Raw genomic sequence first — 57,671 nt, forward strand, 5'->3', positions numbered from 1 at the left:
CGGCTGGCTCTGTGTGCTTCCATGAGGAAGCAATGTGCAGATACAATCCGTTTGAAACTGATCAAGATTGCCGTTAAGGTAGTCAGATCAGGTAGATATATTTATTTCAAGCTGTGTAGCAGTTGTCCTTATATATCTGAGTTTCATGAAACTCTAACAAACATAAGCGGCTTACAGCCACAGCTGGAATAGCAACTAATAATGTACCTTGATAACTTAAAAATCTGTATTTCTGATACATAGGGATAGTCTACCCTTTTTTAGGACTAAATCCCGCCTGTTCTAGGCATCCATTTCAAAAAATCGGATTATGGATCAGATTTTAGGAAATTAAGTTGTCATGAATAATTCAGGCTAAATATTCATCATATGTTCCGGAAGTGACCTTTAATACATTTGATTATGAATCATACGCATATGAGTATCCTGATCTGATGCAGGCATATGGACTAGATAAAAAGGCATTATGGAACCACTACATCACATATGGTAAAGCTGAGGGAAGAAAAAGATTTAGATATGTCACACCGAAAAGATAAATAGATATAGATAAGAACGAAAATTTATTAAAGGGTAGTCATGATGGACGATAGAGAATTGACAAAGAATATGAGAGCTGAGTTGGAGCGTAACGGAGTTGTTGCTTCTTTTGAAGACTATGAAGCTAGAACAAAGAACTTAATTGATTTAAACGACGGACATCATGATTTATTAGATTTCATCCCTGATTTTATAATGATCGACTTATTGAAAGAGTATAAGTTTTCACTAGGTTACTATCAAAATATTGATGAATTTGCGGATGGAATCTTAAATTATCAACATGGAAATGTTCAAGTAATGCGGAAAATAGCTAAGCATTTTTTTGTTTTTAACCCTCAAACAAAAGAATATGAACTGGATGAGGATTTTCGCATGTTTAGCTCAACACAACTAGAGAGAATGGCTCGTTGGAGTAAGCAAGAGCTTCTAGATGCTAAGATAGATCCATATATGAAAGTTAATGAAATTGATGCTAAAGTCCGTGAAAATGGTCTTAAAAATACTATGAGAGTAACGGATGAAGAACAAAAGCTTTTAGGATTATATAGAATTGCAGATGATACGACAAAAAACAAAATAAGAAAAATATTGGATTTTAAGTAATAAAGACGAAGAGATGGCTAGAAACAGCCTTTTCTTCGTCTTTATGGTGTTTCAACTTGGACAGACTAGTGGATAAGATGCCATAATAAAAAGTACAAGCTGGGAAATATCCCGCTTGTACTTTTTGATTTGAAATATTTACTGTTTTTTTATAGAAATAGGGCGTATGCAATAGTCAGTTTGGCTACTTCATGATTTATTTATTGATTTGTATAAAAAAGGCGAGATTGATAAGAAATTCTTAGAAGAGCATATTATTTTAAAACCGGAATATATTGCTGATGATCCAATATGTAGAAGCAAACTAGATAATCATAATTGTGTAGGTGAGTTTGTTCTATATGTGGATAAAGATTTTGTATTAACTGATCATAGTGTTGTGATGACGAAGCATAAATATGATCTGAAGGATGTGCATTATATTTCACTCTGGAGCAAGGTCAGAGGAGCTGGCGATGGCATATATAACCGAAGCTATGTGACTATGGTGTCACAAAAAAATAACAACAGAGCCGTGTCACAAAGAGAGATAAGCGAAGTGACGTTGGGCGAATTAGATCAATTTGTTGATTGCAAATTAAGAATATATTCTTTGATTTATGCTATATTGCGAAAATTAGATAATTTTCAATTTAATAAGCAGGATTGTTTTTTACAGGATACAGACAAGTATTATTGTAGTAAATGTCTGGGATTGGATGTTAAGAAAAAATCCATCCTAGGGAAGACTAGTTATGTTTGTGCATTCTGTGGCGAAGTGGCAACAAACAATATCTTTGAACGAGTAGCAAAGAATTATGACGATATTTATCTAACGTTATGTGGTTTGAGCCAAACTGCTACTGAAAATCCTGGTAACTCTAAGAAATGTTCTAATTGCGGAAAAATGATGCCTCAAAATGCTAATTTTTGTACCGCATGTGGAACGAAGATGTCATAATAGTTTATCTATACATATCAGCTGCTTACCGGTGTCAAATATTAACAGTGGCAAGATGAGTAAATCAGTTCTGGGGATTTATTGGTGCTGTTTTTATGCTATTAGGCGCTGTTACTAATTCCGTTGAATAAATAATGAAGACGATAAATAGGAGGCGCAGAGTATGACCAGATTCTTAGCTGTGATTCGAAGATTGTTTTTGGCAGGGCTCGTATCGTTATGTTTAATACTCCTTCTCTTAAGAGTTAGTTTTTCTTCCCTGATTGCTGATGCTATAACGCATTCGAACGTTAGAGAGTGGTACAGTGTGTTTTTCTTGGCTGCGCCTATTTTATACTTGGTGGTTTTGATTATCTCTGTTTCATATGTTCGCAAACATGGGCAATTTGCCGCAGTACATGCATCAAAGCCTTACTTTTCCTCAGTTTTTTAATGCATAGGGCATGACTTTATATCACCATATAAAAATATAGTAGGCTTCTTTGGTGCATTATTTAATAAAAATGCTGTAGGACGTGGGATACTTATCGTAAGATTCCTCGAGATGCTGCTAATTATTCTAATATGTGTTGTGGGTATTATTCTATATAGATAAGTACGAGTATTGAATGAGTGATAAATAAGGAGGGCGCCGAATGGGAAGAAAAACCAAAGAGGAAAAAGGTCTTTTGGCAAAGCTGTTATCTGGAGCATTAGACGGTCAAGTCGGTGATGACCTTACTACTTCAGGTGGATCCACGGTGTGGACCACTATTAAAGACGGTAAACCCGTAAGGTATAAAGAAGGACCAACCAAGAAATTCTTTAATGGAAAAGAAAACGAACGAATCCCTGGTGTCAAGCACACACTAGAAGAATGGAATACAGATGATGAAAAGCTATCTTTTCTACAAAAGTTCGGATGGCTGATGAAAGATGAGGATGCAAGAAAATATAGCTCCATATTTAAGCCAAAGAAGTAATGATTATTCATAAGCTGTCTGAAATGACGGTTGGAGGAGGTATGGAGATTAATCATGGGATTATTTGATAAGTTCAAGAACACAGAAAAAAAGCTGACCACATGCTGACCTAATCCTTGGATAATACTATTCGTTAAACATGTGTTTTGCGAATAGTTATTTGTCCGTTCGCATCCCGTTCGTTCGTTCGCACCTTGTTTATTGCATGAAAGGAGTGCTTTCCCCTAATTATCGGAAAGAATGCAACAGTATCAAGAATAAACAAAAATGGACATGTCACTCTGAAGAAATTACCCATCATAAGATCAGTAGCCCAACGTATCTGAAGTTCTGACAGGCAATCGAAAACATAAAAAGCGTCCTTTCCCTCTTTTTCAATAACATTATGAATATCTACGGTAAACGTCTCAAAACGATGAGTCAGAGGCACAGAATATGTCTTTACTTCAGGACAGTCTTCAACTAATGGCTCATGGCTGGCAAATCTGAAATATATAATATTCCGACCGTCTTTTTTAGCCTGTTCTACATAAGGATCTACGAACAGCTTAAACTCTGCAAGGTCAGAAACTCTGAAAACAACATTATCTCCAAGTCTTATGTTATCAAGAGCTTTATCCATTTCCGGAATTCCGGATAATACTCGTTCAAATGCAGCCATGACTCTTTCCTCCTGTCTTTATTACAAGTTCATTAATGGAAAAAGGCAAAGACCACCATCATCTCTGAAAGCGTCTTTGCCTCTAAACAATATAATATCACATTTTTCATTCAATATTTTGCTCTACGTAAACGAAAGCTTCATCCATGATAGCCTCTACATCTGCTCCCATAATATCCAAGCCTATTGCCTTTATCATCTCCACATCTTTAATACCATAGAAATTCTGAGCAAGTGCTTTTATATAACTAAAGCCAAACTCTTCAGGAACATAGTTCCCACCTGCAGTCATAACATAATATAGCTTATCTGCTTTGCACAGGCCTTTGGGAAATCCATCGGATGTGTACTCGAAGGTAACTCCCAGTACATTTATGGCTTCGATATACTGTTTCAACTTGGCAGGAAAAGACAAATCCCAATAAGGTGCTGCAATCACAATAGTATCTGCTGTTGCAAACTGCCTAGCTAAGGCAAACATATCATCGTCAAAAGCTCCTTTTGATATCAGATCATCTCTCTTTTTCAAGTAATCTTCATCTGTCACGGCAAAAGAAATATCTTCCAGCGATATATGTATAGTCTCTTCATTTAATTTTGTAAGCAAAGCTTCTGCAAGCTTTTTAGTTCTCGAATGTGCTCTGACACAAGCATCTACAAATAAAATCATATTTCCTCCAGTATACCGTTAATTAATGCATGCTTTATATAAAGGTCAATCTTACCATTCTCTCCTTATCTTTTCAAAATCATAAGAGTAAATCCGAATCCGACAGCTCCTGCCATTAGAGCTTTTAGTTATTTGTCCATTTTACGCTCCATATTTCATTAGATTTGGCAAGTTTGTTTTTACTGATCAAATAAAGTGCAATAATTCCTATGATCACAACAACAATAAATTCATACAAAAGACGACCCATACTATACTGCTGCGTTAGTATGCCCTCGCCGGAAACCAGAGGATCCGTTGTAAAACATATAAAATCATATAATCCGTGTGCAAATATTGGGAAAATCACACTGCCTGTTCCTAAATATATAGCGGTAAGCAAAAAAGCCAGAAATGTTGAATGGAATATCTGTGATGCAGTCATGACTAAATCTGCACCCTGCGTAAGATTTCCTGCATGAGAAAGTCCGAATATTACAGCCAGGATAATTATTGCAGAGAATCTCCTTTCTTTCCGGACATATCTCATTACAATAGCCAGTGATAATAATCTGAACATTGTCTCTTCTCCAAATCCGGCTGTAATTCCCATAATAGCTGCATTAAGAGATGGATTAAAATAAAAGGAATGATAAAAAAGTAATGGCTCTATCACCGTAAAGACTAAAAGAACCACAAAGGGTATCATTACTATACATATATCCTTGGCTGGAGCCTCAGGCTTAACAAATCCTTTAAATTCTGGTGAGAACCAACGCCAAAAAATCAGCATTGCTATTATTGCAAAAAGGCATACCCCTATATTCCCTGCATTTTCTGAAATTGCCACACCTATAGAACCTCCAATCCCAGATAAAATCGATGGAATGATTATGCTGAGTATGACAGCAATATAGGGAGTTTTTTCACATATTGAATGATTTCGTGATTTTCTATCCATTTATTGCCTCCTGATGATTTATAATGAATCTTTGCTCATAATTGCATAAATATTCTATTTACATTGTAATAGATATCGATGATTCAGGTCTACTTTGCAAGATGATTTTCGACTTTTTTTAGATTTTCTTTATACTGTATTACGTTTTATTTATGATGTTATATGCACACCTAAAAAAACCTGCCAATGTGATATACACCACATTAGCAGGTTTTATAATCTAATAATCTTGTTTATTTAAGCTTGGCATTTAGTTTCTCAATTGCATCCTCATGCCTTTGGATTGCAAAAGTTGCTGATTTGATCCTAAGTTCCATATTCATACGTTTCTTATGAATTTCATTTCTCTTGACATAGTACTCGTATATAGTATCATCAGAAACTTCAAGGAATTTATCAGCGATACATCCAGGAAGAACAAACTTCTTAACTACGTCTTTGAATTTAACCTCAATATATTTGCCATCCTGAGTAATAACCTGGCCATCACCAAACTTCTTGTGAGAAACCTTCATCTTAAGCGCAGATTTCTCTCCAAGAGCTTCCTCTTCCTTGTCCAGATCACTCAAAGCAACTGTAAGATCTTCTTGCTCCTTTTTGAGCTCTACAATCTTATTTGAATTCTCTTCAAGCATTTCCTTAGTCTTTTTAGTAGGTTTTTTCTTGGTGTCAGTGCTTTTTACTTCAACTTCTTCGTTATCCATACTAAGGCCCATAATAAAAGTCTCCTTGTTAAAAAACACATATAAATTATCGACTTAACAATAATATTTTATCGTATTTCATGGCAAAACACAAGCCGATTACTCGCACAAAAAGCTCGTAGACACGGTATTTTTCTATAATAAAAATATTAAATTTCTGTATATTTTCCTGGAATTAATTCTACTGCTTTCTTATCAACTTCGATCCAAACAGGAATTGCACTAGGATTATAAGCAAATGTTCCATCTACAGAAACCTGAATTCTATCAGAAGCATCCATATAGTCAACTATGTCGATGTTTGTTGCATACCAGATATCTTCATGTCTTCCGATATCCTTGGCAAATTTCTCCATAATTTCCCAGTTATTATCTCTGTCAAACTCATAGCTGTGTCCCCAAACATAGAACATCTGGAGGTACTGGGTTTTATGGAATTCAGAAAAGGCCTTAGTAAGTCTTTCTAAGTTTGAATCACCATGTCTGCAAGTAGGATTCCATCTAAGGAAATCTGAAGGCATGTCAAATGAAAGTGTCTGATTTACAGTGCGGGCATGAACTATTCCGCAGCTCTTAAATACATCAACAACCTTGTCATCAAAAGAGCCATTAGGATAAGCCATTCCTCTTACAGCTCTCCCTAATATCTTTTCAAGCACTCTTCTGTCCTCGAGCACCTGCTGAGCTATCTGCTCTCTAGGGCATCTGGCGATTGTAGGATGTGTGAAAGTATGACATGCGACTTCATGTCCTTCGTAAACATCTTTTATCTCTGAAAGAGGAATATGCTCCTGATAGAATTCTGTAAAAGGAGCATTTTCAAGGCCTCCATTAAGGTTAAAAGTGCCTTTAAGTCCATATTCATTAAAAAGAGCTACTAACCTCTTATCTGGGATCTTCCCGTCATCATAACTAAGAGTAAGGACTTTATGTTTACCCTCAGGAAATGCAGTATATATATTTCTCAGCTTCTTATCCATTATTCAATTTCCTTTTCTTATATATTCTTGCGATTATTCTTCTACTCGCTTAGTAAGTGTCTTGGACGCTAATTTAATCTTTTCCTCATCAAGAATCTGTCCCCATTTATAAGGTGTGTTCTGATATACATAGTAGTTAAGCCAATTGGTATAAAGGTTATTTGCATGGGAGCGCCATAATAGATCTGGCCTCTTATCTGGATCATTATCAGGATAATAATTTTCAGGAACATGAATAGCAAGGCCCTTGGAAAGGTCTCTTCTATACTCACTATCAAGGGTTAATCTGTCATATTCAGCATGTCCCATTACAAATATCTGGCTTCCAGATTTATTCATACACAGGAATATTCCAGCTTTTTCTGATTTAGCAAGAACAACAAGATCCTCACAATTTTCAATATCCTGTGCAGGGGTCTCTGTGTGTCTTGAATGAGGCATATAAAAAGTATCATCAAATCCTCTTACTAGAGGCACTTTTCTATTCATTACGCGGTGCCTGAATATTCCAAATAATTTTTCATCAAGAGGCTTTTTGTTAATACCATAGTGATAATAAAGGCCCGCCTGAGCACCCCAACAGATATGGAATGTGGACGTCACGTTGGTTTTGGACCACTCAAACACTTTACAAAGCTCATCCCAGTAGTCTACCTGTTCAAAGTCCATTTGCTCAACGGGAGCACCTGTGATAATAAGTCCATCATAGGTGTTATCCTTGAGTTCATCGAAAGTATTATAGAATCGATTTAAATGGTTTGGTGATGTATTGCTGGAATGGTGGGAGCTCATTTGCATAAAAGATACATCAATCTGCAGCGGTGTATTAGACATGGATCTAAGCAGCTGAAGCTCTGTGTCCTCCTTGAGCGGCATCAGATTTAGAATACAGATCTGAAGAGATCTGATATCCTGATGAAGCGCTCTGTTCTCATCTACAGCAAAAATATTCTCCTGTTCAAGTATTTCTCTTGCCGGAAGATCATTTTGAATTTTAATTGGCATGTTACAACCACCTCACACATAAATTCTAGTAATTATCAATTATATCAGCATTGAGCATTATGAATAAGTGATTTATTTAAGCATTTCTAGAAATTCTGCTTCTGTAATTACCTTAATTCCAAGATCCTGAGCCTTTGTAAGCTTACTACCAGCTGCTTCTCCAGCCAGAACAAGGCTTGTTTTCTTGGATACGCTTCCAGATGCCTTTCCACCATTTTTAACTATAAGCTCTTCTGCCTCTTTCCTTCCAAGTGTAGGAAGAGTTCCTGTGACAACAATTGTCATTCCTGAAAGCTTATCTGAGGCATCCTCATCGATAGCAACTTCCATATTAAGGCCCAGAGACTGCATTTTTTCCAAAATATGGAGATTATTCTCGTCATGGAAAAACTCATAAAGATCATTAGCAGTAGTTTCTCCAATATCTGGTATTTGTAAAAAGCCTTCTCTCGTAACCTTAGTAAGATCCATTAGGTTATTGAAATGTTTCATAATCTCTCTGGCTGTTGATTTTCCTACATTTCTGATTGCAAGACCAGTAAGGAGGCGAACGGGATCATTTTCCTTACTCTTTTCGATTTCTCCAAGAAGCTTTTCAGTATTCTTAACTTTTCCGATTATGCCCTTTTCAATAAGTTCTTCCTTATATTCATGCAAAGTATAGATATCAGCATAATTCTTAAGATAACCCTCAGAAACAAGTGCGTCTACAAGTGTATCTCCAAGGCCCATGATGTTCATGGCATCTCTGCTTGTAAAATATGCAATAGTTCTTGTAACCTGCGCAGGGCAAGTAGGATTGATACACCTGATATCTGCGGTGTCTTCTTCTCTTACAAGGACAGATCCACACACAGGACACTTTTCAGGGGCCTTATAAACGATTTCAGGAGCTGTTACGCAACCATTTAGTTTTGGAATGATCTCACCGCTCTTAAAGAGCTTGTATTCTCCACCAATACCAATCTGCATCTCGTTTATGTAATCCTGGTTGTGAAGAGTAGCCCTTGATACGCTTGTTCCACAGAGTCTAGCAGGCTTGCCGGTTTCTCTGTCATGGAAACTGCCAGTAAATGTAAGCTTACCAGTTCTGCCTACGTCTACTATAATTTCGTCCATAACTACTACACGTTCTTCTGGCGGATACTTATAAGCAATATGTCCGCTAGAATACTTGGAGCCAGCAGGAAAATCGGATCTCCATTTGGTATGATCAACCTTTATTACTGCACCATCAAGGTCAAAATCAATTTCTTCTCGCATAGAGCCAATTTTATCGATAGCTTCAATGACCTCAGAAGCAGCACAACATTTTTCGTGATAGACAACAGGAACTCCGGCTTTTTTTAAGATATCAAGTCCCCCGCAGTGCGACTCCATTATTTCACTTGGCCCATCCTGAATATTAAAGATAAACATTCTAAGACCTCTGTCTCTCGTAACTGTGGGATCAAGCTGCCTCAGCGTTCCGGCAGCCAGATTTCTTGGATTTGCTGCAATCTTTTTTCCAAGCTTCTCCTGCTCCTCATTGAACTTATCAAAGTTCTCATGAGACATATAAACTTCGCCCCTTAGTTCAAGATAATCATAGGGAAGGTCGATTACTCTTTTTACATCAGGAATCATAAGAGCATTTGCAGTAACATCCTCTCCGATAAGTCCATCTCCTCTTGTTTCTGCAAGTTCTAAATGAAGCTTATTGTCAGAAGAATCCTTCCTGTATCTTAATGACATACTAAGACCATCTATCTTGATCTCAGCAGAAAATAAAGCCTGTGGGTGAAGAGTGTGAACTTTATTAACCCACTCAATAACAGCTTCCTTGGTAAATACATCTTCAATTGAGAGCATGGGAACATTATGTGTGATCTTAACTCCAGCTTCTCTCTTGGCAACACCGCCAATTATCTGACTTGGTGAATCCTTTGATACTAGCTCAGGATAATCTGCCTCATACTTCTTTAATCTGATCATAAGCTGATCATACTCATAGTCTGAGATTTCAGGCTCATCCTGATTGTAATATAGATCCATATGATGCTTGATTTCTTTTATCAGAGCATCATAGGCATTTTTGATTTCATCTGTGATCTGACTCATTTTTCCCCAACCTTTTCGTTTATTATCAGATGTCAAACTTTCTTTTGACAACTGGATTATTAAAATATTCAGGACAGTCTACACTCCCTGTATAGCTTGTCTATTTCAGCCTTTGGAAGTTCTACATATTGGCCGCTTTTCAAATTATAGTCTGAAAGTCTCACAGTCATAACTCTTATTCTCTTTAGAGAAACAACTTCATAGTCAAGAGCCTGACACATACGCCTTATCTGCCTGTTAAGGCCCTGCGTGAGAATAATTTTGAAACTACGTTTCCCGGTCTTTTGAATCTTGCAGCCCCTTGTTGTTCTGTCCAGTTCCTCAAGATAGACTCCATTCGCCATGCGATTTAGAAAATCGCCGTTTATTTCCCTGTCTACCTCTACCTCATATTCCTTTTCATGCTTATTGGCAGATTTCATCATGGCTTCGATAAGCTTTCCATCGTTAGATAAAAGAAGTAGCCCCTCTGAGTCTTTATCTAGTCTCCCTGCATAGGTTACTCTAGTATGATATTTAATCTCTGAAATTACTGTTCTTTCGGCGTGAGCATCTTTCTCAGTACAGACAACTCCAACAGGCTTGTAGTATGCGAGAACTATTCTAGACTCAACCTTACTGATCACCTTTTTATCAACCTGCACTACATCCTCAGGCGATACCTGCATTCCAGGGCTTGGAATCACCCCATTTACAAGTACACGACCTGCTGCTATCAGTTTATCCGCCTCTCTTCTGGAACAAACGCCACATGAAGCAATATATTGATTTAATCGCATTTTACTCCAAACCTTTAATTAAGAATCCTATGATATAAAAAGAAGCGGATTAGCTTTAAATCTAAACCGCTTCCAATAATATGCTATAAGCTATCAGCAAACCTTAGAAAGCTCTGAAAGAGCGTTGTCTTTAATGATACACTCAAAATTCTCTTTATAATGGGCAATTACATTTTGATTAGTTGCCTGGAAATGACCAAACTCATAAGCCATTGTGAAAAGAGCTGCAAAAGCCTTTGGGTCTTCCTCTCCACGAAGAAGATCCAGATAATACTTGCCATCTGTCTCATTCTTATAAAGAGAACTCTTGATCTGAAGATTTGTAGGAGCCTTTCCGCAAAATGAAATAACAGTCCTGATATCATCAAAAGTAAATACATACTCATGGAACTTAAGTCTGGCAGCATCTGCATTCTTGTCAGATGAATTCTCAGAAGCCTTTCTCGTTGCCCCATTAGCAATAGAAGCAGCCTTTTTCCTGCCATCCTCTATAGAAGCATTCTGGTTGATGATTGCCTTATCATGATTCTCAGCTATACCGCTTTCTTCCATGATATTCTTGACTGAATTAGTAAGCTGCTTAAGACTCTTTAAATACTCATTTAGACGATTAATTCGCTCTTCATCAACAGAATCCCCTATGTCCTCAAGAACATTTTTAGGAATCTTAATTCCTGCCTTGTCTGTGAGATTCTTTAAAATCTCACCAAAAGAAGCAGAAGCATTTTCAGATAATGTAAGCGAAATTGAATGATCTGGAAGAACTGTAATCTGCATTGGCATAAAAGAGCCAGTCGGCTTGTAATCAACCTCTTCTTCTGCCTTTCTCATAACCTCATGAAGAAAGTCCATAGCTTCCTTCTTTTTCTCAAAAAGGTCCTCGAGCTTGATGCCCTGTTCATCCATATCATCTTCAGTAATGATACAAGTTACTGTATCTTTATTTATTCTCTTAAACTCCATTAAATATATCTATCCTTTCAAAATTCAAAACACAAAAAATCTCTTTTAAAAGTCAAAACATATTGTACAACATTTAGCAAATTCTTGGAAGACCTTCTCCGTACATCAGACCAATTATGCGTTTGCCTCCAATTTTAGTGTTAAGTACCACATTATTATTATCGGCATTTTTCTCATCTTTATGTACCCGGCCAATAATGCAGCAGTTTTCACCATATTTTGATGATTGTATAAGAGAAACTGCTCTTTGAGCATCGTCCTTGTGCACAGAAAGGACCATTTTTCCTTCATTACCCATGTACATTGGATCGAGCCCTAAGATACCGCAAAAATCTCTAACTGCAGCAGATACTGGAATATCTTCCTCATTAAGCTCTATTGAGCACTTTGAAGCTTCGCTAAATTCATTCAAAACAGTTCCAAGACCGCCTCTTGTGACATCTCTCATGGCATGAACACGAATTCCCTCTGAAAGGAGCTTTTCAACCATCTGGCAAAGAGGTGCTGCATCAGAAACAATACTGGACTCAATTCCCATTCTACAACCCAGAATAGCAGCATGATGATCCCCAAGATTTCCAGATATAATGATCTTGTCTTCATCCTGAAGCTTAAAGGGTCCTGGTACATCAAGAGAATCATCTATGAAGCCCACACCAGAAGTGTTGATAATAAGGCCGCTTTCTCCACCTTTATTTTCAATAACCTTAGTGTCCCCGGTGATTATCTTTATACCAGCTTCTCTGGCAGTTTCAGCCATAGATGCGATAACTTTATCAAGAATCTCTATATCAAGACCTTCCTCAAGAATACATCCACAAGTAAGATACATAGGTCTTGCTCCACTCATGAGAAGGTCATTGACAGTTCCGCAAACTGACAATCTACCAATGTCCCCACCTGGGAAAAGAACTGGTGTTACCACAAAACTGTCTGTAGTAACTGCAAGTTTACCAGAACCGGGAACTACAGCAGAATCTTCTAATCTATCTAATATTTCATTATGAAAGTGCTTGGCAAAAACATCTCTTATAAGCTTGGATGTAGATTCACCGCCACTTCCGTGAGCCATTGTAATCTTCATTTCAAAACTCCAAATCTATAGATATCTATATAAATAATACAATTAAAAAGCATATTATGTTACTTATCTTCTACCTGATACAAAATAGTTGTAGCAGCTTCCCTCTGTGGAAACCATGCATGCTCCATGAGCGTTGTCAGGTGTACAGGCTTTTCCAAATAACGGGCAGTCACAAGGTTTTATCTTACCAACAAGGACACTTGCGCAGCAGCATCCAGCCGGCATATGGTCTTCATCAAGTTCAAGACTTCCTGCATCAAACTGTCTGTATTCCTCTTTAAGTACCATTCCTGAGCCTTTTATCTTGCCCATACCACGCCATGAGGCATCAGAAGGTTCAAAATACTTATTCACTATCTCTTTTGCCTTAAGGTTGCCTTCTTCTGATACAGCAGCCTTGTACATATTCCTGATACCAGGTTTGCCCTTCATAGATACCAGGGCATAGATTGTAGCAAGGAGCTGTGGCCCTTCAAAACCTGAAACCACAAAAGGTATTCCCAATTCTTGTGAAAGCTCCTTATATTCATCGCTTCCGGTAATAGTTGCCACATGCCCAGGAGCTATGAAACCATCGATACCACCGCCATTTTTAACAACCCATCTGATAACCTCTGGCATAGTCTTTAAAGAAGTAAGAAGTTTAAGATTATTAAGCCCTAGTTCTATAGCCTTTTCAAGCACCATAGCATAAACAGGCGTTGTAGTTTCAAAACCAATAGCAGCAAAAACGTAAGTATGTCCAGGGTCATTCTGGGCCATAGAAACTGTTTCCATAGGCGAATACACCATTTTTACATGGGCGCCCTCTCCCTTGGCATCAGCCAGTGACATTTTGCTGCCCTTAACTCTTATAAGATCGCCAAAAGTAAGAACTATTGTATCCTCCCTCATTGACAGTTCAATCAGTTTGTCAATAACTGCAGTAACTGTAACACAAACAGGGCAACCTGGCCCTGATATGAGCTTTATCTTATCAGATAGCATAGAAGGTATCCCGTTTTCAGAAATAGCTGCGGTATGCGTTCCACAAACTTCCATAATACGGACCTCTTCACCATCATACTCCTTTAAAGCCTTGACTATATCCTTAAGTTCTGTATTTGCCATATCAAATAGTGAGTCCTTCTATTTCATTAAAAAGTTCATTCATCTCATGGGCCATCTTGTCATCCATCTTCTGGATTATGCAGCCTGCATGAACAAGAACATTATCTCCAACACTTACATCAACAAGGCCGGAATCAGCCTTAACAATATTGCCGTTGAAATCAACTGTGGCAATTCTTCCATTCATTTCAATTACTTTTCCGGGAAGTGCAACGCACATATATAACCCTCCTTAAGACTAAGCCAATAAGCCTGGCCCACTGAAATTCCAGCATCTCCCGCTGGAACAAATCTATTACAATATACTTCAAATCCAAGTTTATCAAGCTCAGAAATGGTCTTTGACAGCAAAAGCCTGTTTCCAAAGACTCCGCCGGAGAGACATATCTTTTTCTCAGAAGTCTCCTGACTGACTCTAGCGCAAACCTTGCAGATAGCTGAAACTATTGCCATATGGAAACCATAAGCAAGTTCTTCTCTGGTATATTTGCCACTTTCAAAAGCTTCGCTAATATCCTCAAAGAGTTTAACTTGATCCAGTAACAGACATCCGTCAGCATCTTCTGTGACGTCAAAAGATAAGTCTGCATTTCCACCAGGATAATTCCTGCTTTCATTACTCTCCAAATAGTCCCAGGCTGCCTTTTCGAGAGCTATAGCACATTCTCCCTCGAAGGAATTAGCCTCTTTTATGCAAAGAACCGCACATACCGCATCAAAAAGTCGTCCCATACTGGAGGTCTCGAAGCAGTTAATATTATTTGAAAGAGCTGCCTTTACCAAATCTGTAGTCTTGTCATTTTTGCCTGTTGCATAATGATAACACTCTTTGACAAGTTTTGCATTCTTCGATGCATTATCTCCGCCGCATAGCTTAACATAGGACAAATGGCCTTTTCTGTCAAAATTCTGACCCTTGCAGTACAGAATTTCTCCACCCCATACCTTTACATCTGTTCCAAATCCCGTTCCGTCAAAAGAGATTCCTATAGCGCTTTTTAGAGAATTTTCCGCCATAACGGAAAGAATATGGGCATAGTGATGCTGAACCTGTAAAAGGGGCAAATTTTGCGATTTACAATAGTCTGTAGCCATTCTCCCAGACTCATATAAAGGATGCATATCACAAACAACAAATTCCGGATTAAATTTAAAAATATCACGGTAGTGACTAATGAGTTTTTTCAGGTTCTCGTTAACTCCGTAGTCCTTCAAATCCCCTAAATACTGAGATGTAAGTATCTTATCCTTGTAGCCAAAAGAGAAAGTGCTCTTCAGATCTCCCCCAAAGGCCAGAACTCTTTTGCCAATTCCAGAGGTATTTATTGGAAGAGGCACATATCCTCTAGCTCTTCTGTTAAAGCAGGTTATTTCCTCTCCGCTATCTGTCTTAACAACAAATACTACAGAGTCGTCCTGAGGCATATTGATGCGTCTTTTATGAGTAAGAACGCCCTTAACTGCAGTACTTCCAAAGGCTTCATCAAAGGCCTTATCTTCAGTGATAATAGGTTCATCAGATTTATTGGCACTAGTAACAATCAAAGGTCCACATCCATCGCACAACAGCCTGTGGGCTCCGGTTGATGGAAGGAAAGCCCCGATATATCTGCTATCCTTACAAACTTCGTAAGGGAAATCCTTTTTCTTTGCCAAAAGAACTATTGGCCTTGCGCTACTTACAAGCAGTTCCTTTTCTTTATCTGAAATCTGGCAGTACTCAGAAACAGCCTCCACATCTGAGAACATAACCGCAAAGGGCTTCTTCTCACGGCCCTTAATATCCCTTAGCAAAAGAGCTGCCTCATCCGTAGGCTTGCAGATAAGCTGGAAACCTGAAACTCCCTTAAAACCTAAAACAGCGCCATCATTAAGCAGCCTTATAGCTTCGTCTATGGAAGAGTCAGGACCAATTACCTTCTGTACATTTGTATCGCTTGCAGAATCCAGCTCATCACTTACGCCATATAGTTTAAGCTCAACCTGAGGTCCGCATTCAAAGCAGGAAATTGTCTGGGCATGTCTCCTTCGCCCTTTTCCATATTCCGCAGCGCATTCAGGGCACATATCAAAATCTATCATAGCTGTGGTATCTCGGTCATAGGGAAGCTTATCAAGAATACTTATTCTTGGACCGCAGGAAGCACAGCTAATAAGCGGATATCTATATCTTCTGTCCTTCTTATCCAGCATTTCTGCCATGCAATCATCACATATGCCAATATCAGGAAGAAATACAGGAATCTCAGAAGTAAGGTCTATTTCACCGCTATTTATAATACAAAAGCCAGACATATCCTTATATTCCGAATCGTCCAGTTTGTCTTTTTCTACACTCAAAATAAAAGCACCTGCAGGATACTCGCTCATCAAAAGCTCAGCGAATGAAGAACATACGCTTTCTTCACCAATGACAAGTATTTCAACAGCTGCTCCAATGTTTCTAACAAAGCCACTAAGACCATATTCAGTTGCTTTTCTTAGAATAAAGGGGCGATAACCAACACCCTGTACCGCCCCTTTAACTGTAATCTTATAAGTCATTATTTCTCTTCTGTTTTATTCTCAGGTGCCTTAGCTGCCGGTGCAGGAGCCGGAGCTGCCTGTCCCTGAGCCTGTGCCTGTGCAGCCTTAGCTGCAGCTGCAGCAGCCGCACGTTCCTTAGCTGCCTTCATAAGAGCTTCCTGAGCAGCTATAGCTTTCTCAGACTGCTTGAAGGTGTGTGTGACCTTCTCTGAACCTGGTTCCTGGAAACGAAGGCCCATAGAAAGGCATTTCTTTGGACAGTTATCTACACAACATCTACACTGAATGCAGCTCATTGGTCTGATAGACCATGTCTTGGCAGCTTTATCTACAGTAATAGCGTGTGTAGGGCACTTAATGGAGCAAAGTCCACAAAGTACACATACATCCATATCATTTTCAACATGTCCTCTTGTACCAGCTGGATATTCCTTCTCAGTTCTTCTGGTCTTTGGCTTAGATACAAGATTATGAAGAATTGTTGATTTAAAACTTGCAAGTGACATCTTTTATCTCCCATCTATTACAACTCATAATATCAAAAGTTGTAATATTACCTTTCTGTACAGCTGATACAAGGATCGATAGTAAGTACAAGAATCGGAACATCAGCAAGGTCGCAGCCCTTAAGAGTCTCAACCATTCCTGGAAGGTTAGAGAATGTGGGGGTGCGGACACGAAGCCTGTCTATAAACTTTGTTCCGTTAGCCTTAACGTAATACAGAGCCTCGCCTCTTGGCTGCTCAATACGCATCATGTACTCGCCATTTGGCATTCCCTTAACAGGAACATCTATTTCACCGCCCTTTGGCATCTTTGCGATACACTGACGGATAATATCAAAGGCCTGGAAAATCTCTTTTATACGGCAATCTGTACGAGCATAAGAATCACCTTCTGTGCTGATGATTGGCTCAAAATCAATATCGCCATATGCACAGTAACCAGTAGTTCTGATATCTCTGTTTACACCACTGGCACGAAGGAAAGGTCCTGCACAGCCGAGAAGATCTGCCTGCTCAGCAGAAAGATATCCAACACCACGAAGACGAGTCTGTACTGCCTTGTCGTTAAGGAATGGCTTGGCAATAGTCTTAAGATCTTCCTCCATCTTATCAATGCGCTTAGAGAAATCTGCAAGCATTTCATCGGAAACATCTCTTCTGATACCACCTACCTTCATTACGGAAAAGATAACTCGTCCGCCGGTAGATGCTTCAAACATATCAAGAGCATCCTCTCTAAGTCTCCAACAATCCATATAAAGAGACTCAAATCCAAAAGCATCAGCCAAAAGACCGAGCCAGAGAAGATGTGAATGAATTCTTGAAAGTTCTGACCAGATAGTTCTAAGGAATTTAGCACGGGCTGGAACATCAATATCCATAATATGCTCAATAGCCTCAGAATAACCAAGGCCATGACCTAATGAACAGATGCCACAGATACGCTCTGCAACATATACCATCTCATTAAAATCTTTTTTATCAACCAGCTTCTCAAGACCTCTGTGAATGAAACCGATAGAAGGAATAGCTTCTACAACTTTCTCATCCTCAAGAACAAGGTCTAAATGTATTGGTTCCGGAAGAACCGGATGCTGGGGTCCAAATGGAATTACACTTCTAGTAGACATATGGTTCCTCCAATTACTTGAATGGTGTTTCAATCGCTGTACGATAGAACTTACCTTCAAAGTCTAAATTAATCATTTTTATGTTAACACCGAAAAGATCATGCATCTCATTCTCGTGAATAAAAGCACAAGGGAATGCACTTGAAATGCTTGATACTTCCTGATCCTCAGCAAGTGTAACCTTGAGCTGTTTAACTTCATAATCCTTACCAAAGGTATATAAAAGCTCATATCCATCAGGAATACGTGTAGCACACTGCTGCATCAGATGGAAGCCAGCAAATTTTAGCTTGTGTGCTTCATCCAGAATACTTTCAGGAGCAACATTAGTAAAATCCATATTCATTATTTGTCATCTCCTTTCTCAGTATTAGCAGTAGCTGCAGGCTTGACTGCTGTGGCTGCAGCTACTGCTGGCTTAGCAGCTGGCGCTACAGGCTTAGCAGATGCCTTGATCTTCTCTTCAGCCTGCTGTCTAAGAGCCTCCTCAGTAAGAACTGCATCATACTGAGTGCTTGGATCATAGTCATCAGCTGTCATATGTACAGCCATCTTGCTGTAGTCGACAGCACAATAACCAACTTTCATAGATTCCTTGAGTTTCTTCCTCTTCTCCTCAAGGATTCCAACTGCCTTGACAACGCCTTCGATCAAGGCTTCTGGTCTTACTGCACATCCAGGAACATATACGTCAACTGGAACAACCTTGTCAGCGCCTCCAAGAATGTTGTAGCACTCCTTGAAAATGCCGCCATCGCATGCACAGATACCACAGGCAACAACTACCTTTGGATCAGGCATCATGTTGTAAAGCTGCCTGATTACAGGAGCAGTCTGAGCATTAACACCACCTGTAAGAAGCAAAACATCAGCATGCTTGGGATTTCCAGTATTTATAATACCAAAACGCTCTACATCGTAAAGTGGAGTCATTGTGGCAAGAACTTCTATATCACAGCCATTACAGCTGGAGCCATCATAATGTAACACCCAAGGTGATTTAGAAATATTCATCGATCTTCCTACCCTTCATTTATTAGCTTAAAACATCTTCAGTACGTTAAGAATCAGCAGATTAGTTCCTGCAAATACTAAGATAACACTCCATGTAACAATTAACATTGTCTTGTACTTAACACGTGGAAACAGGTTATCAATAAGTGTTTCAAGGAAAAATACAACAGCACATGCAATAATTGCCCAAACAACACTGATTGGATTCTCAGTGATAAAGAACATTCCAACAATACCCATCATCAGAACTACATCATACCACTCTGCTATCTCAACAAGAGCCAGGTTACGACCTGACAGATCAGTAGTAAGACCCTTTACCATCTCCTGGTGCATATGATGTGATGTACTAAGGTCAAATGGTGACTTACGAAGCTTGATCAGAAGGATAAATACAAATCCAATGAAGAATCCAGGAATCTGAGCGATTGCTGGAACCTGTGCATGGATAAGGTCATCGACCATGAAGCTTCCATTTGCATAGTAAAAACCAATTGCTACTAAAAGAGTCATTGGTTCATAACACATCATCTGTAAAAGCTCACGCTGTGCACCCATGATACTGTAAGGTCCGTTCGTGGAAAATGCTGCAAGAACAAGCATAACTTCTGACATTGAAAGGGCAAAGAATACAAGAAGCATATCTCCGCCTGCAAAGAACAGCGCGCCTGTAAATACAGTAAATATAAGGTATACAGTTACAAACAGAACCTGAATGCTATTAACAACTGTTGTCTGTTTATGAAGGAGCTTGTTAACATCATAAAATGGCTGAATAAGTGGAGGACCTACTCTTCCCTGCATACGTGCAGAAAAGACTCTGTCCATACCGGATAATAATCCTCCTACAACCGGTGCCAGGATTATATAAAGTAAAGCTTTTAAAATCATTTCAAGTGTAATCATAAAGCACCTCCAACAACCACGATAAGCATAACCAGTACAAGTACTGTTGAAAACCAAATACATGGCCAGAGAAGTTTCTTTTCACCAAAGAAGTCCTCCATATACCAGTTAGACATATAAAGAGCTCTCTCTCTGCCAAAAGAGTCAATGTAATGTCTGTCATCACCAGCGTTAACACCGGCAACGTAAGACATAGTCATCTTGGAGTTCTTACCAATTGATAAGAATCTTGCTCCGACTGGAATCAGGAAGATCATGATTACCATGATCATCATGATAATAACATCTCCTCTTCCTATAACATCAGGAATATTGTCGTTAAATGCTTCATTAAGTATTGGCTGTATCATATGACCAGACATCCATGGGAATGCAAAGCACATGATAACAATCATAGCTGTAAGAGGGAAAATAGAAACCATTTCACTCTTAGGTGTAATATCTTCAAGTTCGAAAGACTGATGGATTACTGTACAAATCTTTCCAAGCCATTTAGCCCAATAGAAAAGAGTTGAGCCTGAACCAAATACAAGGAAAAGAACAAGCCATACTGAGCCTGAATCTACGAAAGATTTAAGAGCAGCCCACTTAGAAACAAGCATACCAAATGGAGCCATGAACATACCACAGATACCAATGATCATGATAAAAGCAAGTCTTGGAAGCTTGATGATAAGTCCGTGCATATCCTCGATATCACGGCTGTGCATACAGTTCTCGATATCACCAACAGTCTGGAACAGAAGTGACTTGGAAACAGCATGGAATAAAACAAGCATTACAGCAGCCCATACACCTTCTCTTGTACCTGTGCCTGCGCAGGCTGTAATAAGTCCAAGGTTTGAAATTGTTGAATAAGCAAGTACCTTCTTGCCGTCGCTTACAGTAATCGCAAGAAGAGATGCTGCAAAGAATGTAAAACCGCCAATAACAGTAATCATAATGCCTGTAAGAGTATTCTCCATTACAGGTGAAAGCCTGATCAGCATGTAAACACCAATCTTGACCATTGTTGCTGAGTGAAGAAGTGCACTAGAAGGTGTTGGTGCAACCATGGCACCAAGAAGCCATCTTGAAAATGGGAACTGAGCACTCTTTGTAAGCGCAGCAAATGCAAATAAAGTTACAGGAATGATTATAAACTCAGAAGAGACAGCGCTTGTAACCTGGCTAAGGTTAGAAATACCAAGAGCCATATTGCAATACATAAGACCTGCAGCAAAACCGCATCCACCAAGAAGGTTCATCCACAGAGCTCTAAAGGAATTATCAACAGCTTCCTGAGTTCTGGTATAACCAATCATAAGGAATGAACATACACTAGTGATCTCCCAGAAGAAATAAATCCAGGAAAGTGAATCAGATGAGATAAGACCAAACATTGCTCCAAGGAACACAAACATAAGAGAAAGGAAATAGTTTGAACGATCCAGAACATCTGTATGATGATGATGATAATCCTTCATATAGCCAGAAGCATAAATACAGATAAGAATACCAACAACACCGACGATCAGATACATAACAGCAGCAAAAGTATCAATACGGAAATGAGTATTACCCTCTACTGCCTTGCCTGTAAGATCCATCCAGAGTACAGGAATTGTACCAGCAAGTGAAATAAGAATTGCATAATACTTCTTGTACTTGATACTAAGGAAACATACAAGGCACATCAGAAAAACTTCTCCAGCCATGATAACATGATCAGGAACAAAGCTCTCCTCAAGGTACATAAACTGTGATGTATCACCGGACATTAATACATTTACTGCAGCATAAATAGCCGCACCCATAATTGCAAAGCCGCCTACAATGATTGTAAAGCTTCTAACAGGTGTAGCTTCTCTCTGAATGAATATTAATGCTGCCATCACGAAAGGAAATAAGATTAGAAAATTAACTAGATTTGGAATTGCCAAGGTGTTACGCCCCTTTCACACAATATTTCATGATGTCTCATGAATTTTTCATAAATTTGTCGATTGCCTCATTTAATTCAATGATAGCTTCTTCATCCCCATCCTCAACTGCATGAACAATACAATGGCTTATGTGCTCCTTGAGAATTTCCTTGCCAGTATTGTTGATTGCAGATCGCACAGCTGACAGCTGTATTAGAACCTCTGCGCAGTCCCTGTCATCCTCAACCATTTTCTTAACAGATTCAAGATGTCCGATAGCCTTGGAAAGCCTGTTAGCTATGGCCTTGGTATGCTCAGGATCATGATGATGGTGATGATTATGGGTATGTGAACTCATAAAAACCTCCAAAAATAATGTGCGTTCTAGCTAAAGTAAAACGCACACTAAGCCGGTATTTATTGTATTCCCTTGTTAAGAAAAAATCAATAATGATTATCTTACATTTCCAATAATCTTATATAAAAGAGAGTACAGTAATTCAGCATCCTTTGAAGTTAAGCTCACGCAACTTCCTATTTTACTAGGAATATTAAGAGCTTTATCCTTGAGTTTCTCACCTTCAGGAGTAATTGTGACAACTAGATTTCTCTCATCCTCATTAGATCTTACTCTGCTGATGTAGCCCTTAGACTCAAGCTTCTTAAGAACAGGTGTAAGTGTACCTGAATCAAGATACAGACACTCACCTAAAGTTTTTACATTGACGCTCTTCTTCTCCCAAAGAACCATCATGGTAATGTATTGGGTATAAGTCAGATCGATCTCATCAAGATATGGTTTATACTTCCTGATGATTTCCTTTGAACAAGCATACAGAGGAAAGCAAATCTGGTTTTCCAATTTAAGTGATGCATATTTGTCTTCTTTTTTATCCATAATGATCTCCCTACTAAATAATTGAATACTATTAAATTATATCACAAGCCATAATATAATTCACATTTAATTTTTAAATTTTATCAGAAATTAAGGCTTTTTTCTGTATTTTTTTCTCAATACTGGTAAAAATTTTAGTAAGGTAACGCATAAATGGTTCCGTTGCTATAGCAAACAAAACAAAAAGCATAATACACTCAACTGAAACATAACTGATTGAAAACAGATCATGGAAGAAAAATGCTCCCGCCATCATCCCGATAATACATCCTAGAAGAACCTTTACCCTATATGCATTAAATGGAGCCGAAATATTGGCAAGAATAATAAATCCTACAATTGCCAAAAGAAATGTTGATGCAACAGATATATCCTCCGGATTAACACCAAACGTATTTCCAAACACAACAAGGGCAGCTATTGCAAAAAAGTCCGTCAAAGCCGCAGGCATTGCCTTTAATAATACCTTTACAAGGAAATGACCTTGTATCCTTTTGTTATTGGGCTCCATAGCCAGGAAAAATCCTGGAATTCCAATATTCACAAGGCTCACCATAGTGATCTGAGAAGGTTGAAGAGGATAAGTAAGTACACTGATTATAGAAAACAGTGCAAGTAGCAGTGAAAAAATATTCTTAACAAGGAACAGTGTTGCTGTTCGCTCTATATTATTTATATTTCTCCTGCCCTCTGAAACAATCCCTCTCATTCTGGAAAAATCGCTATCGAAAAGGACAACCTGTGCTGCCTGGATTGCAGCATCAGACCCGGCTGCCATAGCTATAGAGCAGTCTGCATCCTTCATAGCCAGGATATCATTTACACCATCACCTGTCATAGCAACAGTTCTGCCATTTTTCTTGAGGGCATTAATTATCTTCTGCTTCTGTTCAGGAGACACTCTTCCAAATACAGTTGTTTTCTCAACAAGTTCTGATATATCTTCATCCTGCATATTGCTGGCATCTATATATCTTCCTGCGTTATCTATCCCTGCATTTTTAGCCACTTCTGAAACAGTAATAGGGCTATCACCAGAAATAACCTTAATCTCTACACCCTGCTTCTTGAAAAATTCAAAAGTATCTCTCGCATTTTCCCTGATAGGATTTTGCATCAAAATAAATGCTATCGGAATATTAAGGGCACCTTCTAGACTCGCCTGAGGAACAGGCAAGGAAACCGGACCATTAACAGGATCTAAGATTGAAGACTCATCCGCGCCTCCGTAGTATCTTGCAAAGCAAAGAACCCTCAGTCCCTTCTGGGCAAAAGAGTTTATCCTATCGCTATAGTTCTCATACAAGCCTCCTAGCACAAATTCAGGAGCTCCAAGAACATATGTTGAATCATCGAACTGCACTGAACTATATTTATACTTGGAAGAAAACGCATGAAAACTAATGCACGTTCTACCAGTTGCAGATTTAAAATAATCCTCAAGAGCATGCATTGTAATATTATCATCCGGAACGCATCCTATATAATCAGAAATCAGAGTATTTACTGCAAGAAGCTTATCATCCGCATCCTCTATATCTGGATCAGCAAGGACAGCATCTGCAACAAGCATACTATTATCAGTAATAGTTCCTGTCTTGTCCACGCATATAGTGTCCACCCTGGCAAGTGTTTCTATACTACGCATGTCATGGAGCAGAACCTTTTCCTTGGCAAGTCTTATGGTACTAAGTCCCAGTGTAATGCTAAGCAAAAGATAAAGTCCCTCAGGAATCATTCCAATAAGAGCAGCAACTACAGATGGCACTGTCTCTGCAAATGAATTTCCTTGAACATAAAAGCTCTGTATAAAAAGAGCTATTCCAATAGGAATAATAGCAATACCGGCAGCTACCACTATCCTATTTATGGACTTTACCATATCAGACTGATCAGATGCAGGCATTTTCTTGGCCTTTAGCATAAGCTGAGAAATATAAGAGTCTGCACCAACCTTGGTAAGCCTTGCAAGGCACCTTCCAGAAACAACAAAACTTCCAGACATAAGGTCAGAGCCTTCTTGCTTAATGATTTCGTCAGCCTCTCCAGTAAGAAGAGCCTCGTTGACAGCAATCTCCCCTTCAAGGACTACAGCATCTGCACAGATCTGACTACCAGCTGTTAAAAGAACTACATCTCCCAGAACAAGCTTATCAATAGCTACAATGTCCTCTGCACCATCTCTTATAGCAGTAGCAGTAGCCTGATTCAAAACATTGAGCCTGTCCAGTACCTTTTTCGCTTTAAGTTCCTGCGCTATACCTATAAGCGAGTTACAGATAATAACCGGCAAAAAGGTAAGCGAATTAAAGGCACCAGAAACTATCAACAGGATAGCCATTATAAGAAAAATCAGGTTAAAATAGGTAAATACATTTTCCTTGATGATATCTGCTGTAGTCTTTGCTGTATTGTCAAGCTGAGTATTCCCATACCCTTGGGCATGAAGTTCCTTGGCCTTAGCTGTAGATAATCCTACATTTATCTCGTCGTACATATTCATTTCTTCATGTTATGATTCATGTTCTTGATAGGGATGTTAGCATAAAGAGCTGGCACAGTCTTGCCATCATTTTCCTCTGTATCCATCTGGGTAAAGTTAATATCAATACCCTCCATATCAATCTCTGCATATTTAGAAAGAACTTCTATAATATCGCTTCTGATTCTCTGCATTATTTCAGGGGAACATGTGGCACGATCTGAAACAAGTACAAGTTTAAGTCTGTCTTTCGCAACATCACTTGAAGATTTCTTTTTGAAAAAATCTGATAGTTTCATTAGTCCCTCCCCCTTATTATTTCTTCTTAAACCAAGAGAAAATTCCTTTCTTAGCATCAAGATCTAAAAATGGAACCTGTTCGCCTATTACTCTGCGGCAAATATTCATATATGCCTGTCCGGCAAGTGAATTATCGCCAACTAAAGGCTCACCGTTATTAGTAGCAACAACAATGTTCTCGTCATCAGGAACCTGGCCGATCAGATCGATTGCAAGGATATCGATTACATCCTCTGCAGACATCATATCCCCTCTCTTGACCATATCTGGACGAAGTCTGTTGACAATAAGGGCAGTCTGCTTGATCTCATTGGCTTCAAGAAGACCAATTATTCTGTCTGCATCACGTACAGCAGAAACCTCAGGTGTTGTTACAACAAGTGCCCTATCAGCACCAGCAATAGCATTCTTAAATCCCTGCTCAATTCCAGCAGGACAATCCAGAATTATATAGTCATATTCCTGCTTGAGTTCCTCTGTAAGTTTCTTCATCTGCTCAGGAGTAACGCTTGTCTTGTCCTTGGTCTGAGCGGCAGGTAAAAGAAATAATGAATCATATTTCTTATCCCTGATAAGAGCCTGCTTGAGTTTGCAGTTTCCCTCTATTACATCTACAAGATTATATACAATCCTGTTCTCCAGACCCATGACAACATCAAGGTTACGAAGTCCTATATCAGTGTCAATAAGTACAACCTTCTTGTTAAGTTTGGCAAGGCCTGTACCAAGGTTAGCAGTTGTAGTAGTCTTACCTACACCGCCCTTACCAGATGTTATTACGATAACTTCTCCCATATCTTCCTCCAATTATTTACTTACTAAACTGTCTAAGGAACGAAGGTCCATAGGAGGTCTTAACAATATGACCATTCTCTATATAAGCTACCTCCGGCTCATTCTCATCAGTTTTTAGTCTCTTTTTCTTAAATTTGAGCTTGGGTCCTTTCTCAGCATCAGGTGAAATTGCAATTGCATCTGCAATCCTGACCTGAAGAGGATTGAGTTTTAGAGCCATTACTATAGCTCCATGATCTCCGCCAGCTCCGGCAAAAGCATTGCCTCTTAGCTCACCAAGGATAAAAATACTACCATATGAAGTGACACTTGCACCTGGTTTAACATCTCCCAGGATCACTACATTTTGCTTACAGGAAACATCCTGACCAGAACGAAGATTACCAACAAGAACCTGCGCATTATTATCGCAGTCTGTTGATATATCTGTGGTATTTGTATCAGCAGGACTTGTATGATCATCAGCCTCATGGATCTTATCTTGCTGACTCCTCATATTAAAAAGTCTCTCTGTCTCAGATTCCTCATCAATTATGCAAGTAATCGTCAGCTGAGTATTATCTGCTATTATCTGCATAACCTCATGTTCCTCTTCTTCAGAAAGATTTCTCCCTCTAACGATAAGTCCCATCTTGTTCTTGCCAAGGAATGAAGATGCCTCAATAAAGTGGCTCTTAATTTCCCCGCGAAGATCAGAAAATGCCACATCAGGATCAAGTACTAGAATTATCCCCGATTTAGTGCCTTTAATAGTTACAGAACTGTTCAAAACTTAATACTCCCAACAAAGTCTTCTAAAAAATCGTACCTTATTAGTATACAACAAAATCCTAATAAGAAAAGAGCTCCGGAAAGATTTCCGAAGCTCCGTAAAAATCTAAATTATAATTAGTTAAGACCAGCTGCCTGCTTAGCAACTTCCTCAGCGAAGTTCTCGTTCTTCTTCTCTATACCTTCACCAGTCTCGAAACGTACAAATCTCTTGATTGAAAGGTTAGCGTTGTTAGCCTTACCAACCTGAGCAAGATACTGTCCAACTGACTGCTTGCCATCCTCAGCCTTTACATAAACCTGATCGTTAAGGCAGATTTCCTTGAACTCTTTGTTAAGACGTCCAATAAGCATCTTCTCGATGATCTCCTGAGGCTTTCTCTTACCCTCTGGAAGCTCCTCGTTCTCCTTCATAGCCTGTGCAAGAAGAATCTCCTTCTCGTGGTTTCTGTACTCCTCTGAAATTTCATCAGATGAAACAAATTTAGGATTAAGAGCTGCAACCTGCATAGCTACGTTCTTAACAGCTTCTTTGATTTCGTCGTTAACAACATCTGTAGCAGCCTCAACGATAACAGAAATTCTTCCGCCACCATGTACATAAGGAACTACAATACCATTCTCTGCAACAACCTTCTCAAATCTTCTGATAGAAATTTTCTCTGAGATAACTGCTGTAATCTCTACAAGTGCATCATTTACTGTCTGAGCCTCATTCTGGTTCCACTTCTCAGCCATGAATGAATCCATGTCCTTAGAATCAGAATTAACTGCCTGTGTAGCAACTGCCTCAACAAATGCCTGGAACTTATCATTCTGTGCAACGAAGTCAGTCTCTGAGTTAACCTCTACAACTGCTGCTGTCTTGTCGTCCTTTGTAGCTACTCTTGTAAGACCCTCAGCTGCGATTCTGCTAGCCTTCTTCTCAGCCTTCATAATACCATTTTTTCTAAGATACTCAACGGCTGCATCCATATCTCCGTTAGTCTCTGTAAGAGCCTTCTTGCACTCCATCATACCTGCGCCAGTTGACTCACGTAACTCTTTAACCATTGCTGCTGTGATAGCCATTTTGTTTTCCTCCGTATATTTGATTGTATAAAAATCATGAGACAAGACTCAGAACCCAATGGATTCTGAGTTTTGGCATCTGCCATCACTTGTCTCATTAAAAAATTACTCGTTAACTTCCTCAGCCTCTGCCTCAGCATCCTCTGCTACATAATCAGCTGCAGCATCAGACTCAGCACCCTGATTAGCCTCGATTACAGCATCTGCCATCTTACCAACGATAAGCTTAACAGCTCTGATAGCATCATCGTTACCAGGAATGATGAAATCAAGCTCTTCTGGATCACAGTTTGTATCGCCGATACCAATAAGTGTGATTCCAAGAGACTCAGCTTCCTGAATGCAGATTCTCTCCTTCTTAGGATCTACTACAAAGATAGCGTCAGGGATTCTCTTCATATCTCTGATTCCACCAAGATTAGCCTGAAGTTTAGCAAGCTCTTTCTTGAGCTGAGCAACTTCCTTCTTAGGAAGAACATCAAATGTTCCATCTTCCTGCATCTTCTCGATAGCCTTCATTCTAGCGATTCTGCTCTGGATTGTCTTGAAGTTTGTAAGCATACCGCCGAGCCATCTCTCGTTTACATAGTACATACCGCAACGCTCTGCCTCAGTCTTAACTGCGTCCTGAGCCTGCTTCTTAGTACCTACGAAAAGGATTGTTCCACCCTGCTGTGCAATCTCGAATACTGCCTTGTAAGCCTCATCAACCTTAACAACTGACTTCTGAAGGTCGATAATGTGGATACCATTTCTCTCTGTGAAGATGTAAGGAGCCATTTTAGGGTTCCATCTTCTTGTCTGGTGACCAAAGTGTACACCTGCCTCAAGTAACTGCTTCATTGATACAACGCTCATGTTATTACCTCCATTTGGTTTAATCTTCCGCACATCCCTGGTCAGGTGGTTCGCAGAAAGCGTCATCTCTGCGCCTGGCTCTCTGGCTGATCAGTTATAACTGACACCGGCTAGAGAATTAGATATGCGTGTATAATATTGTTACTGCCATTAGCAGTCTGTAATTATGGGCATAATTATCCCACAAATCAACAGCTCTCTAATATTAGCATAGCATTTATCAGATTTCAACACTTTTTTGAGAATTTAAAACGAAAAAAGAGATAGAAACACCATTATCATGTTCTATCTCTTATCCCTTACATATTATTCTGGCTATATCTTCATAAGAAGAACCTGCAGGAATGGTCTTAACTCCAGATCTGATGATACGGTCCATCTTTCTTTCTATCAGGTAAGTATTAAAACTGGCAGCATTATCAATAACTCCTTCTTTATAAAGAATCTGCGCCACCTGATCAGATCCAAGTCCTCCCGGAATAGTAACTGTCTTGGTAGTAGAAGTTGTACTTCCAAGAACAGAACTTGTTTCAGTTTGGGTACTTGTCGTCAATTCTGCAGCTGCGGAAACTGTCTCTTCATTTTTTTCCTGTGAAATACCTGCAGTAGCATTATTGGAAGATTCAACTGTGGTATCAGAATTAGAAGAAGTCTTACTGGAAGTTTCTTTTGTAGATTCAGTTTCAGTTTTTCCCTTTTCTGATTCCTTACTGCTATCTTTTTTTTCATCTTTAGCCACTTCCGAAAGTGGTTTACTTGCACCAGCGACCCCTTGGTTGATTTCTTCAGAAATTTCGTCTCCTTCTTTATCCAATGACGCAATGGATGCAGATGAATCATCTGTGATTTCCTCACTTTCGACAGTAGTTTCAGAATTAAAACTACTGCTAGTTTTGATTTCCTGTTCAGCTTCAGATGACTGGCTCAAAACGCCACCATCCACCATTCCAAGAGCCTTGGCTCTTTCTATAACCTCGGCATCACTAATGGTAGCTTTCCTGCCACCAAGAGCAAAGCCCATAACAATCGCAGTAAGTATTATGCCTATACCCATTCCGCGAAGATAGTACTTTAGTTTCATACGTTTCTGTCCTTATTGTAATGTAGTAAAAAAATCATTTAACTTTCCTGTGTTTATTGGAAAGATCAATAACAAGCTTAACTTCTCCAATTCCAAGCCCCAGTTCTCTTGCTATTACCATATTGGATTTGCCGGCTTTGTGCATTTCAATTATGCGTCTGTTCTGAGAAATAGGGTCATTAGCAGTTAATTCCTGCATATTTCTGTCAGGATTATCTCTTCTGTCTGTTATTGGAACCACCTTGGAATTTTCAGGCTTATGGCCGATAACTCTAAGCTTTTTAACCTCTTCTTCAGGTATGACCTCAGCAGCGATGTCGTGAAGTTCCTTTATATCCTTTTCAGAAACATATCCGCTTTCTATGGATGTATCATAATCCTCTTCATCATTGACAGGTCTGGCAGATATTTTTTCAACTTCATTATCTCCATGATCTTTAATGTCTTCTCTGTCATTATCTTTTTTGTCTGAGTTTTTCTCCTTATAAGGAATTCTGATACCACTAAGTTTATCTTCATCCTCATCAAGAAGGATTGCTCTTACATTTTTTTCTGGTTTATTCAAAGAATTAGTAAGATTTGTACTAGCTTCCTGAGCCATAGAAACAGAAGCCTTAGCATCTCTTGCAGCATCTTCGGCATCACGAACAGTAGCCTCAGCGTCTCTTACAGCTTGCTTGGCTTCATCAGTCTTTTTGGCAACTTCAGATACTACATTAGAAAGATTCTTGTGCTTGTCATTTAGCATATCGTACATAAACATGACTTCATCATGATTCTTGTGAATGTCATTTATGACAGTATCCGAATATTCGTTTATTGCGGAAAGTTTCTCATTAGATATGCGCTCCATAGCGCGCTCTGTACGATCAAGAGAATTATCTACGGTGTTATCCACCATATTTTCGATGGTTTCCTTCTGATCCTCAACTTCACGACGAACAAGCTCACGAATTTCTCTCTCCATGAGCATTTTGTCCTCCTCGTCCATCTCTTTACCAGCTGGTAGAAGGTACCCTAATATGATAGCTGCAAATCCTGCAACTATGAGAACAATCTCAGTAATGCTAATCATCTCCGCCCAATCCCCTAAGTAAAATCAATTACTATTATACCGTAAACATATCAAATCTTCAAATCAAAACCTGACGAAATACCAAAATTTACAGGCTTACCATTCCGGTCAAGAACGTGACCTGCAATCTTCTCCATTTTGTCTGCTGACAGCTGTTTTTCAAGGATTGCGCTTTTCTCTTTACCCTCTTTAGATCCGCGTCTGTTCCTGCCACCGTCACCCATGTACTCGTTGCTGCCTTTGTCCTCAGCATCTGAATGAAGTTCCCCCGAACTTACATTTTCTTTTTCGGTAACCTGGCTTCTCTGATTGTCTACTTCCTGATTAAACTGAGCCTGGAAATTTCGCTGATCCATCAAAGGCCGCGCATCTTCCGCCGCCTTGATAGTCCCCACTTCACTTGTGGCCGCCATCACGCCAAATTCAATACGGTTAATCGACATGGCACCCACCTCCTTCCAAGCTTATTTTATCATATTGGAGCCAGTCTTACATCACCTTCTTTTATAATAAATCGGCTATATTGGACTGGTTTTTTAACAATCATTGATAATTCTCCAATATTTACTATAGTACCTGGATATGCAGTTCCTTCTACGATTACATCAGCCTCCTTTTGCTCAGCAAGCTTTTCCATTAGTTCCTGATATTCTGTAGAATCATCCTGAATCTTCTGAGTCAGAGTTTTATTAAGTCCAACAAGTTTTTGAACGTTAGCAACCTGATCTGGTGTAAATTTTGCTCCTGCTTTTAGCATCTTGGAAAAGCCTTCAACAGTTGGCTTTATGCCCTCAAGGGTCTTTTGAGCCTCTGCCATACCTTTTTGAAGTTCTTTGAGTCTAAGCTTAAGCTGTGGATCAGCGCCAACTTCAATTACTGTGTTTGCTCCCATTTCAGACCCGAGGATCTTAGCCTGAATCCTATCAGCAGCGCAAACCTTTCCGCCTGCAATGAATCCTCTTTTTCCTGTAACATTTATCTCTGTTCCCGAAGTAACTGTGGAATGCAATATACATTCGCTTGATATACCGCCATTTGCTGTCACGGTGGCATTTTCTATAAACTTGGCTACAACATTCCCATCGGCAGTGATCTTGCCACCCGCCTTAACACCACACTCTAATATAACGTCAGCGCCTGAAATTATAGTTGCATCCTCAACTATACCTTTTACAACAACGTTTCCGCCAGCCTTTATAGAGAAATTGGAGGCAACAACTCCTTTTACTTCTACGCTTCCCTCCGCATCTATGTTTCCAGTAGAAACATCGACGTTTGCCAGGACAAGTACATCTGAAACTGTTACCTTGCCTTCTTTTATAGTAACGTGGCCTGCCTTTGCTGCTGTAAGTGTCATTTTATCTTCGGAAAGAATTGTATTTTTTCCAAACTTGATGTAAGTAGACTTTACATTGGCAGGTTTTATATTTTCACCAAGAGTATTTATGCCAGGTTCTCCGGGGACTTCCGGATGAAGGGTTGCAAGGAGCTGTCCCTCCTGGACATTATGGATAAGATCAAGGTTAAAATAGTCAACACTTCCATCTTCTTTTACAGTTGGCTTTGGTCGTTTATTAACGCTAAAATGATATTCCACCTTGGCATTAGTTCCCTGCTTGACCGGTTTTCCCTCGGCGACAACAATCTCTGTACAATACTTTCTGTGTTCAAAGAACTCATGGATATTTTCTGTTTGTACACCATAAACGATTTTTCTGTAGGCAAGCGAATCCAGGATTTCTTTTTCTGTGAGCAGTTCTGCTCCCTCTGTAGGAGGATAAAAAACAGCTGTGACAGTCATCCTATCCTTGGAAGATTCAATCCTGCAGTATTCTCTTTCGGGCATTATTTTAGTTTCCGTAAAAACAACCACAGTCTCATCCTGATTTGTCACAGCTTCGTTTATCTTAACAACGTCATATTGAATTTTCTTGTCATCCAGATAGTCCCTGACCATATTTACATCCAAAGGAGTTCCGTCACCTGTAGGCTTGTAAACCTTGATTCCTGTTCCTTCTTCAGTAACAACAAGCTGAAAATATCCGTTCATATAAGCTACCTCGAATTTGTTAGTATGCCTAAATAATCGCCAAGCTTCTCACGCATTTTTTGAAGTGCCTTAGTGTGGAGTTGAGATACTCTGGACTCAGACACTTCCAGAACTTCACTTATTTCTTTCAACGTCAGTTCTTCGTAGTAATACAGTAAAATAACCTTCTTTTCTTTATCAGTAAGAGACTCAAGGGACTGAGCCAGCATTTTCTTAAGTTCCTCTTTTTCTATTGCCTCTTCCGGTTTAACAAAGCCAGAGCCCCTGTTATTAGAATCTTCAGGAATGTCTGCTCCCTGATCCATGAACTCATTTAAAGATACAACGCCTGTAACCTTCATCTGGTTCTGCCAGTTAGCATATTCATCTTCGGAAATTTCCATTTTTGCAGCTATTTCAGCATCAGTAGCAACATGGCCTCCATCTCTCTCGATTTCCCGGATAGCGGCCTCTATCTTTTTCTGTCTCTGCCTGATGGTCCTTGGTATCCAGTCCATCTTGCGGATCTGGTCTAAAATGGCACCTCTAATACGAAGGCTTGCATAAGTCTCAAACTTAACATCCTTCATAAGATCAAACTTATCGATTGCATCAATAAGTCCAAAGATACCATAACCAACAAGATCGTCGTACTCAACATTAAAGCCAAGATACATACTAAGTCTGCCAGCTACAAGTTTTACAAGTGGAGCATACTCAAGTATCAGCTTTTCCCGAATATCTGCTGATTTAGTATTATGATACTCTTCCCATAATTTACTTCTTTCTGCTTCATCCATTAGTCATGTCCCCAAGTCATATATTTTTTTAGAATTCAGGCGGAACATAATTCTCATCATCAACTCTGATATTATCAGAATTAACGTCTACGCCTTCAGCTTCCATTGCAGCCCGAGCTTCATCCTCTAGTCTTCGGGCTTCTTCTAATTCTGCCATTTGTTTTTCGTAGTTTATATCAACGAACTTTGTTATCATCTTTTCAACGATGAGACCTATAACAAGAAATATAACTACGCTCATACAAACAATAACAAACCAATCCCCCACTGGATAGCGCTTAAAGTAAGCATAGATTGCAATGATAGCAGTACAACTAAGCACTATCAGTGGTGTGATCAGTTTAGTGTTAGGTTTTTTAATTTCTTCAGTGTCGGTATTCATATGATTTTTTCAGGCTTTCCTACAGCTCTGATTACAAAATTACCATTTTCTGGATAAAATATGACCGTTCTTCCATACGAATCGCCAGTGTCCTGGGCCAGAACAGGAATATTCATTTCTTTAAGTTTCTTTAAAGTAGCCTGAACATTTCTGTCTCCAACTCTCATAGTGTTGTTATTAGTCTGGAACGCGAACATCTGCGCTCCTCCGGCAATCTTGGCAACAAGCCTTGATCTGCTGGCTCCTTTAGCAACTATTTGCTTTATCAGTTCTTCTATACCTGTATCAGCAAACTTCGGAATATTGGAGTTATTCTTTATCTCAGTGGAATCTGGCAGCATTATATGCGCTAGGCCCCCAATCTTAGTGACGGGGTCACGAACAGCAATACCTACACATGAGCCAAGGCCCAGCGTAGTAATGCCATCGGGGCTTACACAAATATTCAGATCAGCCATACCAACCTTAATTATTTGACTCATATTTGCCCCTTCGCTTTATAAAGAAACATCGCCTAATCCAAGTGATGAAAGAATCTTTTTATAACCATCCATGTCCGGCAGCAGGATAAAATAGCCACTAAGCTTAAGTTCATCAAAGAACTGGGTCTCGATCAGAAGAATATTATCTCCCATCATTCCAAACTGAATAGCAGGAACAGAAAGGATCGCACCAGCCATATCAATTGCTACAAAAGGAATTGACGGAACAAGCTTAAGATTGGTCATCATGGAAAGGGAATTTAGGTATGATCCGGTAATAATATTTCCTACCTCTTTAAGGGCAGAAAGCTCAACTTCGTCAAACTCAGCCTCCTCAGGCTTTGGTCCCGTTCCCATAAGTTTATCAACAAGATGTCTGGCTGCATTTTTGTTTAAAAGGAACATGATACTTCCATCAATATCCCCCTCAACAGCCAGGTAAATGCCAGCCATTATCTGTTCTGCGCCGCCCATCATATCCCCGACATCCTTAAAATCAAGAAGTCTTACCTGGGGAACTGACATATCAACCTTAGTTCCGATCATCTGTGCCAGAGCTGTCGTCGCATTCCCTGCACCAATGTTACCCAGCTCTTTTAGTACGTCAAAGTACTGGTTGGATAACTGGTCTAAACTCATATCACCCATTTATAATCCTCCGATCAACTTGCGGTTGTAGCTGCCTCTTTTGCCTGCCTCTCTGAAACAACAGCTTCAAGATCAAGTATTGAAACCAGACCACCTTCATAGTGTCCAACACCACTTACAAACGAAGCATCAGCTTTGCCCTTCTTGTCGTCATAACGCATCTTTTCAACGTTATTAGAATCAAGAGTCAGAACCTGATTAACCTGGTCAACAATAATACCAACTAGATCGCCGCCTTCTGTCTTTAAGATAATGATCCTGGACTTATTTGTAATCTCATCCTCGGCAAGTCCCATTTTCATCCTGACGCTCATTACAGGAACAATCTCGCCTCGAATATTGATCACGCCCTTAAGATAATCATCAACCTTAGGTACACGAGTGATCTGCTGCATTCTTACAATATTGTCAATGAATTTGATATTGATACCATACTGCTCATCATCAATTTTGATTACAATGTACTGAATAAGTTCGCCTACATCAGCACCTTCTCTAAGTTCATTCATTTGCTCTTCTTCCTTTCTAAAAGTTAACGGTCTTTAGTAACTATCAGAAAATTGAGTTAGTATCAAGGATAAGTGCTATCTCACCATCACCAAGGATAGTAGCACCGCTGATAAGCTTACATTTATTTGTGTACTTACCAAGAGGCTTGATAACGATTTCCTGCTGTCCCATAAGTTCATCGATAACAAGGCCAGCAAGCTGATCGCCTTTTCTTGCAATAACAACAACCATGTCCTCATCAGGTGCCTTGGTTGATTCTGTATCAAGAACTTCATTTAATCTTATAAGAGGAAGAACGCTACCACGAAGATTGATAACTTCTTTATTCTCTACAAACTTAATATCTGAAGGTGAAACATCCTCAATACTCTGAATAGAATCAAGAGGAATAGCATATTTTTCTTCGCCAATAATAACCATCAGTGCCTGGATGATAGCAAGAGTAAGAGGAAGTCTGATAATCCAGGTTGATCCTTCACCAAGCTTTGTCTTAACTGTTACTTCACCAGAAAGAGACTCAACCTTGGACTTAACAACGTCAAGACCTACACCTCTACCAGAAATTTCTGAAACCTGCTTGGCAGTTGAGAATCCAGGGTGGAACAAAAGCTCTACACACTGTTTTTCTGTCAAAAGAGCTGCCTGTTCAGGAGAAACAACCCCCTTCTCAATGGCTTTATTCTTGACAGCTTCTGCGTCTATACCATTACCATCATCGCCAACCTCAATAACAACGCTGTTACCATCCTGGAAGGCATGAAGGAAAATCTGTCCAACTTCAGGTTTACCACGCTGAGCACGAAGATCAGCTGACTCAATACCATGGTCTGCACTGTTTCTGATAAGGTGCATCAAAGGATCACCAATCTCATCAACCACAGTACGGTCCATTTCAGTATCTTCACCAGTCATGGTGAGTTCCATCTTCTTGTTAAGAGTCTTGTTAAGATCTCTTATCATACGTGGGAATTTCTGAAGTACGCTCTCAATTGGTACCATTCTTACCTTCATAACTGATTCATGAAGGTTTGTGGTAACGCTCTCAAGGTACTCAATCTGCTCATTTACATTTCCGTTGCTGACACCAGAGGTATTAGCTGCAGATATAAGTGAGTTCTTGGCAATGATAAGCTCGGAAACAAGGTTCATGAGAACGTCAAGCTTTTCTATATCTACACGGACTGTTCTGTTAACAACTGGCTTACCAACAGCCTTCTTGTTGCCTGCGGCTCCACCGCCTGCCGCTGCTGCAGGTGCAGGAGTATTTGCAGCTGGTGCTGCAGGTGCTGCAGGAGTTGCTGCCGCTGCTGTTTCAGCTGCAGGTGCTGCCTCATCTTTTTCTTCTGCAGGCTTAGCGCCGCTTGGATCAAACTCACCGCATTCGCAGCCATCAACTTCAGAAACAGCCTTAACAATCTCTTCAACCTTTTCCTTAGATTCATCTGTTATAAGGATAAGACTGAATGAGAATTCAAATTTTTCATCTTCAATATCTTGAGTATTTGGCTCAGAACAAGCAATCTCACCGATTTCTTCAAGGCCTTTGAAAACAAGGAAGCCACGGGCAGCCTTAAGAATACAGGACTCCTGAATGTGAACTGTCACACCATAAATTTTCTTACCCTGTGATTTAGCTTCCTCTAAAGTAGATTTTACTGATGGATCAAGACGAATTGCCCTATAGTCTGTTGTGCCGTCGGCACCAGGTGCAGGGCCATCCGCAGATGCAGATTCAGCTTCATTTGCATTAGCTGCAGCAGGTGTAGGGGCAGCAGCTGCATCACCAGCAGGTGCTCCGCCACCACCATTTCTGATGTCTGCAAGAAGTTTTATGATATCCTGATGTTCTTCAGTACCCTCGTCCTGATTCTCTGTAATACTGTCAACATATGCCTGAATTGCATCAAGACACTGCAACAGAACGTCGATATCAGCAGACTTGATCTTAATCTTGCCCGCACGAACATCTGAGAATACATCCTCCATGTCATGAGTAAGATTCTGCATTCTGGTATAGCCCATAGTTCCAGCCATACCCTTCATAGAATGGGCTGATCTGAAGATTTCATTGATACAATCTTCATTTTCAGGATCCTGCTCAAGAATCATGATGTTGTCATTGAGAGATTGAAGATGCTCTTTAGCTTCATCAAGAAAGACACTTAGATACTGGGAAACATCCATAACCTATTTACCTCCATAAGAAAAGTGATAGTATTCAAAAGTAAACGGGATTTCGCATACTCCTGAATTTATTATCGGCTTTTGAATGGAGGAATAAAAGAAAATAAGCATTAAAGAATAATTAAAAAGTAATGAAATACCTCAATTCACGCCGACATGCATTATTATTTCCTGGGCAACGTTCTCAAGTTTTACAACCTGATCCACAAGTCCAGCTGTAGCAACTGCCTTAGGCATCCCGTATACGGTGCAGGTACTTTCGTCCTGTCCGATCACAAATACTTTTTTCTTACCCTTTAAATTCTTTATTCCCTCGGTTCCGTCAGCTCCCATTCCTGTCAGAACAACGCAGCATATTTCATCATAATCCGAATCCATAAGAGATTCATACATAAAGTTGGCACAAGGTCTTACGCCTTCTCTTGTAGGGCCATCCATGTAATGGATCGTACTCTTTGAGCCACTTTTAATTACATGCATATGCTTGCCGCCCCTGGATATATAGACTGTTCCCGGAGCAAGTACATCGCCTTCCGCAGCTTCTTTAACTTTCACCTCCGAAAGAGAATCAAGCCTCTCTGCAAGCGAAGCTGTAAAGCCCTCTGGCATGTGCTGTACCAGGACAACAGGGGTCTTTAGATTTTTAGGTAGTTTAGGAATAACAGATTGAAGCGCTCTTGGTCCACCGGTAGAACTTGCGATTGCAACTATTCTGTTACCCGTTATCTTGCTGGCTGATTTGCTGACTAGCTCCACAACCTTTTTGGTTTCCTTGGCTTCCACCATTGAAAAAGCCTTGGCAGGTGCGGGAGCTTTTGACTCAGCAACAGCTGCAAGAGTATTGATAAACTGCTGTGTAAAGTTTTCGCCTCTACATTCAGAAGCCCTGTCAGGCTTATGAACAAAATCGAGAGCTCCAAGATCAAGACAGTCCATGGTTACCTTGGCACCTTCTCTTGTGTCGGTGCTGGCCATCATGATCTTTGCTTTGATCTTTAACTTCTGAACTTCCTTGAGCATCGTAATTCCGTCCATTCTAGGCATATTAATGTCTAGAACAACCGCATCATACGTATTCTTTTTTAGAAGTTCCAGTCCCTCAAGTCCGTCCTTAGCCTTATCAACTACCTGAAATCTAGGATCTGAGTTAATAATATCACTGAGAACGGTTCTCATGAGTGCAGAGTCATCAATTAATAAAATTTTTCTCATAATTAAGTTTGCTTCTTTCTTATTTTTCGTTCTTCTTCGAAGATAAAATGAATAATATCTTCTCTGGAAGACTCATCAATAACTATGTATTGGATACGATGTTCAAAGAGTCCTGGTCTACTCTCCAGCTCATTAACCTTTAAGACATTACATATCATTTCGTACTCTTTATCGTTGACATTTCCAGGTAATCGATAAGCGCAATAGATTGTATTGCCCTCCTCATATCTGAAATTAGCCACAAATCTAAGCCCGCCTCCACTTATATCAACAACTACGCTCTTTTGAAGGGACTCACCCGGGTCTACCAAATATTTTCTGTTCATCTCATAAGCTTCAAGTTCCTCCTTGGTACAGAGTCTTGATTTAAGCTCAAGAGCACAACTAAATCTGTAATATTCACGTCTCTGAAGCTTTGAAAGTTCGCTCGTAAGATCAAGGACCAGAATATACATATTGTCGCTTCTGTATCTGTCTACAATCCTTGAAAAGCACTGGAATAAACCTTTTTGACTGTAAAAACAAAGGCTATATTCTCCATCCACCGGAAGAAGTACAAGTCGCCCTTTTTCATAGGGCATCAACACCTCTATACGGTCATCTGAAGTAACATCCATAACCTTGCTCATATATATTTGTTTTGTCCTGGCATCATCATCCATCCACATTTTGCCAGTTGCCTTAAGTTCCACCCTGTTGCCGGGAGAAATATAATCTGCCAACATACTTTTTTAGTCTCCATTCTTAGGATATAAAATTAAGCTGGTAAATTTGGTGTAGTATTTAAATTCTGAGGTGTAGCACTTAGTTTCCTGCTGTTTATGATGTGTGAAAAGAAAGCAGCCATTCCTCGTTGCTTAACCTCAGCAGTGTATCCCGGATTCATAAGCTTACCTGCTATAGTCTCAAAAGCCTTAACGGATTTGGCATTTGGATAAGCAAGTGATACAGGACTCTGCTGCATAACACCTCTTGCAAGCATCTGATCCTGCGGGATAGCTCCCATATATGTCAAAGGAAGTTTCAAATACCTGGCTACAACAGCATTTAACTTATTAAAAAGCTGTTGTCCCTCTTCTTCTGACGAAACTCTATTTGATACCACTTTTACCTTCGTATCCTCTCTTGAAAATCTCGGGCTCTGATTAAGAGCCTTTAAAAGAGAATATGAATCCGTTATGGAAGTTGGCTCAGGAGTTGTCACTAAAATAACCTCTCCACTTGCCACTAAAAACTCCATTACTGCATCTGAAATACCAGCTCCCGTATCAATTATAATCACATCTGCGATAGCATCAAGCTCTGCCAGATTAACTATAATATAAACAAGATAATCCCGGCTTAAATTATACATTCCTGAAATTCCCGAACCGCCAGAAATAAATCCAACTCCCTCAGGCCCCCAGGTAATGATTTCCTTTATGTTCTTGCCCTGATATATCAGATCGCATAGATTATGCTTGGGAACCGTTCCAAACATGATTTCTATATTAGCAAGGCCAAAATCAGCATCAAGAATTATCACTCTTTTACCCATCTTGCGAAACTGGATTGCAAGATTTATGGCCACATTAGACTTTCCAACGCCGCCTTTTCCACTAGTCACAGTAATGATCCTGGCTAGCGGTCTTTGGGGCTTATTGGTATTTTTTATAATATTTCTAAGCTGTGTAGCCTGGTCCATAATATACCCCGTTAACTCTTTCCACCCAACAGATTCTTGACAATACGCTGAGCATCGAATACAGCAATATCATCTGGGACATTTTGTCCATTTGTAATATAGGCAATTGGCGCTCCAGTATGCATCCTTACATTATAAAGGTTTCCCTTGGCGCCAGTTTCATCCATCTTGGTAAATATAAGCTTATAAGCCACAACCTCAGAATAGGAATCTGCAATTTCAAGAAGATCTCTATACTTGGTAGTTGCAGACAGAACAAGGAAGTTCTCGCACTCCATAATATCTTCCAGTGCTCTTATATAGGCTTCTATATCGTTCTTGAGTTCCTCGTTGTGCTGGGAATGGCCAGCTGTATCGACCATGATGTAGTCATAGTCCTTAAAATCCTCGGCAGCAGCTATGATCTCCTCAACCGAATAAATAACCCTGAAGGGAATTTCAAGGATTGATGCATAGGTACGAAGCTGTTCAGCAGCCGCAATCCTGTATGTATCAACTGTCAAAAGAGCTACCTTCTTTTTCTGGGTTACTGATAGTTCAGAAGCAAGCTTTGCAATGGTAGTTGTCTTGCCAACACCTGTAGGACCTATAAAGATTTCAGCTTTGGGCCCATTTCCTGTCAAAGAAGGGTCAATTGGCTCTGACTTGCCAAACTTAAGGACCATTTTCTGGTAAACATTTGCAAGGGCAAAATCAAAGGCCATTCCAGGCTTACTTATCTTTTCAACTTCATCGGTAAGCTGGTTAACATAAATCTCATCCACTTCATTCTCTATAAGAGTATTATACAACAATTTGATAAAAGACAGACTTTCTTCCGATATACTGCTTCTGTCTTCACTCTTTTTGGATGAAGGCTCTTTTTCAGGAATATCAGGCTCTTTATCATCTTCCTTTTCGCTGAATTTAATGTTCTTTTCAAGAAGACTTGAAAGATTATCAAGCTTCTCTTCAATAGCGCTTCCCTCATCAATGATATCAGGAGACTTGTTAATCTTGATGGCAGGTCTTACTGTATCCTTCTGACTGCCTTCTACAAGTGGATTTCTAGGCGTAGGTTTTACGCCCTTATCAGGAGTCAGAGTCCTTGTAACAGGCCTTTCTGTTTCCTCTTCAAGCGCCACCGTGACCTCAATCTTCTGAGCCTGAAAAAGAGAAAAGAATCCGCTCTTTTTTAAAGGCCTCACATTCATTACAACAATGTTCTGCCCAAGTTCCTTTTTAGCCTCATCGGTTGCTTCAGTTTCAGTTTTTCCAACATACTTTTTGATAATCATATTAAGCAGTTACCATCCCCACAGATTGTAATTCAATATTAGGTTCCACTTCGTTGTAAGAAATCACAATCAAATCTTTATAGTAATCCTCTGTCATCTTCTTAAAATACATACGCACAATAGGAGATGCCATGATGATTGCCATTCTGCCAGCTTCCTCAAGCTTTCTGACCTGTTCGCCAACGGCACTAAGAATCGCCTTTGTTCTTGCAGGGTCAAGTGTCAGATAAGCACCTGTCTCAGTCTGCTTGACACTACTCATGATCTCTTGTTCTATCTTAGGATCAAGTGTAACAACACTGGTAGTTTCTCCTGGAATAAAATATTTGCTGGATATAGCTCTCTTTAAACTCTGCCTCACATATTCTGTAAGAATATCCGGATCTCTGGTCGACGGTGCAAAATCCGCAAGAGTTTCAAATATCGTAACTAGGTCTCTGATCGATACGCCTTCCTTAAGAAGATTCTGCAGTACCTTCTCTATCTCACCAAGACTCATCAGCTTAGGAACAAGTTCCTCAACAAGTGCCGGATTGTTCTCCTTGAGATTATCAACAAGATTTTGTACATCCTGCCTTGTCATAAGCTCAGCGATATGCTCTCTGATGATCTCAGTAAGGTGAGTTGCAATGATAGATGGAGGATCAACAACTGTATATCCAAGACTCTCTGCCCTTTCTCGCTGACTTTCAGTAATCCAGATAGCCGGCAGATGGAAAGAAGGCTCAAAGGTTGGAATACCTGTGATCTCATCTTCAACATGTCCTGGATTCATGGCCATATAGTGATCAAACAAAATCTCTCCATCACTTACCTGTATACCTTTAATTTTAATGATATATTGATTAGGATTCAACTGAATATTATCTCGTAGTCTGATGATTGGAACCACAGTACCTAGTTCCAAAGCAACCTGCCGTCTTATCATGACTACTCTGTCCAAAAGGTCGCCGCCCTGATTTACATCAGCAAGAGGAATAATTCCATAGCCAAACTCAAGCTCGATAGGATCAACCTGCAAAAGACTTGTAACATTCTCTGGCTGTCTGATTTCCTCTGCCTGGGTTTCTTCAGGAGACGCTACTTCAGCTTCCGTTGAAACCTCCTCAATTGTCTGAGAAGTTATTCTGCCAAGTAGTATAAATCCTGCTCCAAAGGTAACGTATAACACTGTTGGAAGAGGTGAAAAAATACCAAGTCCTGCCACAACCCCTCCAACAAGATACAAAGTCTTGGGCATTCCAAAGAGCTGATTGATAAGAAGATGACCAAAATCCGCCTCCTTGGAGCCTTTGGTTACCAAAATACCTGTAGACATTGAAATCATCAGGGAAGGAATAGAACTTACAAGTCCATCACCCATAGTAAGAATTGAATAGGTATTTATGGCTGTATTGACATCCATTCCCTTTCTGAGAATTCCCATTGCAATTCCGCCAATAAGGTTTGTAGCCGTAATTATGAGACCAGCTGTAGCATCTCCCTTAACATACTTGGTGGCACCATCCATAGCTCCAAAAAAGCTTGCTTCTTCCTGGATCTTATCTCTTCTTGCCTTGGCCTCTGCATCAGTTATGGCACCGGTATTAAGGTCGGCATCAATAGCCATCTGCTTACCAGGCATAGCATCAAGTGTAAATCTGGCAGATACTTCAGCGACTCGTTCCGAACCTTTATTGATGACCATCAGCTGAACGATTATAAGAATAACGTAAACAATAGCTCCTACAATTAGATCGCCACCACCTACAAAGGAACCAAATACTGTAATAACCTGTCCCGCACTTCCCTCCGTCAGAATAAGTCTTGTGGAAGAAACGTTTAGCGCAATTCTAAAGATTGTTGTAAACAACAGGATAGTTGGGAAAAAGCTCATCTCCAGCACATCCGTTGCAAACATGGCTGTAAACATTATCACAAAGGATAAAGACATATCAAAGGCAAGTAGTATATCAAGGATCCAATCCTTCAGAGGAATAATGAGCATTACAATAGCTGCAACAATATACAGGGCAAGACCATAATCATATATTCTGTTTACGATGCGCTTTCTATCCATCTCTTATCCCCCTTTCCAAGTTTTCTTATAAACCAAAGCTTAAAGAAAAGGAATTAAACCTTGCCTTTTAAGTGGTATACATATGCAAGTACTTCTGCTACTGCCTTGTAGAGTTCTGGAGGAACCATCTCTCCCACTTCTACATTAGCAAAAAGCATTCTGGCAAGCGGCTTATTTTCTACAATCTCAACATCATTTTCTCTCGCCACTTCCTTGATTTTCTGAGCAAGGTAGTCGGCACCCTTAGCCACTACGATAGGAGCTTCTGACTCCTGAGCGTCATAACGAATTGCAACTGCATAATGAGTAGGGTTTGTGATGACAACGTCTGCCTTGGGAAGTTCCTGCATCATACGTCTTCTTGATGCCTGCATCATTCGTCTCTTCTGAGCTGACTTTATTTCAGGATTACCTTCAGTATTCTTGAATTCATCCTTGACCTCCTGCTTGGTCATCATCATATCTTTCTTAAACTTGCGCCTCTGGTATATCAGATCTGCAAATGCAATTATCATGTAGGCAGCAGCTATCCTGATCCCCAGATCTATTATGAAATTCCCCATAAGGCCTATAGCCTGTTTAAGAGGGATATCATACAAAAGAAATATTGACTCCGTTCTACCATTAAAATAGCTGACAATAACGATTGCCATAATTGCAAGCTTTAAAATTGACTTAGCAAGTTCAAAAAGTTTTCTTGTCGAGAAAATCTTCTTCATACCGCTTATAGGATTTAGCTTTGAAAGCTTAGGCTGAAGCGGCTTACTGGTGGGTTTAAATCCAACCTGCACAAAATCGCATACAAAAGCAATCATAAAACCTATTAAAAAAAACGGAGCACAGATAAATAAAATTGTCAAAAGAGCATTATTTACAGTACTACTGATATAGCTATAGGGAAGATTACCATCATAGAGCCTTGCCACATAAGGAATGTTGTTATACACTCTTTCAAATTCTGCCTTAAAATTTTCTCCTATAAAGCCATAGCCCAGCCTCAGGATGAGGAAGAAAGCAAGCAAAGAAAAAGCTGTAGCTATTTCCTGGCTCTTAGCAACCTGGCCTTCCTTTCTGGCGTCATCAAGCTTTTTGGCTGTAGGTTCCTCTGACTTTTCAGCGCCGTTTGCGTCCTCAGCAAAAAACTGTAAGTCGTATTTAATTAACGGTTCGTAGCCTGCATCAGCTACTTCTAAGACTGTAAACAAAATCTTCCATCAGCTCCTTCATATTGATAAAAACAAAATTAGAAGCATCATTGAGCATTGTAACCGTGACAAACATTATTAAAAGTCCGATTATTATCTTTATCTGAATACCAACAGCAAACATGTTCATCTGTGGTGAAACCTTAGCAAGGACACCCAGTACCACGTTTGTAATAAATGTGATGATAAATATCGGCAGACAGATCCTAAATCCTATTACTATGTAATCCCTCATAAATCCAAGTATTGAAGCAAGGAGTTTATCTGAATTTATCACTGCCCCATTTATGGGAACCAGAATAAAAGTATCTGCCAAAGCTCGTAATATATACTGATACATTCCAGTAAGGATCAGCATCATAGTAAGTATCTGTGAATAAAGACTTCCTGTAATAGTAACCTGCTCATTTGTGTTTGGGTCAAAAATATTGACCATGGAAAGACCTATCTGCATATCAACAATAGTTCCGGCAAAAGCCGCTATCATCTCGCATATCTGAACTGCATAGCCTATAAGAAAGCCTGTCAGGACCTCTTTTAACACAATAACTGTATATCCTATGATACTGTTGTAATCTGGAGCGTTGAAAGGCACAGCCCCATAAAGCAAGATTGATAACAGAAGTCCAAATCCAATCTTAACAAGGTTTGGCGTCTGCCTTCCTCCAAAGAAGGGACATACAAAGATAAAGCTTGTAACTCTTACAACTATAAGAAGAAAAACTTCTAAATCCCCATAACTAAAGCTGTAATCGATCATACTGCCCCCTTTTTAGCGGACATACTTGGAAAAATCCGACCACAGAGTAGTTATGAATCCAGAAAGTTCAGTTGCCATCCAGTTTCCCATGAGCATGATCATAATAAAGACTCCTAGTACCTTTGGAACAAAAGTAAGGGTCTGCTCCTGAATAGATGTAACTGTCTGGAAAATAGAGATCACAAGGCCAATAGTCATTGAAGTAAGCAGCACAGGAAGAGACATTTTAATAACCATAAAAAGTGCCGAACTGACTATCTGATTGATATCGTCAATTGTGATCATTTTGCCTTCCTCCTTTAGTAGAACGATTTGACCAGGTTACCAATAATAAGGCTCCAGCCGTCTGCCAATACAAAAAGAAGAATCTTAAATGGCAGAGATATGGTGGTTGGCGGCAGCATCATCATACCCATACTCATAAGCACTGATGCTACAACCATGTCGATTACAATAAATGGAATATAGATCATAAATCCAATTATGAATGCTGTACGAAGTTCACTTACAATAAAGCTGGGCACCAGTACAACATTCGGAATGCTGTCAAGCTCTCCATCCCACTCTATTCCGTCAATGTTCATAAAAAGAACTACATCTTTTTTTTGAGTCTGGCCATACATAAACTGCCTAAAAGGCTTCATGGCTTCTTCAAAAAACTCCTGCTGGTCCATCTGCCCATCTTCAAACGGAATAACAGCATCGTTATATGCGGCAGTAAGCGTAGGTTGCATTATAAAAAGAGTCATGAACAAAGCTATACCAATTATCACCAGGTTGGGTGGTGACGTCTGGGTTCCAATGGCTGTTCTCGTAAAATGAAGTGCAACGATGATCCTCGTAAAAGAAGTCATCATCACAAGAAGAGTTGGTGCAAGGGAAATTAAAGTAAGTGTGATAAGAATCCTAAGAGCACCATTAAGAGAACCATTTCCATTGTCATAGGTAATAGTAACCGTATTAGCAATGTTAAGTTTCTTAAGATCCTCCGGATCCTCAGAAGAACCAGGTTCATTTATATTGGTCCTCTCTCCCTGAGAACCAGTCAAATGCGTTTCCTCATCCGTAGTCGGATCAGTAGGTTTAGTATCAGAAATAATGTTTTCAGTGGCAAGTGCCTTAACAGGCATAGTCACAAAGCCACTGGCAAACACAAAAAGCATCAGAACAAGTAATAAGAAAAGCTTATGCCTATTTCCCATTTGTCTCTTTTTTCTCACCCTTTATTTTTTCCAGTACATCCTTAAAGCCAAGACTATTATCAGTCTCAGTCTTGAGGATCAGTTCATCAGGATCAACATCTCCAAGATTTGTGACCTGGTCCCCTGAAATAGCTAGGGCCACATGTCTTTCCCCTATCCTTATGATCTGAATGTACTTGTTAGTAGATATCTTGCAGGTATCAATGATTTCTATGTTCTTACTAAGGTTTGCACCCTTTTGGTAATTAGCCATCCACTTTGTCACATACAAAGTGGCAGCCAGAACCACGATGAAAATGATAAGAACAGTAACTAGTTGTAAATATGAATCTACTCCCATAAAAGTCCCCAACAATACAATTTTACTGAACTATCTCAGTTACACGGACACCAAAGCTTTCTTCGATGACAACAACCTCGCCCTTGGCAACAAACTTACCATTAACAAGAACATCTACTGGTTCACCTGCCACCTTATCAAGCTCGATGATAGTACCCGGTGCAAAATCGAGGATATCTGAAATAGGCTTGGCGGTTCTTCCAAGTTCCACAGTAACTTCAAGTGGTACATCCTTGATAATGCCGATGTTCTCGCCACCTGCCATGATAGTAGTACCACCAGCAAAGTTCTGGAACTGGGCCGGCTGGATATTCATATTCATCATCTGCGGCATAGGCATCTGCATAGGCATGCCCATACCCATCTGAGGCATACCCATACCCATTTGTGGCATTCCGCCTGCCATCATGTTTGGATCCATCTGCGGAGCCGCGCCCATTCCCATGTCTGGTGTCGGGCCTGGTGCAGGAGCTGGCGCTGGTGCTGGTTCCGGTGCAGGCGCTGCTTCTGCTTCACCTCCATCTGATACAACTGTATCTTTTAGAGCCTTGGCAAAATCAATAGGATACAACTGCATAAGTGTTGAATCCACCAGGTCTCCAACCTGCATCTTAAAAGAAATCCTGACAAAAGTTCCTGTAAGGAATTCAGCAATATCAGAAGGATCATCATTGATCATATCAAGAACAGTGGCCTGTGGCGGGCTGATATCAACCTTCTGATTGATCATTGTAGAAAGAGATGTGGCAGCAGCACCCATCATCTGGTTCATAGCCTCAGAAATGGCTGACAACTGCAGTTCACCGATCTCACCCTCTGTGTTAGTACCATCACCGCCCATCATAAGGTCAGTGATGACCATAACGTCATGCTCTTTCAGGATAAGAATATTGGTTCCATCAAGACCAACCGTGTACTTGATCTGAATAAATACACAAGGCCTCTCATAATTGTTAATAACAGTTTCCCAAGTCGCAAGCTCTACTTGAGGAGTTGTGATATTAACCTTTTGATTTACAAGGGAATACAGCGTTGTAGCTGATGAACCCATACTGATATTAGCAACCTCACCGATTGCATCCTTTTCAGAATCAGTTAAAAGAGATTCATCAATCCCGCTGCCTCCAGCTGATGCAGCCTGTGCCTCCTCTGGCGCGCCACCCTCTGCAGGAGCGTCCCCACCAGCAGCAGCGTCGCCGCCACCAGAATCCATGCCGGCTAGCAAAGCATTAATTTCGTCTTGTGATAACATTCCATCCATGCTGCTACTCTTCCTCCTCTCTTACAACCGAAGTAATTCTTACGGCATACTTATCTTTTGATGTACCAGGTAGTGCAGTAAACTTTCTTATATTTCCTACATATACCTGCATATCTGTATTTACTCTGTTATCTAGTCTTATAATGTCTCCAGCCTGCAGATGAACAAAATCACTTACCGATACATTGCATTTACCAAGTATGGCTTTTACAGGGACATCCACGTGCTTGACCATGGTTTCCAATGTATCCTGATAATCCTCATCAGCATTTTTCTGCATTGTAGAGAACCAGAACTTGGTATTAAGCTTGTCCATTACACTCTCCAAGGTGAAGTATGGAAGGCAGACATTCATAAGTCCTTCTGTTTCTCCAATCTTGATATTAAGAGTTACAATGGCAATCATATCTGTAGGAGATATTACCTGCGCAAACTGTGGATTAGTCTCAATCCTCTCCATTACAGGATTTATAGCTACTACATTCTGCCAGGGCTCAACCATAAGCTGCATGCAGATAACCACGAGTTTTTCTATAAGTGGCATCTCAATGTCGGTAAAGGGTCTTGGCTTATCCAGGGTTCCCCCTTCACCTCCCAGCATTCTGTCAATGAAGGAAAAACCTATATTCGCCTGAAGTTCCAGGATGATTGTTCCCTGAAGTGGAAGAAAATTGATAACTCCCAAAATTACAGGGTTTGAAAGAGCGTTACTAAACTCTGAATAAGTAACAGTCTCTGAGTTAGCAACTGATACCTGGACATTCTTTCTAAGATACAGTGGCAAAGTCGTGGATAAGAGTCTTCCATAATGTTCATAGATCATCTCAAGCGTACGAAGGTGCTCTTTTGAGAACTTGGCAGGACGTTTAAAGTCATAATCCTTGACTTTCTTTTCGTCCGCGTTCTGCATTTGATCTACGTCCAGCTCACCTGTACTGAGTGCTGCCAGCAGACTATCTATTTCATTTTGTGACAGGACTTCACTCAAACCTTTGTTTCTCCTTCCTCCTATCGGCAGCAGATGCTGTCAACCCGGAATTTCGATTTGTTCCTTAGCTTGTAAGGAACTTATTCAGATATGATTCCCAATTTTCTTTTAGAAAAGGAATCTTTACTGATATAGAACACTTGAGAAAGTTACATCATAGATAAAGTTAGAGTTATATAGCTCCTGCACTTCCTCAAGAATCTTCTCTTTTGCAGCTGTATCGTCAGCCTGGAGTTCTTCGATAGTGTATGAAGAAAGAGTATTTGTGACTTTACCCTTTATAAGATCCTTCATTCCTGCAAGTGCTTCCTCTGTTCCAAGGGTTGCATAGTCTGCACTGGCTGTGTTCATAGAAAAGACAACTTCAACGAGCATATAGTGTGCTTTGCCGTCAGCCCCAGGTTTTAGGTTGATAGTAAGCTGCTCCTCACCAGTAAATCCAAAGGTAGCAATATTTCCAACTCCTACATTTCCAGAAGCTGATCCAGAAAAGCCCCCTGTATTTCCGCCATTAGCCTCAAGCTCAAGAGCAGCGGCAATATCAGAAATTAGCTTGGCTGTCTGGGAATTAGTAGTCATAACACTCAGCAGCATAAAACTGGTCATTCCAATATTCACTACAAGAAGTGCAAGAATAATGATTGACAGTAAGTTCTTTTTCATAGTATTTCCTTCCTCCACATTTTAGTAATTGGCACTCAAAGGATTGTAAATCTTTATTTCTACACGTCTGTTTCTGGCTCTTCCTTCATCAGTGGTATTATCTGCTATAGGGTCGTATTCGCCTCGCCCTGTGTGGACTAAATTTGCAGGATCAAGGTAGGTATTTTCTATCAGATAGTTAAATACCGAAAGAGCTCTTCCAGAACTAAGTTCATCATTATTGCTATATTTGCCGCCAGAACTCATAGGCCGGTTATCGGTATGACCTTCTATCTCAATTGTGCCACCAGCGTAGTTCTCAAGAATCTGTCCAACCTTATCAATAACAGGAATCGCATCCTCTTTTATCTCAACCTTACCAGAGTCAAACAGGATTGAGCCCTGAATTGTAAGCTGAACATACTGGCTTGTGTAATTAAGAGATACCTCGTTATCTATATCTCCCTCATCAATTGCAGCCTGGATTTTTTCAGCCAGTTCTTTTGAGGCTTCCATCTGCTCTTCTTCTGCAGCCTCCATAAGCTCTTTCTGGTCCATTTCTCCTACTGCATCAGTCTCGGCATCTGAATCTTCGCCGCTCTGTGCAAGCCCCATAGAAGTTATATAAGAGGAAAGCTCTGTAAGCTGTGAAACTCCATCTCCAATAAGAGCGCCCTTTCCAATAGCCATCTCACCACCAGAAAAGATGCTAAACGCCGAACTAAACGATGCTGCTACTTCTTCGAATTTGGCCGCATCCATGGAAGCCATAGAGAAAAGCAAAACGAAGAAGCAAAGAAGCAGATTCATCAGATCTCCGAATGTTCCCTGCCACGCCGGCAAGCCAGGTTTTATTTCTTCTGGTTTCTTTGCCATTATTCGCCTCCATCTCCTGTACCATTCTCAGCTTCATAAGCAGCTCTGTCAGCAGGTGACAGGAATGATTTAAGCTTTTCTTCAGTAACACGAGGGTTTTCACCAGCCTGAATAGAAAGAAGTCCCTCAATAACAATACTTTTTGCCATATATTCAGCATTACTTCTTGCTTTTAATTTGTTTTCAGCGGGATAACAGAACCAGTTAGCAAGAACTGATCCATAGAAAGTAGTGATCAAGGCAACGGCCATGGATGGTCCGATAGATGAAGGGTCTGACATGTTCTGAAGCATCAGAACCAGACCAAGAAGTGTTCCGATCATACCCCAGGAAGGGCCCATTCCGGCGATATCTCCGAAAATTGAATAGTTTTCCTTATGACGCTCTGACATAGCATCGATTTCGGCTTCCAGGATACTTTTAACAAGTTCAGGTTCAGTACCATCTACGATAAGGCCTACACCCTTTTTCATAAAAGCATCTTCTAGGTTGCCCGCAGCTTCCTCAAGAGCAAGAAGACCTTCCTTACGAGCTGTATTTGACAGGTCTATGATCTGCTTAATTGTACCTTTGGTATCATCAGCAGGCATTTTATAGATCAAAGTGTAGGATTTAAGGCCGTTGATGAAACTCGGCATGCTTCTTGAAGCGAGAACCGCCATGAAAGCTCCACCGAACGTGATCATAGCTGATGGCGCATCAAGGAAGTACTGTACACCGGAAATACCAGCACCAAATACAATACTTAAGATCATGAAGATGAAGCATAATACCATTCCGGCTAATGACGCAATATCCACAACATATCCCCCTCTCATAGTGATAGTGAGTATATTCGCAAGAACAAAAAAATTATTTATCCGTTTTGAAGCATATTGTATATTTCTTCAATTGTTTCTTTTACAAGTAGTTTTCGTCCGCCACTTAGGATTATCACAGTATCAGGGCTGGCTTCCACCGTCTGAATCTGATTCTTATTGATCAGAATCTTCCTCGTATCCATCTTGGTTAACATCAAAACTGTCTTTTCTCTGTTATCCATTAGCCTTCCCCACTCTGCCTTTTTAACTTCTTGAACGCAATAATGAAAATGCCTTCAAGAATCTATACTTATGAGTCTTTAGAATTATTTCAAAATATAAGAAATTTCATTCAGAAATGAAATTTTGTTTCTACATACATTAATTTTACCACTTTTTCGATTACATTGTCTTGGGTTTTGTTCACATTTTGTACATATTCGCAACACAATTTCAACACACGCTTTTTTGTTTGAAATTATGTTACTATTTTCAAAAGTTTTTCTATATTTTTGTGATTTCGTTGCATAGTTCCACTACATATTGTGGTATTTAAATTCATTGTACCACTTTTGTGTACACTGTACACTACTTTTTTCGTTTGTTTATGTTTAGTTTACCGTTTATGTCTAGATTTGCAGAGGATGTGATGTTCGGAATGACGTATATATGAAGCTCTCTTAAGGCTCTCTCCCCTGAATATTGGATTTAGCATGCATTTCATGTAAAGCCATAATCTGCGGCCTCTCGTAGGTCTTATATGCAAATCTACTTTTCATCAACTTGCATATAAGGCTTTGTGAAGAGCCATTGATCCTGGCCTAAGCGTTGCTTATACGAAATCGGCTTTTTACTGTAGTTTCGTGTAACCATTATTATTTTGTGCCTTACACGAAAATTACATGAAGCACACATTTCATGTAAGGCCATAATCTGCGGCCTCTCGTAGGTCTTATATGCAAATCTACTTTTCCTTAATTTGCATATAAGGTTTTCTGAATAGCCATTGACTTTGGCCTGAGCGTTGCTTATACGAAATTTACTTTAAATGTGTTTTCGTGTAAACGCTGTTTGTTTTTGCATTACATGAAAATCACATGTAACGTAAGTTTCGTGTAATGCCATAATCTGTGGCCTCTCCTTGGTCTTATATGAAAATCTACTTTTCCTTAACTTGCATATAAGGATTTCTGAAGAGCCATTGATCCTAGCCTAAGCCGTTGCTTATGAAGAGCCCGTAAAGGCAACAAATATGCATTTGATAGCAATATCTTTGAAGTAATATCAACTCCAAAGAAATATAATATAAAACACAAAATAAATGAGTAAATAACTTGAATCATTTGCACAGGAGGTTACAATGCAGTACAAATATGAAATGCCCTCAGAAATGCTCACTGAAATTTCTGAAAAAGGCACATTAGAAACATTCGAATATGAATCAAAGACCTATAATGACCAGGAAATAAAGCCCCTTCACAAAAAGGCCAGAGTTTATCTTCCATATGGCTATGACAAGGAGAAGAAATATGACGTTCTCTATCTTCTCCACGGCGGCGGCTTTATGCAGGAATGGTGGTTTGATATGTTCCCAGATACAGCAACAATTCTTGATAACATGATTGCAAAAGGCTTATGCAAGCCCGTTATCGTAGTAGCTCCAACCTTCTATCACGATGAAGAAAGCAAGAACACTCATGATGAAGCTATCTGTGAAAACTTCAGGACAGAACTCAGAAAGGATCTAATTCCTGGAATTGAGTCTCATTATAGTACATACACATGCGGAGATGTTTCAGAAGAAAACCTTATCCGCACCAGAAACCACAGAGCTTTTGCAGGTCTCTCACTTGGCTCTATGACAACCTACAGAGCAGCCTTTTATAATAACTTTGACCTCTTCTCCTACTATGGTCCATTTTCCGGTTGCTGTGGTCCCTTTGGAAATCACGATCAGGAAGTTAAGCGCATCTGCGAAACCCTTGAGAAAGGCCATGAAAGTGGCTATGATCTCGACTTCATGTTCTGCGCAAACGGCGATAAAGACATAGCTTTCGAAGAACACAAAGAAATTATGGAAAGAGCATTAGCCGCATCGCCTTACCTGAAAAAAGACGAAAACTATGACTTCTTTATAATCCCTGGAGGTGTCCACGACATGAAAGCCTGGCAGCTTCACATGTATCACGCTCTTCAGATATTCTTTACAAAAGAACAATGAGTCACAAAAAGACTCTTTGTGTCTTGAAATCCAAATTATAAAATCAGCCCTGTATCCGACCGAAGATACAGGGCTGTTACTTTGCCTTAGATATGTTAAAAGAACTACCTATTCATTATCTCTTAAGGTTTGTAAGTTCCTCAAGAAGTGTATCTGATACTGTGATGATACGGCTGTTAGCCTGGAATCCACGCTGAGTTGTGATCATCTCAGTAAACTCTTTTGAAAGATCTACGTTAGACATTTCAAGAACGCCAGTGTTCATGTAGCCGCCATCTGTTGTGATATCCTGGATTGTAGCCTCACCTGAGTTAAGAGTTGAAGCGTAAAGGTTATCACCCTCTTTAGAAAGACCTGACGCATTAGCAAATTCAGCAGATGCAATCTGACCAAGTAGCTTTGTCTGACCGTTTGAATATGTAGCGTAAATTGTTCCGTCTGTACTTACTGTTACACCATTCATCTCACCAACTGCACGTCCTGTATTAAGAGAAGACTTATCTCCCTTTACAGCCTTGATTGTTGATGATCCGTTAGTGTTGTAGTTAGTAACTGTGCTGAAATCTACTTCTATAGTACCGAGCTTTGCAAGTTCGTCAGCATCATTGGCATTCTTAACCTGGAAACCAAAAGCTTCGTTTCCTGTTACAAATCCTGAATCTGTCTTGTTGTTTGCAAACTTCATGCTGACTTTCTGAGTATCCTTATTGCCACCTGCTGAAATTATCTTACCTGTTGCAGCATCAAACTTGAGCTGAACAGTCTTTTCGCCAGTTGAAAGAACGATTGTGTCATCACTTACTATCTTGTACTTACCATCTGCACCATATGCTCTTGCATCAGAATCTGTAATTCCATATGCATCCTTAAGGAAACCTGCATAAGCCTTGGAAGATGTAGAAAGAAGATCTACAATATTTCCTTCATTTGGAACCTCAGTATTGTTATATGCCTGAATCTTCTGTGTAGATACAAAGGTGTAGCCAGTACTGTCATCGTTAGGAACAGCCTGATACTTAGGAGTATTTGTTGTCTCATCCTTAACTATCTCAAGAGTTTCCTCTTCATTGTGACTAAGGTAAAGACCACTTGCATTTATCTTGTAAGAATAGTCAAAACCTTTTGCCTCATATTCTGACTTTGTAACTCCAAAGCAGTTTGTAAGAAGTTCTTCTGGAAGGTCTTCAAGATTACCTTCGCTATTCTCAAGAAGATATGCTGTTTTGTTAGAATTAACTATAGCGTAAGGGTATGCATCAGCCGCCTTTTTCTGGCTAGCATATGAATCATCTGTTTTTGAATCTTCTACAGCTTTTACATTGCCTTCATAAATAGTTTTGTATTCTGTAAGTGGCTTAGGTCCAAATGTTATAATAGCTTCAGATCCTGATATACCAACGATTTCAATTTTACTAACATCATTTGTGCCATTATCTGTGACAGTATTTAACATTGACTGAACAGTTTGATAATATGTATCTGTAGTAGTTCCACCACCCTCATTAACATATTTATCAAGCAAAGTATTAAGCTCAGCAATAGTGTATTCAGACTTTAATGACCCACCACCTGTCGCAGTAGTCATATATAGTATAGAAGTTGTAATCTCAGCTAAGGCAGCTTCAACATATGAAATTTCTTCCCTCTGAGAAGTTTCAGAAGGATCAAATGTACCAGTTTCCTGAAGTTCTTCAACTTTAAGGCTATGTCCATCAAAAGTATATCTTACATCACCTGTTGCAGCTGCCAGCGCAGTATCAAAGTTTCCAGAAAACTTACCACTTCCAACACTAAGAATTTCACTTGCTGATTTATTCTTAATATTTTCGCCCTTATCAAGATCAGATATATGAGGATAGATGTTTAAAGTGCTAACGCCATTAGTGGCCTCTGTCAATGTATATGTATATTTCTGTGACTGATCAATGTATTTTTCAATATTAGCTTCATCTATTCCGTATACATTTTTTAATGTTTCTGTATAATCCTTAAGGTCCTTACCATCACCATAGGTTCCAGCTTCTGTAGTCGGAATAACCCTGTATCCAAACTTTGTATCTTCATTTACATAGTAAGAATAAATATTCTTTGGAGAGAAGGAATAGTTTGTTGCATATTCTTTAGTTTCTGTAAAAGATTTTGTGACAATAAGGCCACCTGTAGAAGGATCAATTCTTACTGCAGAATTCTTGGAAACGCCGTCAGTACTTGTGATCCAGTCATCATCCTTGCCATATACAGTCTGAAGAAGTCCCTTATAGGGGTTCTTATTGGATGTAGCATTATTTATATCGCCAAGTGTAAGCTCATATCCCTCGCCGCCACTTGGAACAACTGCTCCATTAAATAAAGCTGTGCCAGCCTTCTGATAAACCTTTGAAGACTTAGTTCCCATTTCTACCTGATAGTCGCCCTCTTCATTTACAAGCTTTTCAAAGTCCTGGATATCGCCAAACTGAACGCCTGCAAGTCTCTCTGATCCGATTGAGTTACCATCAGAATCAATAATGTCTGTAAGCTGAACTGAGAAAAGATGATCGTTAGGATCCTCTGTATCTTTGATTGTAAATTTAGCTGTGTAGAGATAACCCTTGTTGTCATAGAACTCAAGAGTTACTGTCTTACCATCGTCAGAGACGATGTTTGAGTCGTTGTCATCAAGGTTTCCGCTGTAAAGAGCCTGTGTAGTGGATGCTGGTGAATATGTTGTATTATCAGCACTCATGATCTGAAGCTGAGAAAGTCCGC

At 39.8% G+C, this 57,671-nt stretch carries 59 protein-coding genes (1 of these 59 running past the window's edge); 5 read left to right on the plus strand and 54 right to left on the minus strand.

The features are described 5' to 3' along the window. The 4 genes from BLO53_RS14020 to BLO53_RS14040 all read left to right on the plus strand — a co-directional run. Positions 1 to 192 (plus strand): transposase (locus BLO53_RS14020; protein ID WP_176757294.1); only part of this gene is annotated, 192 nt, incomplete at its 5' end. Positions 193 to 579: 387 nt separating this feature from the next. Further along, positions 580 to 1,146 carry a hypothetical protein gene (locus tag BLO53_RS14025; RefSeq protein ID WP_143003251.1) on the plus strand — a complete coding sequence of 189 codons (567 nt, stop codon included), beginning with the start codon at positions 580 to 582 and terminating at the stop codon, positions 1,144 to 1,146. Between the two features lie 208 nt (positions 1,147 to 1,354). Continuing rightward, positions 1,355 to 2,086, plus strand: a complete 732-nt coding sequence (locus tag BLO53_RS19485) for a zinc ribbon domain-containing protein (RefSeq protein WP_092062844.1) — start codon at positions 1,355 to 1,357, stop codon at positions 2,084 to 2,086. Between the two features lie 635 nt (positions 2,087 to 2,721). Further along, the gene (locus tag BLO53_RS14040; protein ID WP_092062850.1) at positions 2,722 to 3,048 is read left to right on the plus strand and encodes a hypothetical protein; all 327 of its coding nucleotides are present in this window, start codon (positions 2,722 to 2,724) and stop codon (positions 3,046 to 3,048) included. A 133-nt stretch (positions 3,049 to 3,181) separates the two neighbouring features. Here BLO53_RS14040 and BLO53_RS14045 read toward each other — a convergent pair whose 3' ends face one another. From BLO53_RS14045 to BLO53_RS14305, 53 genes are all read right to left on the minus strand, one after another. Next, entirely contained in the window at positions 3,182 to 3,709 is a 528-nt protein-coding gene (locus tag BLO53_RS14045; protein ID WP_242875383.1) for a hypothetical protein, read from the minus strand. Between the two features lie 106 nt (positions 3,710 to 3,815). Then, a complete protein-coding gene (locus BLO53_RS14050) occupies positions 3,816 to 4,379 on the minus strand; it encodes an NAD(P)H-dependent oxidoreductase (RefSeq protein WP_092062853.1) in 564 nt (187 codons plus the stop codon). A 124-nt stretch (positions 4,380 to 4,503) separates the two neighbouring features. Continuing rightward, positions 4,504 to 5,319, minus strand: a complete 816-nt coding sequence (locus BLO53_RS14055; RefSeq protein ID WP_092062856.1) for a CPBP family intramembrane glutamic endopeptidase — start codon at positions 5,317 to 5,319, stop codon at positions 4,504 to 4,506. Between the two features lie 233 nt (positions 5,320 to 5,552). Further along, complete coding sequence (locus BLO53_RS14060; RefSeq protein WP_092062859.1) at positions 5,553 to 6,035, minus strand: hypothetical protein; 483 nt, start codon at positions 6,033 to 6,035, stop codon at positions 5,553 to 5,555. A 137-nt stretch (positions 6,036 to 6,172) separates the two neighbouring features. Beyond that, positions 6,173 to 7,003 (minus strand): polysaccharide deacetylase family protein, encoded by an 831-nt coding sequence (locus tag BLO53_RS14065; RefSeq protein WP_092062862.1) that lies wholly within the window; start codon positions 7,001 to 7,003, stop codon positions 6,173 to 6,175. A gap of 33 nt (positions 7,004 to 7,036) precedes the next feature. Beyond that, positions 7,037 to 8,008, minus strand: coding sequence for a homoserine O-acetyltransferase MetA (metA, locus tag BLO53_RS14070; RefSeq protein WP_092062865.1), 972 nt, complete (start codon positions 8,006 to 8,008; stop codon positions 7,037 to 7,039). A 72-nt stretch (positions 8,009 to 8,080) separates the two neighbouring features. Beyond that, on the minus strand, positions 8,081 to 10,108 hold the full coding sequence (gene ligA / locus BLO53_RS14075; RefSeq protein WP_092062868.1) for an NAD-dependent DNA ligase LigA: 2,028 nt from the start codon (positions 10,106 to 10,108) through the stop codon (positions 8,081 to 8,083). 68 nt (positions 10,109 to 10,176) lie between these two features. After that, on the minus strand, positions 10,177 to 10,887 hold the full coding sequence (locus BLO53_RS14080) for a pseudouridine synthase (protein ID WP_092062871.1): 711 nt from the start codon (positions 10,885 to 10,887) through the stop codon (positions 10,177 to 10,179). Positions 10,888 to 10,980: 93 nt separating this feature from the next. Continuing rightward, entirely contained in the window at positions 10,981 to 11,850 is an 870-nt protein-coding gene (locus BLO53_RS14085) for an adaptor protein MecA (protein ID WP_092062874.1), read from the minus strand. A 73-nt stretch (positions 11,851 to 11,923) separates the two neighbouring features. Then, positions 11,924 to 12,934, minus strand: coding sequence for a hydrogenase expression/formation protein HypE (gene hypE, locus BLO53_RS14090; RefSeq protein WP_092062876.1), 1,011 nt, complete (start codon positions 12,932 to 12,934; stop codon positions 11,924 to 11,926). Between the two features lie 63 nt (positions 12,935 to 12,997). Further along, the gene (hypD, locus tag BLO53_RS14095; RefSeq protein ID WP_092062878.1) at positions 12,998 to 14,044 is read right to left on the minus strand and encodes a hydrogenase formation protein HypD; all 1,047 of its coding nucleotides are present in this window, start codon (positions 14,042 to 14,044) and stop codon (positions 12,998 to 13,000) included. Between the two features lies 1 nt (position 14,045). Further along, complete coding sequence (locus BLO53_RS14100) at positions 14,046 to 14,264, minus strand: HypC/HybG/HupF family hydrogenase formation chaperone (protein WP_026487753.1); 219 nt, start codon at positions 14,262 to 14,264, stop codon at positions 14,046 to 14,048. Next, positions 14,237 to 16,588, minus strand: a complete 2,352-nt coding sequence (hypF, locus tag BLO53_RS14105) for a carbamoyltransferase HypF (protein WP_092062881.1) — start codon at positions 16,586 to 16,588, stop codon at positions 14,237 to 14,239. The genes BLO53_RS14100 and hypF overlap by 28 nt, the downstream gene beginning before the upstream one ends. Continuing rightward, positions 16,588 to 17,076 carry a 4Fe-4S dicluster domain-containing protein gene (locus tag BLO53_RS14110; RefSeq protein WP_092062885.1) on the minus strand — a complete coding sequence of 163 codons (489 nt, stop codon included), beginning with the start codon at positions 17,074 to 17,076 and terminating at the stop codon, positions 16,588 to 16,590. Before BLO53_RS14110 ends, hypF begins: the two co-directional genes overlap by 1 nt. Before the next feature lie 47 nt (positions 17,077 to 17,123). Further along, on the minus strand, positions 17,124 to 18,206 hold the full coding sequence (locus tag BLO53_RS14115) for a hydrogenase large subunit (protein WP_026487752.1): 1,083 nt from the start codon (positions 18,204 to 18,206) through the stop codon (positions 17,124 to 17,126). A 13-nt stretch (positions 18,207 to 18,219) separates the two neighbouring features. Then, entirely contained in the window at positions 18,220 to 18,552 is a 333-nt protein-coding gene (locus BLO53_RS14120) for an NADH-quinone oxidoreductase subunit C (protein ID WP_092062888.1), read from the minus strand. Beyond that, positions 18,552 to 19,220: an NADH-quinone oxidoreductase subunit B family protein gene (locus BLO53_RS19880; protein ID WP_330388924.1), complete on the minus strand. Its 669-nt coding sequence runs from the start codon at positions 19,218 to 19,220 to the stop codon at positions 18,552 to 18,554. Before BLO53_RS19880 ends, BLO53_RS14120 begins: the two co-directional genes overlap by 1 nt. A 27-nt stretch (positions 19,221 to 19,247) precedes the next feature. Further along, positions 19,248 to 20,126: a complex I subunit 1 family protein gene (locus BLO53_RS14130; RefSeq protein ID WP_176757295.1), complete on the minus strand. Its 879-nt coding sequence runs from the start codon at positions 20,124 to 20,126 to the stop codon at positions 19,248 to 19,250. Then, positions 20,123 to 22,048, minus strand: coding sequence for an NADH-quinone oxidoreductase subunit 5 family protein (locus BLO53_RS14135; protein ID WP_092062891.1), 1,926 nt, complete (start codon positions 22,046 to 22,048; stop codon positions 20,123 to 20,125). Before BLO53_RS14135 ends, BLO53_RS14130 begins: the two co-directional genes overlap by 4 nt. 37 nt (positions 22,049 to 22,085) lie before the next feature. Further along, positions 22,086 to 22,388, minus strand: a complete 303-nt coding sequence (locus BLO53_RS14140) for a metal-sensing transcriptional repressor (RefSeq protein WP_092062894.1) — start codon at positions 22,386 to 22,388, stop codon at positions 22,086 to 22,088. A gap of 96 nt (positions 22,389 to 22,484) precedes the next feature. Beyond that, on the minus strand, positions 22,485 to 22,928 hold the full coding sequence (locus BLO53_RS14145) for a MarR family winged helix-turn-helix transcriptional regulator (protein ID WP_092062896.1): 444 nt from the start codon (positions 22,926 to 22,928) through the stop codon (positions 22,485 to 22,487). Between the two features lie 73 nt (positions 22,929 to 23,001). Next, a complete protein-coding gene (locus BLO53_RS14150) occupies positions 23,002 to 25,425 on the minus strand; it encodes an HAD-IC family P-type ATPase (RefSeq protein WP_242875384.1) in 2,424 nt (807 codons plus the stop codon). A gap of 2 nt (positions 25,426 to 25,427) precedes the next feature. Then, positions 25,428 to 25,709 (minus strand): cell division topological specificity factor MinE, encoded by a 282-nt coding sequence (gene minE / locus BLO53_RS14155; protein ID WP_026487744.1) that lies wholly within the window; start codon positions 25,707 to 25,709, stop codon positions 25,428 to 25,430. Between the two features lie 16 nt (positions 25,710 to 25,725). Next, on the minus strand, positions 25,726 to 26,505 hold the full coding sequence (gene minD, locus BLO53_RS14160) for a septum site-determining protein MinD (protein WP_026487743.1): 780 nt from the start codon (positions 26,503 to 26,505) through the stop codon (positions 25,726 to 25,728). A gap of 16 nt (positions 26,506 to 26,521) precedes the next feature. Next, a complete protein-coding gene (locus BLO53_RS14165; protein WP_092062902.1) occupies positions 26,522 to 27,274 on the minus strand; it encodes a septum site-determining protein MinC in 753 nt (250 codons plus the stop codon). A 119-nt stretch (positions 27,275 to 27,393) separates the two neighbouring features. Continuing rightward, the gene (gene tsf / locus BLO53_RS14170) at positions 27,394 to 28,347 is read right to left on the minus strand and encodes a translation elongation factor Ts (protein WP_092062905.1); all 954 of its coding nucleotides are present in this window, start codon (positions 28,345 to 28,347) and stop codon (positions 27,394 to 27,396) included. A 105-nt stretch (positions 28,348 to 28,452) separates the two neighbouring features. Then, on the minus strand, positions 28,453 to 29,205 hold the full coding sequence (gene rpsB, locus BLO53_RS14175) for a 30S ribosomal protein S2 (protein ID WP_092062908.1): 753 nt from the start codon (positions 29,203 to 29,205) through the stop codon (positions 28,453 to 28,455). Positions 29,206 to 29,497: 292 nt separating this feature from the next. Next, positions 29,498 to 30,286, minus strand: a complete 789-nt coding sequence (locus BLO53_RS14180; RefSeq protein WP_092062911.1) for a hypothetical protein — start codon at positions 30,284 to 30,286, stop codon at positions 29,498 to 29,500. 34 nt (positions 30,287 to 30,320) lie between these two features. Then, entirely contained in the window at positions 30,321 to 31,361 is a 1,041-nt protein-coding gene (locus BLO53_RS14185; protein WP_092062914.1) for a DUF6115 domain-containing protein, read from the minus strand. Between the two features lie 50 nt (positions 31,362 to 31,411). Then, a complete protein-coding gene (locus tag BLO53_RS14190; protein ID WP_092062916.1) occupies positions 31,412 to 31,804 on the minus strand; it encodes a hypothetical protein in 393 nt (130 codons plus the stop codon). 29 nt (positions 31,805 to 31,833) lie between these two features. Beyond that, the gene (locus tag BLO53_RS14195; RefSeq protein ID WP_092062919.1) at positions 31,834 to 33,411 is read right to left on the minus strand and encodes a DUF342 domain-containing protein; all 1,578 of its coding nucleotides are present in this window, start codon (positions 33,409 to 33,411) and stop codon (positions 31,834 to 31,836) included. Between the two features lie 5 nt (positions 33,412 to 33,416). Continuing rightward, entirely contained in the window at positions 33,417 to 34,190 is a 774-nt protein-coding gene (locus BLO53_RS14200; RefSeq protein WP_026487737.1) for a FliA/WhiG family RNA polymerase sigma factor, read from the minus strand. A gap of 28 nt (positions 34,191 to 34,218) precedes the next feature. Further along, positions 34,219 to 34,572 (minus strand): hypothetical protein, encoded by a 354-nt coding sequence (locus BLO53_RS14205; RefSeq protein WP_026487736.1) that lies wholly within the window; start codon positions 34,570 to 34,572, stop codon positions 34,219 to 34,221. Beyond that, complete coding sequence (locus tag BLO53_RS14210) at positions 34,569 to 35,054, minus strand: chemotaxis protein CheD (RefSeq protein ID WP_026487735.1); 486 nt, start codon at positions 35,052 to 35,054, stop codon at positions 34,569 to 34,571. The genes BLO53_RS14205 and BLO53_RS14210 overlap by 4 nt, the downstream gene beginning before the upstream one ends. A 15-nt stretch (positions 35,055 to 35,069) precedes the next feature. Continuing rightward, on the minus strand, positions 35,070 to 35,702 hold the full coding sequence (locus tag BLO53_RS14215) for a chemotaxis protein CheC (RefSeq protein WP_026487734.1): 633 nt from the start codon (positions 35,700 to 35,702) through the stop codon (positions 35,070 to 35,072). A 14-nt stretch (positions 35,703 to 35,716) separates the two neighbouring features. Next, a complete protein-coding gene (locus tag BLO53_RS14220; protein ID WP_092062922.1) occupies positions 35,717 to 36,211 on the minus strand; it encodes a chemotaxis protein CheW in 495 nt (164 codons plus the stop codon). A gap of 43 nt (positions 36,212 to 36,254) precedes the next feature. After that, positions 36,255 to 38,396 carry a chemotaxis protein CheA gene (locus tag BLO53_RS14225; RefSeq protein WP_092062925.1) on the minus strand — a complete coding sequence of 714 codons (2,142 nt, stop codon included), beginning with the start codon at positions 38,394 to 38,396 and terminating at the stop codon, positions 36,255 to 36,257. 141 nt (positions 38,397 to 38,537) lie between these two features. Beyond that, positions 38,538 to 39,608 carry a protein-glutamate methylesterase/protein-glutamine glutaminase gene (locus BLO53_RS14230; protein WP_176757296.1) on the minus strand — a complete coding sequence of 357 codons (1,071 nt, stop codon included), beginning with the start codon at positions 39,606 to 39,608 and terminating at the stop codon, positions 38,538 to 38,540. A 2-nt stretch (positions 39,609 to 39,610) separates the two neighbouring features. Next, the gene (locus tag BLO53_RS14235) at positions 39,611 to 40,333 is read right to left on the minus strand and encodes a flagellar brake protein (protein WP_092062932.1); all 723 of its coding nucleotides are present in this window, start codon (positions 40,331 to 40,333) and stop codon (positions 39,611 to 39,613) included. 32 nt (positions 40,334 to 40,365) lie between these two features. After that, the gene (locus tag BLO53_RS14240) at positions 40,366 to 41,292 is read right to left on the minus strand and encodes a MinD/ParA family protein (RefSeq protein WP_035789073.1); all 927 of its coding nucleotides are present in this window, start codon (positions 41,290 to 41,292) and stop codon (positions 40,366 to 40,368) included. 11 nt (positions 41,293 to 41,303) lie between these two features. Then, positions 41,304 to 42,569 carry a flagellar biosynthesis protein FlhF gene (flhF, locus tag BLO53_RS14245; protein ID WP_092062935.1) on the minus strand — a complete coding sequence of 422 codons (1,266 nt, stop codon included), beginning with the start codon at positions 42,567 to 42,569 and terminating at the stop codon, positions 41,304 to 41,306. Between the two features lies 1 nt (position 42,570). Then, positions 42,571 to 44,628 (minus strand): flagellar biosynthesis protein FlhA, encoded by a 2,058-nt coding sequence (gene flhA / locus BLO53_RS14250; RefSeq protein ID WP_026487729.1) that lies wholly within the window; start codon positions 44,626 to 44,628, stop codon positions 42,571 to 42,573. A gap of 53 nt (positions 44,629 to 44,681) precedes the next feature. Then, the gene (gene flhB / locus BLO53_RS14255) at positions 44,682 to 45,833 is read right to left on the minus strand and encodes a flagellar biosynthesis protein FlhB (RefSeq protein ID WP_092062938.1); all 1,152 of its coding nucleotides are present in this window, start codon (positions 45,831 to 45,833) and stop codon (positions 44,682 to 44,684) included. Then, on the minus strand, positions 45,808 to 46,593 hold the full coding sequence (locus tag BLO53_RS14260) for a flagellar biosynthetic protein FliR (RefSeq protein WP_092062941.1): 786 nt from the start codon (positions 46,591 to 46,593) through the stop codon (positions 45,808 to 45,810). Before BLO53_RS14260 ends, flhB begins: the two co-directional genes overlap by 26 nt. A gap of 12 nt (positions 46,594 to 46,605) precedes the next feature. Then, a complete protein-coding gene (gene fliQ / locus BLO53_RS14265) occupies positions 46,606 to 46,878 on the minus strand; it encodes a flagellar biosynthesis protein FliQ (RefSeq protein ID WP_026487726.1) in 273 nt (90 codons plus the stop codon). Between the two features lie 14 nt (positions 46,879 to 46,892). After that, entirely contained in the window at positions 46,893 to 47,795 is a 903-nt protein-coding gene (fliP, locus tag BLO53_RS14270; protein WP_092062945.1) for a flagellar type III secretion system pore protein FliP, read from the minus strand. Beyond that, positions 47,785 to 48,135 (minus strand): flagellar biosynthetic protein FliO, encoded by a 351-nt coding sequence (locus BLO53_RS14275; protein ID WP_092062948.1) that lies wholly within the window; start codon positions 48,133 to 48,135, stop codon positions 47,785 to 47,787. The genes fliP and BLO53_RS14275 overlap by 11 nt, the downstream gene beginning before the upstream one ends. 22 nt (positions 48,136 to 48,157) lie before the next feature. Beyond that, a complete protein-coding gene (gene fliY, locus BLO53_RS14280; RefSeq protein ID WP_092062951.1) occupies positions 48,158 to 49,396 on the minus strand; it encodes a flagellar motor switch phosphatase FliY in 1,239 nt (412 codons plus the stop codon). A 4-nt stretch (positions 49,397 to 49,400) separates the two neighbouring features. After that, the gene (gene fliM / locus BLO53_RS14285; protein ID WP_092062953.1) at positions 49,401 to 50,384 is read right to left on the minus strand and encodes a flagellar motor switch protein FliM; all 984 of its coding nucleotides are present in this window, start codon (positions 50,382 to 50,384) and stop codon (positions 49,401 to 49,403) included. Between the two features lie 123 nt (positions 50,385 to 50,507). After that, positions 50,508 to 51,047, minus strand: coding sequence for a flagellar basal body-associated FliL family protein (locus tag BLO53_RS14290; protein ID WP_026487721.1), 540 nt, complete (start codon positions 51,045 to 51,047; stop codon positions 50,508 to 50,510). 21 nt (positions 51,048 to 51,068) lie between these two features. Next, positions 51,069 to 51,902 carry an OmpA/MotB family protein gene (locus BLO53_RS14295; protein WP_092062956.1) on the minus strand — a complete coding sequence of 278 codons (834 nt, stop codon included), beginning with the start codon at positions 51,900 to 51,902 and terminating at the stop codon, positions 51,069 to 51,071. Next, positions 51,902 to 52,702 carry a motility protein A gene (locus BLO53_RS14300; RefSeq protein ID WP_026487719.1) on the minus strand — a complete coding sequence of 267 codons (801 nt, stop codon included), beginning with the start codon at positions 52,700 to 52,702 and terminating at the stop codon, positions 51,902 to 51,904. The genes BLO53_RS14295 and BLO53_RS14300 overlap by 1 nt, the downstream gene beginning before the upstream one ends. Positions 52,703 to 52,758: 56 nt before the next feature. Continuing rightward, positions 52,759 to 52,944 carry a flagellar FlbD family protein gene (locus BLO53_RS14305; RefSeq protein ID WP_035789072.1) on the minus strand — a complete coding sequence of 62 codons (186 nt, stop codon included), beginning with the start codon at positions 52,942 to 52,944 and terminating at the stop codon, positions 52,759 to 52,761. 1,118 nt (positions 52,945 to 54,062) lie between these two features. On the opposite strand from BLO53_RS14305, the gene BLO53_RS14310 reads away from it, so the two are divergent. Further along, positions 54,063 to 54,923: an alpha/beta hydrolase gene (locus tag BLO53_RS14310; protein ID WP_092062959.1), complete on the plus strand. Its 861-nt coding sequence runs from the start codon at positions 54,063 to 54,065 to the stop codon at positions 54,921 to 54,923. 115 nt (positions 54,924 to 55,038) lie between these two features. On the opposite strand, the gene BLO53_RS19885 is transcribed toward BLO53_RS14310, so the two are convergent. Next, on the minus strand, positions 55,039 to 57,671 hold the 3' portion of the coding sequence (locus BLO53_RS19885; RefSeq protein WP_143003252.1) for a flagellar hook-basal body complex protein. It continues 466 nt past the right edge of the window; the window shows 2,633 of its 3,099 coding nt (coding positions 467-3,099); its start codon lies beyond the right edge, outside the window — the gene reads right to left on this strand; the stop codon is at positions 55,039 to 55,041.

Source organism: Butyrivibrio sp. INlla14 (assembly GCF_900102515.1).
In the GTDB taxonomy this organism is placed as follows: Bacteria; Bacillota; Clostridia; order Lachnospirales; family Lachnospiraceae; genus Butyrivibrio.

What these genes read in the sequence shown, in the direction of transcription:
- BLO53_RS14025 (WP_143003251.1), top strand. Translation starts at nt 580, where the DNA reads ATGATGGACGATAGAGAATTGACAAAGAATATGAGAGCTGAGTTGGAG.
- BLO53_RS14040 (WP_092062850.1), top strand. Translation starts at nt 2,722, where the DNA reads ATGGGAAGAAAAACCAAAGAGGAAAAAGGTCTTTTGGCAAAGCTGTTA.
- BLO53_RS14045 (WP_242875383.1), bottom strand. Translation starts at nt 3,709, where the DNA reads ATGGCTGCATTTGAACGAGTATTATCCGGAATTCCGGAAATGGATAAA.
- BLO53_RS14050 (WP_092062853.1), bottom strand. Translation starts at nt 4,379, where the DNA reads ATGATTTTATTTGTAGATGCTTGTGTCAGAGCACATTCGAGAACTAAA.
- BLO53_RS14055 (WP_092062856.1), bottom strand. Translation starts at nt 5,319, where the DNA reads ATGGATAGAAAATCACGAAATCATTCAATATGTGAAAAAACTCCCTAT.
- BLO53_RS14060 (WP_092062859.1), bottom strand. Translation starts at nt 6,035, where the DNA reads ATGGGCCTTAGTATGGATAACGAAGAAGTTGAAGTAAAAAGCACTGAC.
- BLO53_RS14065 (WP_092062862.1), bottom strand. Translation starts at nt 7,003, where the DNA reads ATGGATAAGAAGCTGAGAAATATATATACTGCATTTCCTGAGGGTAAA.
- metA (WP_092062865.1), bottom strand. Translation starts at nt 8,008, where the DNA reads ATGCCAATTAAAATTCAAAATGATCTTCCGGCAAGAGAAATACTTGAA.
- ligA (WP_092062868.1), bottom strand. Translation starts at nt 10,108, where the DNA reads ATGAGTCAGATCACAGATGAAATCAAAAATGCCTATGATGCTCTGATA.
- BLO53_RS14080 (WP_092062871.1), bottom strand. Translation starts at nt 10,887, where the DNA reads ATGCGATTAAATCAATATATTGCTTCATGTGGCGTTTGTTCCAGAAGA.
- BLO53_RS14085 (WP_092062874.1), bottom strand. Translation starts at nt 11,850, where the DNA reads ATGGAGTTTAAGAGAATAAATAAAGATACAGTAACTTGTATCATTACT.
- hypE (WP_092062876.1), bottom strand. Translation starts at nt 12,934, where the DNA reads ATGAAGATTACAATGGCTCACGGAAGTGGCGGTGAATCTACATCCAAG.
- hypD (WP_092062878.1), bottom strand. Translation starts at nt 14,044, where the DNA reads ATGGCAAATACAGAACTTAAGGATATAGTCAAGGCTTTAAAGGAGTAT.
- BLO53_RS14100 (WP_026487753.1), bottom strand. Translation starts at nt 14,264, where the DNA reads ATGTGCGTTGCACTTCCCGGAAAAGTAATTGAAATGAATGGAAGAATT.
- hypF (WP_092062881.1), bottom strand. Translation starts at nt 16,588, where the DNA reads ATGACTTATAAGATTACAGTTAAAGGGGCGGTACAGGGTGTTGGTTAT.
- BLO53_RS14110 (WP_092062885.1), bottom strand. Translation starts at nt 17,076, where the DNA reads ATGTCACTTGCAAGTTTTAAATCAACAATTCTTCATAATCTTGTATCT.
- BLO53_RS14115 (WP_026487752.1), bottom strand. Translation starts at nt 18,206, where the DNA reads ATGTCTACTAGAAGTGTAATTCCATTTGGACCCCAGCATCCGGTTCTT.
- BLO53_RS14120 (WP_092062888.1), bottom strand. Translation starts at nt 18,552, where the DNA reads ATGAATATGGATTTTACTAATGTTGCTCCTGAAAGTATTCTGGATGAA.
- BLO53_RS19880 (WP_330388924.1), bottom strand. Translation starts at nt 19,220, where the DNA reads ATGAATATTTCTAAATCACCTTGGGTGTTACATTATGATGGCTCCAGC.
- BLO53_RS14130 (WP_176757295.1), bottom strand. Translation starts at nt 20,126, where the DNA reads ATGATTACACTTGAAATGATTTTAAAAGCTTTACTTTATATAATCCTG.
- BLO53_RS14140 (WP_092062894.1), bottom strand. Translation starts at nt 22,388, where the DNA reads ATGAGTTCACATACCCATAATCATCACCATCATCATGATCCTGAGCAT.
- BLO53_RS14145 (WP_092062896.1), bottom strand. Translation starts at nt 22,928, where the DNA reads ATGGATAAAAAAGAAGACAAATATGCATCACTTAAATTGGAAAACCAG.
- BLO53_RS14150 (WP_242875384.1), bottom strand. Translation starts at nt 25,425, where the DNA reads ATGTACGACGAGATAAATGTAGGATTATCTACAGCTAAGGCCAAGGAA.
- minE (WP_026487744.1), bottom strand. Translation starts at nt 25,709, where the DNA reads ATGAAACTATCAGATTTTTTCAAAAAGAAATCTTCAAGTGATGTTGCG.
- minD (WP_026487743.1), bottom strand. Translation starts at nt 26,505, where the DNA reads ATGGGAGAAGTTATCGTAATAACATCTGGTAAGGGCGGTGTAGGTAAG.
- tsf (WP_092062905.1), bottom strand. Translation starts at nt 28,347, where the DNA reads ATGGCTATCACAGCAGCAATGGTTAAAGAGTTACGTGAGTCAACTGGC.
- rpsB (WP_092062908.1), bottom strand. Translation starts at nt 29,205, where the DNA reads ATGAGCGTTGTATCAATGAAGCAGTTACTTGAGGCAGGTGTACACTTT.
- BLO53_RS14180 (WP_092062911.1), bottom strand. Translation starts at nt 30,286, where the DNA reads ATGAAACTAAAGTACTATCTTCGCGGAATGGGTATAGGCATAATACTT.
- BLO53_RS14185 (WP_092062914.1), bottom strand. Translation starts at nt 31,361, where the DNA reads ATGATTAGCATTACTGAGATTGTTCTCATAGTTGCAGGATTTGCAGCT.
- BLO53_RS14190 (WP_092062916.1), bottom strand. Translation starts at nt 31,804, where the DNA reads ATGTCGATTAACCGTATTGAATTTGGCGTGATGGCGGCCACAAGTGAA.
- BLO53_RS14195 (WP_092062919.1), bottom strand. Translation starts at nt 33,411, where the DNA reads ATGAACGGATATTTTCAGCTTGTTGTTACTGAAGAAGGAACAGGAATC.
- BLO53_RS14200 (WP_026487737.1), bottom strand. Translation starts at nt 34,190, where the DNA reads ATGGATGAAGCAGAAAGAAGTAAATTATGGGAAGAGTATCATAATACT.
- BLO53_RS14205 (WP_026487736.1), bottom strand. Translation starts at nt 34,572, where the DNA reads ATGAATACCGACACTGAAGAAATTAAAAAACCTAACACTAAACTGATC.
- BLO53_RS14210 (WP_026487735.1), bottom strand. Translation starts at nt 35,054, where the DNA reads ATGAGTCAAATAATTAAGGTTGGTATGGCTGATCTGAATATTTGTGTA.
- BLO53_RS14215 (WP_026487734.1), bottom strand. Translation starts at nt 35,702, where the DNA reads ATGGGTGATATGAGTTTAGACCAGTTATCCAACCAGTACTTTGACGTA.
- BLO53_RS14220 (WP_092062922.1), bottom strand. Translation starts at nt 36,211, where the DNA reads ATGAATGAACTTAGAGAAGGTGCTGATGTAGGCGAACTTATTCAGTAC.
- BLO53_RS14225 (WP_092062925.1), bottom strand. Translation starts at nt 38,396, where the DNA reads ATGGATGTTTCCCAGTATCTAAGTGTCTTTCTTGATGAAGCTAAAGAG.
- BLO53_RS14230 (WP_176757296.1), bottom strand. Translation starts at nt 39,608, where the DNA reads ATGAGAAAAATTTTATTAATTGATGACTCTGCACTCATGAGAACCGTT.
- BLO53_RS14235 (WP_092062932.1), bottom strand. Translation starts at nt 40,333, where the DNA reads ATGTTGGCAGATTATATTTCTCCCGGCAACAGGGTGGAACTTAAGGCA.
- BLO53_RS14240 (WP_035789073.1), bottom strand. Translation starts at nt 41,292, where the DNA reads ATGGACCAGGCTACACAGCTTAGAAATATTATAAAAAATACCAATAAG.
- flhF (WP_092062935.1), bottom strand. Translation starts at nt 42,569, where the DNA reads ATGATTATCAAAAAGTATGTTGGAAAAACTGAAACTGAAGCAACCGAT.
- flhA (WP_026487729.1), bottom strand. Translation starts at nt 44,628, where the DNA reads ATGGATAGAAAGCGCATCGTAAACAGAATATATGATTATGGTCTTGCC.
- BLO53_RS14260 (WP_092062941.1), bottom strand. Translation starts at nt 46,593, where the DNA reads ATGATCGATTACAGCTTTAGTTATGGGGATTTAGAAGTTTTTCTTCTT.
- fliQ (WP_026487726.1), bottom strand. Translation starts at nt 46,878, where the DNA reads ATGATCACAATTGACGATATCAATCAGATAGTCAGTTCGGCACTTTTT.
- fliP (WP_092062945.1), bottom strand. Translation starts at nt 47,795, where the DNA reads ATGGGAAATAGGCATAAGCTTTTCTTATTACTTGTTCTGATGCTTTTT.
- BLO53_RS14275 (WP_092062948.1), bottom strand. Translation starts at nt 48,135, where the DNA reads ATGGGAGTAGATTCATATTTACAACTAGTTACTGTTCTTATCATTTTC.
- fliY (WP_092062951.1), bottom strand. Translation starts at nt 49,396, where the DNA reads ATGGATGGAATGTTATCACAAGACGAAATTAATGCTTTGCTAGCCGGC.
- BLO53_RS14290 (WP_026487721.1), bottom strand. Translation starts at nt 51,047, where the DNA reads ATGAAAAAGAACTTACTGTCAATCATTATTCTTGCACTTCTTGTAGTG.
- BLO53_RS14295 (WP_092062956.1), bottom strand. Translation starts at nt 51,902, where the DNA reads ATGGCAAAGAAACCAGAAGAAATAAAACCTGGCTTGCCGGCGTGGCAG.
- BLO53_RS14305 (WP_035789072.1), bottom strand. Translation starts at nt 52,944, where the DNA reads ATGGATAACAGAGAAAAGACAGTTTTGATGTTAACCAAGATGGATACG.
- BLO53_RS14310 (WP_092062959.1), top strand. Translation starts at nt 54,063, where the DNA reads ATGCAGTACAAATATGAAATGCCCTCAGAAATGCTCACTGAAATTTCT.